The sequence below is a fragment of the Bradyrhizobium sp. LM2.9 genome (assembly GCF_054056555.1).
This window is the reverse complement of the sequence record NZ_JBSRYJ010000002.1, coordinates 5,745,006-5,801,329: the sequence shown is the minus strand read 5'-3', so window position 1 is coordinate 5,801,329 and position 56,324 is coordinate 5,745,006. Positions and strand designations below refer to the sequence as shown.

The 56,324-nt window shown below is 64.1% G+C and carries 43 protein-coding genes and 14 pseudogenes (2 of these 57 cut by a window edge); 27 read left to right on the top strand and 30 right to left on the bottom strand.

Annotation, left to right across the window (positions count from 1 at the left end; genetic code table 11):
- Positions 1-61, bottom strand: partial view of a 1-aminocyclopropane-1-carboxylate deaminase gene (locus ACVWW3_RS30035; RefSeq protein ID WP_456647755.1) — the beginning only. The gene continues 953 nt to the left of window position 1, outside the view; only the first 61 of its 1,014 coding nucleotides appear in the window; the start codon lies at positions 59-61; the stop codon falls past the left edge of the window.
- A 163-nt stretch (positions 62-224) separates the two neighbouring features.
- On the opposite strand from ACVWW3_RS30035, the pseudogene ACVWW3_RS30030 reads away from it, so the two are divergent.
- Both ACVWW3_RS30030 and ACVWW3_RS30025 read left to right on the top strand, forming a co-directional pair.
- Positions 225-690 (top strand): annotated as a pseudogene (locus ACVWW3_RS30030) (Lrp/AsnC family transcriptional regulator).
- A gap of 302 nt (positions 691-992) precedes the next feature.
- The gene (locus ACVWW3_RS30025) at positions 993-1,553 is read left to right on the top strand and encodes a carboxymuconolactone decarboxylase family protein (RefSeq protein WP_354049682.1); all 561 of its coding nucleotides are present in this window, start codon (positions 993-995) and stop codon (positions 1,551-1,553) included.
- Between the two features lie 20 nt (positions 1,554-1,573).
- Here ACVWW3_RS30025 and ACVWW3_RS30020 read toward each other — a convergent pair.
- Positions 1,574-2,444 (bottom strand): annotated as a pseudogene (locus ACVWW3_RS30020) (hypothetical protein).
- A 214-nt stretch (positions 2,445-2,658) separates the two neighbouring features.
- On the opposite strand from ACVWW3_RS30020, the gene ACVWW3_RS30015 reads away from it, so the two are divergent.
- Positions 2,659-2,907, top strand: a complete 249-nt coding sequence (locus ACVWW3_RS30015) for a hypothetical protein (protein ID WP_247444631.1) — start codon at positions 2,659-2,661, stop codon at positions 2,905-2,907.
- Between the two features lie 9 nt (positions 2,908-2,916).
- Here ACVWW3_RS30015 and ACVWW3_RS30010 read toward each other — a convergent pair whose 3' ends face one another.
- Positions 2,917-3,852: an alpha/beta hydrolase gene (locus ACVWW3_RS30010; RefSeq protein WP_456647756.1), complete on the bottom strand. Its 936-nt coding sequence runs from the start codon at positions 3,850-3,852 to the stop codon at positions 2,917-2,919.
- Between the two features lie 120 nt (positions 3,853-3,972).
- Between ACVWW3_RS30010 and ACVWW3_RS30005 the strand changes: the two are divergent.
- Positions 3,973-4,861, top strand: a pseudogene (locus ACVWW3_RS30005) (branched-chain amino acid aminotransferase).
- Positions 4,862-4,927: 66 nt separating this feature from the next.
- On the opposite strand, the pseudogene ACVWW3_RS30000 reads toward ACVWW3_RS30005, so the two are convergent.
- Positions 4,928-5,530, bottom strand: a pseudogene (locus ACVWW3_RS30000) (class I SAM-dependent methyltransferase); the annotation flags it as partial.
- A gap of 44 nt (positions 5,531-5,574) precedes the next feature.
- Positions 5,575-6,171 carry a polyhydroxyalkanoate synthesis repressor PhaR gene (gene phaR / locus ACVWW3_RS29995; protein WP_247344971.1) on the bottom strand — a complete coding sequence of 199 codons (597 nt, stop codon included), beginning with the start codon at positions 6,169-6,171 and terminating at the stop codon, positions 5,575-5,577.
- A 304-nt stretch (positions 6,172-6,475) separates the two neighbouring features.
- On the opposite strand from phaR, the pseudogene ACVWW3_RS29990 reads away from it, so the two are divergent.
- The 3 genes and pseudogenes from ACVWW3_RS29990 (at position 6,476) to yddG (ending at position 9,587) form a co-directional block, all read left to right on the top strand.
- A pseudogene (locus tag ACVWW3_RS29990) lies at positions 6,476-7,655 on the top strand (acetyl-CoA C-acetyltransferase).
- 251 nt (positions 7,656-7,906) lie between these two features.
- Complete coding sequence (phbB, locus tag ACVWW3_RS29985) at positions 7,907-8,632, top strand: acetoacetyl-CoA reductase (RefSeq protein ID WP_247444637.1); 726 nt, start codon at positions 7,907-7,909, stop codon at positions 8,630-8,632.
- A gap of 85 nt (positions 8,633-8,717) precedes the next feature.
- Positions 8,718-9,587 carry an aromatic amino acid exporter YddG gene (gene yddG, locus ACVWW3_RS29980; protein ID WP_456647759.1) on the top strand — a complete coding sequence of 290 codons (870 nt, stop codon included), beginning with the start codon at positions 8,718-8,720 and terminating at the stop codon, positions 9,585-9,587.
- 33 nt (positions 9,588-9,620) lie between these two features.
- Here the strand turns inward: yddG and ACVWW3_RS29975 are convergent.
- Both ACVWW3_RS29975 and gloB read right to left on the bottom strand, forming a co-directional pair.
- Positions 9,621-10,044: pseudogene (locus ACVWW3_RS29975) on the bottom strand (cupin domain-containing protein).
- Positions 10,045-10,067: 23 nt separating this feature from the next.
- Positions 10,068-10,835 carry a hydroxyacylglutathione hydrolase gene (gene gloB / locus ACVWW3_RS29970; protein ID WP_247444640.1) on the bottom strand — a complete coding sequence of 256 codons (768 nt, stop codon included), beginning with the start codon at positions 10,833-10,835 and terminating at the stop codon, positions 10,068-10,070.
- Between the two features lie 108 nt (positions 10,836-10,943).
- Between gloB and ACVWW3_RS29965 the strand changes: the two genes are divergently transcribed.
- On the top strand, positions 10,944-11,690 hold the full coding sequence (locus tag ACVWW3_RS29965) for a class I SAM-dependent methyltransferase (RefSeq protein ID WP_247344951.1): 747 nt from the start codon (positions 10,944-10,946) through the stop codon (positions 11,688-11,690).
- A 167-nt stretch (positions 11,691-11,857) separates the two neighbouring features.
- Here the strand turns inward: ACVWW3_RS29965 and ACVWW3_RS29960 are convergent.
- Together ACVWW3_RS29960 and prmC are read right to left on the bottom strand one after the other, a co-directional pair.
- A pseudogene (locus ACVWW3_RS29960) lies at positions 11,858-12,644 on the bottom strand (DUF4167 domain-containing protein).
- A gap of 459 nt (positions 12,645-13,103) precedes the next feature.
- Positions 13,104-14,001: pseudogene (prmC, locus tag ACVWW3_RS29955) on the bottom strand (peptide chain release factor N(5)-glutamine methyltransferase).
- Between the two features lie 90 nt (positions 14,002-14,091).
- On the opposite strand from prmC, the gene ACVWW3_RS29950 reads away from it, so the two are divergent.
- Positions 14,092-14,511, top strand: a complete 420-nt coding sequence (locus ACVWW3_RS29950; protein ID WP_354049672.1) for an HIT family protein — start codon at positions 14,092-14,094, stop codon at positions 14,509-14,511.
- On the opposite strand, the gene ACVWW3_RS29945 is transcribed toward ACVWW3_RS29950, so the two are convergent.
- The 3 genes from ACVWW3_RS29945 to ACVWW3_RS29935 all read right to left on the bottom strand — a co-directional run bounded on the left by ACVWW3_RS29945 (position 14,508) and on the right by ACVWW3_RS29935 (position 19,371).
- On the bottom strand, positions 14,508-17,051 hold the full coding sequence (locus tag ACVWW3_RS29945; RefSeq protein ID WP_456672234.1) for a branched-chain amino acid ABC transporter ATP-binding protein/permease: 2,544 nt from the start codon (positions 17,049-17,051) through the stop codon (positions 14,508-14,510). The genes ACVWW3_RS29950 and ACVWW3_RS29945 overlap by 4 nt on opposite strands.
- A gap of 11 nt (positions 17,052-17,062) precedes the next feature.
- Complete coding sequence (locus tag ACVWW3_RS29940; RefSeq protein ID WP_354106865.1) at positions 17,063-17,938, bottom strand: branched-chain amino acid ABC transporter permease; 876 nt, start codon at positions 17,936-17,938, stop codon at positions 17,063-17,065.
- 98 nt (positions 17,939-18,036) lie between these two features.
- Entirely contained in the window at positions 18,037-19,371 is a 1,335-nt protein-coding gene (locus ACVWW3_RS29935) for a substrate-binding protein (protein ID WP_456647764.1), read from the bottom strand.
- Between the two features lie 269 nt (positions 19,372-19,640).
- Between ACVWW3_RS29935 and ACVWW3_RS29930 the strand changes: the two genes are divergently transcribed.
- Positions 19,641-20,225 (top strand): hypothetical protein, encoded by a 585-nt coding sequence (locus ACVWW3_RS29930; RefSeq protein ID WP_456672233.1) that lies wholly within the window; start codon positions 19,641-19,643, stop codon positions 20,223-20,225.
- A 113-nt stretch (positions 20,226-20,338) separates the two neighbouring features.
- The gene (locus tag ACVWW3_RS29925) at positions 20,339-20,815 is read left to right on the top strand and encodes a MarR family winged helix-turn-helix transcriptional regulator (protein WP_456647766.1); all 477 of its coding nucleotides are present in this window, start codon (positions 20,339-20,341) and stop codon (positions 20,813-20,815) included.
- Between the two features lie 36 nt (positions 20,816-20,851).
- Here ACVWW3_RS29925 and prfA read toward each other — a convergent pair.
- From prfA to ACVWW3_RS29910, 3 genes and pseudogenes are all read right to left on the bottom strand, one after another.
- A pseudogene (gene prfA / locus ACVWW3_RS29920) lies at positions 20,852-21,938 on the bottom strand (peptide chain release factor 1).
- 57 nt (positions 21,939-21,995) lie between these two features.
- On the bottom strand, positions 21,996-24,263 hold the full coding sequence (gene ptsP, locus ACVWW3_RS29915; RefSeq protein WP_354106868.1) for a phosphoenolpyruvate--protein phosphotransferase: 2,268 nt from the start codon (positions 24,261-24,263) through the stop codon (positions 21,996-21,998).
- A gap of 282 nt (positions 24,264-24,545) precedes the next feature.
- Entirely contained in the window at positions 24,546-25,802 is a 1,257-nt protein-coding gene (locus ACVWW3_RS29910; protein ID WP_456647768.1) for an aspartate kinase, read from the bottom strand.
- A gap of 148 nt (positions 25,803-25,950) precedes the next feature.
- Here ACVWW3_RS29910 and ACVWW3_RS29905 point away from each other — a divergent pair, with 148 nt between their 5' ends.
- From ACVWW3_RS29905 to ACVWW3_RS29895, 3 genes and pseudogenes are all read left to right on the top strand, one after another.
- A complete protein-coding gene (locus tag ACVWW3_RS29905; RefSeq protein WP_247353127.1) occupies positions 25,951-26,418 on the top strand; it encodes a PH domain-containing protein in 468 nt (155 codons plus the stop codon).
- 14 nt (positions 26,419-26,432) lie between these two features.
- On the top strand, positions 26,433-27,206 hold the full coding sequence (ubiG, locus tag ACVWW3_RS29900) for a bifunctional 2-polyprenyl-6-hydroxyphenol methylase/3-demethylubiquinol 3-O-methyltransferase UbiG (protein ID WP_247353113.1): 774 nt from the start codon (positions 26,433-26,435) through the stop codon (positions 27,204-27,206).
- A gap of 172 nt (positions 27,207-27,378) precedes the next feature.
- Positions 27,379-28,280, top strand: a pseudogene (locus ACVWW3_RS29895) (EamA family transporter).
- On the opposite strand, the gene ACVWW3_RS29890 reads toward ACVWW3_RS29895, so the two are convergent.
- Genes ACVWW3_RS29890 through ACVWW3_RS29875 form a run of 4 tightly spaced genes read right to left on the bottom strand, consistent with a single transcriptional unit; the run spans position 28,277 to position 30,748 of the window.
- On the bottom strand, positions 28,277-28,759 hold the full coding sequence (locus ACVWW3_RS29890) for a DUF1178 family protein (RefSeq protein WP_247353116.1): 483 nt from the start codon (positions 28,757-28,759) through the stop codon (positions 28,277-28,279). The pseudogene ACVWW3_RS29895 and the gene ACVWW3_RS29890 sit on opposite strands and share 4 nt — an antisense overlap.
- Positions 28,756-29,634, bottom strand: a complete 879-nt coding sequence (locus ACVWW3_RS29885) for a carbon-nitrogen hydrolase family protein (protein WP_354106873.1) — start codon at positions 29,632-29,634, stop codon at positions 28,756-28,758. The genes ACVWW3_RS29890 and ACVWW3_RS29885 overlap by 4 nt, the downstream gene beginning before the upstream one ends.
- Positions 29,631-29,906, bottom strand: a complete 276-nt coding sequence (gene grxC / locus ACVWW3_RS29880; RefSeq protein WP_354106874.1) for a glutaredoxin 3 — start codon at positions 29,904-29,906, stop codon at positions 29,631-29,633. Before grxC ends, ACVWW3_RS29885 begins: the two co-directional genes overlap by 4 nt.
- Positions 29,907-29,953: 47 nt before the next feature.
- Positions 29,954-30,748, bottom strand: coding sequence for a ComF family protein (locus ACVWW3_RS29875; RefSeq protein ID WP_354106875.1), 795 nt, complete (start codon positions 30,746-30,748; stop codon positions 29,954-29,956).
- Positions 30,749-30,891: 143 nt separating this feature from the next.
- Between ACVWW3_RS29875 and ACVWW3_RS29870 the strand changes: the two genes are divergently transcribed.
- Entirely contained in the window at positions 30,892-31,740 is an 849-nt protein-coding gene (locus ACVWW3_RS29870; RefSeq protein ID WP_354106876.1) for a methyltransferase domain-containing protein, read from the top strand.
- 135 nt (positions 31,741-31,875) lie between these two features.
- Here the strand turns inward: ACVWW3_RS29870 and ACVWW3_RS29865 are convergent, their stop codons facing one another.
- On the bottom strand, positions 31,876-32,286 hold the full coding sequence (locus tag ACVWW3_RS29865) for a (deoxy)nucleoside triphosphate pyrophosphohydrolase (protein ID WP_456647770.1): 411 nt from the start codon (positions 32,284-32,286) through the stop codon (positions 31,876-31,878).
- Between the two features lie 136 nt (positions 32,287-32,422).
- On the opposite strand from ACVWW3_RS29865, the gene ACVWW3_RS29860 reads away from it, so the two are divergent.
- The gene (locus ACVWW3_RS29860; RefSeq protein ID WP_456647771.1) at positions 32,423-33,772 is read left to right on the top strand and encodes a TadE/TadG family type IV pilus assembly protein; all 1,350 of its coding nucleotides are present in this window, start codon (positions 32,423-32,425) and stop codon (positions 33,770-33,772) included.
- Between the two features lie 95 nt (positions 33,773-33,867).
- Here the strand turns inward: ACVWW3_RS29860 and argJ are convergent, their stop codons facing one another.
- Together argJ and ACVWW3_RS29850 are read right to left on the bottom strand one after the other, a co-directional pair.
- Positions 33,868-35,109: a bifunctional glutamate N-acetyltransferase/amino-acid acetyltransferase ArgJ gene (gene argJ / locus ACVWW3_RS29855; protein WP_456647772.1), complete on the bottom strand. Its 1,242-nt coding sequence runs from the start codon at positions 35,107-35,109 to the stop codon at positions 33,868-33,870.
- A gap of 128 nt (positions 35,110-35,237) precedes the next feature.
- Positions 35,238-36,191 carry a peptidylprolyl isomerase gene (locus ACVWW3_RS29850; protein WP_456647773.1) on the bottom strand — a complete coding sequence of 318 codons (954 nt, stop codon included), beginning with the start codon at positions 36,189-36,191 and terminating at the stop codon, positions 35,238-35,240.
- A 353-nt stretch (positions 36,192-36,544) separates the two neighbouring features.
- On the opposite strand from ACVWW3_RS29850, the gene secA reads away from it, so the two are divergent.
- On the top strand, positions 36,545-39,385 hold the full coding sequence (gene secA / locus ACVWW3_RS29845) for a preprotein translocase subunit SecA (RefSeq protein ID WP_247340140.1): 2,841 nt from the start codon (positions 36,545-36,547) through the stop codon (positions 39,383-39,385).
- Between the two features lie 174 nt (positions 39,386-39,559).
- On the opposite strand, the gene ACVWW3_RS29840 is transcribed toward secA, so the two are convergent.
- Positions 39,560-39,994, bottom strand: a complete 435-nt coding sequence (locus tag ACVWW3_RS29840; protein WP_247340138.1) for a MarR family winged helix-turn-helix transcriptional regulator — start codon at positions 39,992-39,994, stop codon at positions 39,560-39,562.
- 142 nt (positions 39,995-40,136) lie between these two features.
- Between ACVWW3_RS29840 and ACVWW3_RS29835 the strand changes: the two are divergent.
- The 7 genes and pseudogenes from ACVWW3_RS29835 to ACVWW3_RS29805 all read left to right on the top strand — a co-directional run bounded on the left by ACVWW3_RS29835 (position 40,137) and on the right by ACVWW3_RS29805 (position 47,675).
- A pseudogene (locus ACVWW3_RS29835) lies at positions 40,137-41,358 on the top strand (substrate-binding domain-containing protein).
- A gap of 160 nt (positions 41,359-41,518) precedes the next feature.
- Positions 41,519-43,035: pseudogene (locus ACVWW3_RS29830) on the top strand (amidase).
- A 36-nt stretch (positions 43,036-43,071) separates the two neighbouring features.
- Positions 43,072-43,929 (top strand): branched-chain amino acid ABC transporter permease, encoded by an 858-nt coding sequence (locus ACVWW3_RS29825; RefSeq protein WP_247444663.1) that lies wholly within the window; start codon positions 43,072-43,074, stop codon positions 43,927-43,929.
- Between the two features lie 2 nt (positions 43,930-43,931).
- Positions 43,932-45,152, top strand: coding sequence for a substrate-binding protein (locus ACVWW3_RS29820; protein ID WP_247340133.1), 1,221 nt, complete (start codon positions 43,932-43,934; stop codon positions 45,150-45,152).
- Positions 45,153-45,158: 6 nt separating this feature from the next.
- Positions 45,159-46,265: a branched-chain amino acid ABC transporter permease gene (locus ACVWW3_RS29815; protein ID WP_247340132.1), complete on the top strand. Its 1,107-nt coding sequence runs from the start codon at positions 45,159-45,161 to the stop codon at positions 46,263-46,265.
- On the top strand, positions 46,252-46,986 hold the full coding sequence (locus tag ACVWW3_RS29810; protein ID WP_247340128.1) for an ABC transporter ATP-binding protein: 735 nt from the start codon (positions 46,252-46,254) through the stop codon (positions 46,984-46,986). The genes ACVWW3_RS29815 and ACVWW3_RS29810 overlap by 14 nt, the downstream gene beginning before the upstream one ends.
- Positions 46,979-47,675, top strand: a pseudogene (locus tag ACVWW3_RS29805) (branched-chain amino acid ABC transporter ATP-binding protein). The gene ACVWW3_RS29810 and the pseudogene ACVWW3_RS29805 overlap by 8 nt, the downstream one beginning before the upstream one ends.
- Before the next feature lie 38 nt (positions 47,676-47,713).
- Here ACVWW3_RS29805 and ACVWW3_RS29800 read toward each other — a convergent pair.
- The 7 genes and pseudogenes from ACVWW3_RS29800 to ACVWW3_RS29770 all read right to left on the bottom strand — a co-directional run bounded on the left by ACVWW3_RS29800 (position 47,714) and on the right by ACVWW3_RS29770 (position 53,415).
- Entirely contained in the window at positions 47,714-48,118 is a 405-nt protein-coding gene (locus tag ACVWW3_RS29800; protein WP_247340122.1) for a PIN domain-containing protein, read from the bottom strand.
- Positions 48,115-48,345: an AbrB/MazE/SpoVT family DNA-binding domain-containing protein gene (locus ACVWW3_RS29795; protein ID WP_247340121.1), complete on the bottom strand. Its 231-nt coding sequence runs from the start codon at positions 48,343-48,345 to the stop codon at positions 48,115-48,117. The genes ACVWW3_RS29800 and ACVWW3_RS29795 overlap by 4 nt, the downstream gene beginning before the upstream one ends.
- A gap of 106 nt (positions 48,346-48,451) precedes the next feature.
- The gene (locus tag ACVWW3_RS29790) at positions 48,452-48,862 is read right to left on the bottom strand and encodes a hypothetical protein (RefSeq protein ID WP_456647775.1); all 411 of its coding nucleotides are present in this window, start codon (positions 48,860-48,862) and stop codon (positions 48,452-48,454) included.
- Between the two features lie 181 nt (positions 48,863-49,043).
- Positions 49,044-50,583, bottom strand: a pseudogene (locus ACVWW3_RS29785) (L,D-transpeptidase family protein).
- A gap of 471 nt (positions 50,584-51,054) precedes the next feature.
- Positions 51,055-52,017 carry an acetyl-CoA carboxylase carboxyltransferase subunit alpha gene (locus ACVWW3_RS29780; RefSeq protein WP_247340112.1) on the bottom strand — a complete coding sequence of 321 codons (963 nt, stop codon included), beginning with the start codon at positions 52,015-52,017 and terminating at the stop codon, positions 51,055-51,057.
- Between the two features lie 250 nt (positions 52,018-52,267).
- Positions 52,268-53,251, bottom strand: coding sequence for a site-specific tyrosine recombinase XerD (gene xerD / locus ACVWW3_RS29775; protein ID WP_456647777.1), 984 nt, complete (start codon positions 53,249-53,251; stop codon positions 52,268-52,270).
- A 17-nt stretch (positions 53,252-53,268) separates the two neighbouring features.
- Entirely contained in the window at positions 53,269-53,415 is a 147-nt protein-coding gene (locus ACVWW3_RS29770) for a histidine kinase (protein WP_456647778.1), read from the bottom strand.
- Between the two features lie 174 nt (positions 53,416-53,589).
- Between ACVWW3_RS29770 and ACVWW3_RS29765 the strand changes: the two genes are divergently transcribed.
- The 3 genes from ACVWW3_RS29765 to ACVWW3_RS29755 all read left to right on the top strand — a co-directional run.
- Complete coding sequence (locus tag ACVWW3_RS29765; protein WP_354106889.1) at positions 53,590-54,213, top strand: shikimate kinase; 624 nt, start codon at positions 53,590-53,592, stop codon at positions 54,211-54,213.
- Positions 54,210-55,358, top strand: a complete 1,149-nt coding sequence (gene aroB / locus ACVWW3_RS29760) for a 3-dehydroquinate synthase (RefSeq protein ID WP_456647779.1) — start codon at positions 54,210-54,212, stop codon at positions 55,356-55,358. Before ACVWW3_RS29765 ends, aroB begins: the two co-directional genes overlap by 4 nt.
- A 92-nt stretch (positions 55,359-55,450) precedes the next feature.
- On the top strand, positions 55,451-56,324 hold the 5' portion of the coding sequence (locus tag ACVWW3_RS29755) for an HlyC/CorC family transporter (protein WP_354050198.1). Its footprint extends 431 nt past the window's final position; the window shows 874 of its 1,305 coding nt (coding positions 1-874); the start codon lies at positions 55,451-55,453; the stop codon falls past the right edge of the window.

Sequence of the window (56,324 nt, the reverse complement as noted above, 5' to 3'; positions counted from 1 at the left end):
CCAGCTTCTCGATGGGGGTCGGACCGAAGGTCAGCGGATAGCGCGCGAATTTTTCGAGCATCGTCAGGTTATCCCGATTGGCGTTGGTGTCTGGAAATTGGCTACCATTGCGCTGCGGAAAGGTGCTTTCAAATATTGCGCCTGTATCCTGCTCCATCTTGCACAACCGGCGTCAAAGGATACTATTCCTTTCGCGATTGATGCTAACAGCGGAAGTTTCTTCCATGTCCACTCGCCTCGATCGCATCGACCTTAAGATGTTGCGATTGCTGCAAAATAACGGCCGGCTCAGCAACGCCGAGCTGGCGGAAACCGTCGCCATCAGCCCCGCCACCTGCCATCGACGCACCCAGCGCCTGTTCGAGCACGGCTTCATTGCCGCCGTCCGCGCCATGGTCGCGCCGAAGAAGGTGGCAAAGGGCAACGCTGGTGATGGTCGGCGTCGTGCTCGACCGTTCGACGCCGGAGAGCTTTGCGATCTTCGAGCAGGCGATCACCAGGCTGAAATTCGTGCTCGACTGTCACCTCGTCGCCGGCGACTTCGACTATTTCCTCAAGATTCGCGTCGGCGACATGGAGGACTTCAACCGTATCCACGGCGAGCAGCTGATCGCGCTGCCCGGCGTGCGCCAGACCCGTACTTTCTTCGTGATGAAGGAAGTCGTCGACAACGCGCCGCTGGAATTTTGACAGACGGATGTGCAAGCCGTCGATTACGGACGACGCCTGCTGTGGGCCGCGCGCGGCCCAGCTAGACGTGTGCAGTGGAGCAGATAGCTCCCGCCTTCGTGCCATGCATCGGTTTTTGCGACCTCTTTCCATCCTCGTTTCTCGAGATCATATGCCTCGCCAATGAGAGATTACGGGACATAGCATGGTTGTGCTGGTGTCTCTACACCACTTGCAAAATCGCACGGCCGTCACGGCAACTTCACTTGCTCCACACAACAACGTAGGTGAGTGTCAGCACTTCTCAACGAGGAGATCCCGCCGTGCGCCTTCCCATTCTCGATCCGAAAGACCTGAGTGCTGAACAGAAGCCGCTCTATGACGACATGCGAGCGGGTATCACGGACCACTTCAAGGGCTTTGTGAACATGCGCGACGACGGCGCGCTGCTCGGGCCGTGGAATCCCTGGATCCGCGAGCCGCGCTTCGGCAAGCCGGTGTGGGACTTGGTCAAGGCGATCGCGGCGAATCCGCTGCTGCCGGCGCCGGTGCGCGAGGTCGCGATCCTCGTCACCGGCTCGCATTTCCGCTCCGGCTACGAGCTCTATGCGCATGTGCTGGTCGCCGAGCAGCGCGGCCTCTCCGACGAGAAGCTCGCGACCATCGTCGCCGGACAGCGGCCGGTCGATCTCAGCAAGCAGGAGGCCGTCGCCTACGACGTGGCGTCCGCCTTGGTCAGCGGCGGCGTGCTGCCGGAACTGACCTGGCGGGCTGCGGTGAAGGAGTTCGGCGAGCACGGCGCGGCCGAGCTGTCCTATCTCGTCGGCGTCTATTGCATGGTCTCGGTCACGCTGAACACCTTCGACGTGCCGGTGCCGGAGTAGACGACGCGCCACCGAGGCGGCTAGTTGCGCACCGCGTAGAGCGGTGTGCGCAGCGTCACCTGGTAGGACGGCTTCGGCAGCCAGGCGATCTGCGCGGTGATGCCGAACAGGCGGTTGTCGTTGTCGTCCATGCGGTCGAGATCGAGGCGCAGGATCGGCTGGGTGAAGGGCTCCGCCAGCGTCCGGCCCGCGACCTGCGCCCCGCCGAACGACTGCACGCCCAGGCGTCCCGTGAATTTCCAGTTGCTCGGCCATTGGTAGTAGCCGCCGGCATAGAGGATCGTGTTCGGCCGGATGCGGACGACCGGACTGGCAATGTCGGTGTAGGTGTATTGCACCCCGGCAAGCCATCCGCGTGTCTCGTCCTCGTCCCAGCGCGTAGTCGAACTCCAGGATGTTGTTGAATGACGTTGTCATGCCGGGGTCGTTCGGCACCGACTGCGTCAGGGTGGATTGCAGCGTGATCGTCGGGATCTTTCCGCCGTTCTGCTGGTAGAGATCGGCTTGCAGGCCGATGTTCCAGCTCGTGATGTCGAACGACGACCAGCCATCGCCGAAATTCGTCGCGGAGCCGGACACCCCGCCATAGAGCGACACGCGATCGTTGACGTCGACGGTCATCGGGAAATCGACGGCGATCGACTTCGCGGCCGGCAATCCGTTCGGCAGCGCATCGCCTCTGCGCGCCGCCAGCGCTTCGAATGCCGCCGACAATGATGTGTTGCCGAAGCCGAGCCCGAGCGTGCCCGCGGGGATCGTCGCGTAGGTCGTGCGCAAATCGAGATAGATGTTCGGAACCGCCGGCTTCGCGACAGCGTCGTCGTCACTATCGGCGGCGAAGGCGCGGGCTGGCATCATCAAGCAGAGCAGTGCCATTGCGAAAGCGCGCAACGCCGAGCGAGACGATTGGCTGCGATGCGACACGTGACAATCCGACGCGTCTGCCGTGATGGCGGAACTGTTCACTAGATGGAACGTGATCGTTCATGCGGTCAAGTGCTATCCGCAAGCGATGGACTGTACGGATGTGTGCGGTTACGCTGTCGTGATCGCACTGACACACTCACCCGCCGGAGTGCAGCCCGGACAATGAAGGACGACAGCCATGAACACGTCACGCCGCATCCTGCTCACTGGTCTGGCTGGCCTCGCCGTCGCTCCGAATGCCGTGGCCGCCACCGTACCGTCGGCCGAACCTGGTGACGTGACGGTCGCCGAAGAGCGCTTCGCGCGTACGATCGCAGCCGCACATGCACCCGACCTCACCTGCGCACGGCAGGCCGAAATTTATGCGGACGCGCGTTGGCCCGAATATGTCGTGGCAGCCAGGGCGGTGCTCGACGCACGCGCCTGATTCACGCTCTCACTTCCCTACCGCCCGCCTGACCTGCTCGCCGATCTGCGACAGCACGAGCTGTGCCTGCGGCAAAATTGCGCCCATGGCGTGGAAATTGTGAACCATGCCGTCGTGGCAGACGTGCTCGACGGCGACGCCCGCGGCGAGCAGCTTGCGCGCATAGGCATTGCCCTCGTCGCGCATCGGGTCGTATTCGGCGGTGTGGATGATCGCGGTCGGCAGACCCGCGAGTCGTGTCATGCGCAGGGGCGAGATGCGGGGATCGGCGGCATCCAAGCCCTCGGGCAGATAGTCGGCGAGGTCGGCTTCGATGGTGGCGCGATCGATCAAATGACCTTCGGCGAATTCCTCGCGAGAAGGTGAGGCCTCCTCGAAATCCAGCACCGGACAGATCAGGCATTGCGCGACGATGCTGAGGCCTGCGCTCTGCGTCGCCTCCTGGCATACGATCGCGGCGAGCGTTGCACCGGCGGAATCGCCGCCGAGCACCAGCCGCTCGGCGTCGATGCCGAGCGAAGAGGCCTCGCGCGCCACCCATTCGGTCGCGGCGATCGCGTCGTCCACGGCGGCAGGAAATTTGTGCTCGGGCGCCAGCCGGTAATCGACCGAGACGAGACGGCAGCCGGTCGCATGCGCCAGCGCCGCCGCGATGCGGTCATGCGTGGCAATGCTGCCGGCAACGAGCCCGCCGCCGTGAAAGAACACGAAGCCGGGCGCGAGATCATCGGCGCTTGCGGGTGAATAGAGGCGATAGGGCAGCGCGCCGCCGGGACCGGGCAGCACGCCGTCGGAGGTCGTCACGTCAGGTGCATCAGTGCGCGCGAACTGCATCAGCTTTGCCAATGACTGGCGCCGTGCCTCCACGCTCGGCCGGCTCCGCGCCTGCGGCGCTGCCGCAGCCATCATGGTCAACAAACGCTTTGCGAGTGGATCGAGCGGCATGGCACTTCCTTGTCCCCTTGCGTGAGAGGGTAACTCACCATTTTTCCCGCAGGGAATCATTTAGAAATTGCGCCCAATAGTGACGCTATAATATGGCACCACGCCAAGGGGAGGCCGGTCATGGCCGAGATCAAAAAGCCCATCGAATATTCGCCGAGCTGGACCTTCTTCGAGGGCAAATGGCATGACGGCAATGTGCCGATCATGGGCCCGCGCACGCATGCGGCTTGGCTCGGCTCGGTCGTGTTCGACGGCGCGCGTGCGTTCGAAGGCGTCGCGCCCGACCTCGACCGTCACGTCGCCCGCGCCAATCAATCCGCGATCAACTTTGGCCTGAAGCCGGTGGTCGATGCCGGCACCTGGCTGACACTCGCAAACGAGGGCATCGCGCGCTTCGCGACGAATGCAGAGCTCTATGTCCGTCCGATGTACTGGGCGCGGAACGGCGCAGGCGGCGGCGTGCTGTTCGACCCCGAGACCACCGATTGGTGCCTTTGCATCTACGAGGCGCCGATGCCAAAACCGGTTGGCAACGCCATCACGCTGTCGCCATTCCGCAGGCCCACCGCCGAAATGCGCCCCGGTCGAGGCCAAGGCCGCCTGCCTCTATCCGAACAATTCGCGCGCGCTGGCGGAAGCCGCCTCGCGCGGCTTTCAGAACGCGCTGATGCTCGACATGCTCGGCAATGTCGCGGAGTTCGGCAATTCCAACGTGTTCATGGCCAGGGATGGCGTGGTCTGCACGCCGGTGCCGAACGGCACCTTTCTCAACGGCATCACGCGCCAGCGCGTCATCAGCCTGCTTCGTGCCGACGGCGTCACCGTGGTCGAGAAGACGCTGCGCTATGCCGACTTCCTCTCCGCCGACGAGATTTTTTCTACGGGCAATTTCGCAAAAGTCGCGCCGGTGATCCGCATCGACGACCGCGAGCTGAAGCCGGGCCCGCTCTACGCTCGCGCGCGCAAGCTCTATTGGGACTTTGCCCATGCGGTGAAGCTGGCGGCTTGATTCGCACTTTCCGTCGTCATGCCGAGGGGAGACTTGGCGATGGCGGGAGCTGGCTGCGCCGCTTAAAAACCGGCTGAACTGAAACGCCTGCGTCGAATTCCATGGCGTGTGATGCGCTTCGTTGCGCGTTTCGACCAGTTCGAACGCCGGCCCGAGCTCCACCGCAAGGCTCGCGCTGTCATGACGCTGCACTGGCAGGCCGCTGCACTTCTCAGGGCCGCCGAGCGCAAACGTCGCAATGATGACGTGGCCGCCGGGCGCAACCGCCGACCGCAGGCGCTCGATGTAAGCAGTCCTGTCGCGGGACTCGGTCAGGAAGTGAAACGCCGCCCGATCGTGCCATAGATCGTATGTCTTCGCCGGGCGCCATGTAGTGGCGTCGGCAACGATCCAGTCGACCATTGAAGCGGCGGCGCCGATTCGCTTTCTGGCCGCGTCAAGCGCATTGGCGGAGAGATCCAGCACGGCGACGTCGCGATATCCGTCCAGCAGGAGAGCATCGACCAGCCGCGATGCGCCGCCCCCAATGTCGAGGATGGCGGCCTCGCGGTCCGGATTGGCCGCTCTGATCATCGCGAGCGAGGTCGCCGGAGTGTTCTGAAACCAGCTGACCTCGGCTTCGCCCTTGGTGGCGTAGACATTGTCCCAATGCGTGCTTCGGTCGGACATCGCGCGTCCTCCGGCCTGCCGGGGAGCCGGCGCATAAGAACGATCTACTCGTCCTTTTTCGACATCCGCTCGAGGCGTTCCTGCATGTCCTTCATCTGCTGGCGCAGATCGTCGATATTGCTGTCCTTCGGCACTTCGGGGGTCGCATCGGGGCCCGGCTCCGCGGAACCCGCGGGGCGGCCCGGAGTGGGCGCGAAAGGCTTGAACATCGAGAAGGTCTGCTGGAACAACTCCATGTTGCGGCGGACTTGTTCCTCCAGCGGCGCAAACGGAGTTCCGGACAGCGAGGTGGCGATCTGCTTGCGGAACTTTTCCTGCTCCTGAGTGAGCGACGCGATTGCCTGCTCCAGATATTTCGGCACCACCATCTGCATGCTGTCGCCGTAGAAGCGGATCAGCTGGCGCAGGAAGGTGGTCGGGAGCAGGTTCTGGCCGGCCTTGTTCTCCTGCTCGAAGATGATCTGGGCAAGCACGGAGCGGGTGATATCGTCGCCGGTCTTGGCGTCGTAGACCAGGAAATCTTCCCCATCCTTGACCATGGAGGCGAGGTCTTCCAGCGTCACATAAGTGCTCGTCCCGGTATTATAGAGCCGGCGGTTCGCGTATTTCTTGATGGTGGTGGGTTGGTCTGATTTCGCCATGGGCTCTCACTTGCAAGCGCGGAGAACGGGAACCTGTCGGGCAATGCCGCAGGGCGGGAAGAGTACGCAACGCAACAAAATAAGCATTTTCAAAGGGGTCACGCTACCGTTTTGTGCGCCACGGTTAATCGGGCAGCCAAAACGTGCTTGCGAAAGCACCAAGAACGCTATTTTGGATGCGCTGCGGCATGAATTCGGTCGCCGGCCGATTGACTTGCCTCAACGACGTTAACAGGATGCCGTTCGAGACTGGCGAGCCGTTTCCCCAGCCCCGTCTGCCCCATTCAACCCCCAGGAGATGCCCATGTCAGACGATGTCGTTATCGTCAGCGCCGCCCGCACCCCGGTCGGAAGCTTCAACGGAGCGTTCGCGACCCTTCCCGCCCATGATCTCGGCGCGATCGCCATCAAGGCCGCGCTTGAGCGCGGTGGCATTGAGCCCGGTCGGGTTTCGGAAGTCATCATGGGCCAGATCCTGACCGCAGCTCAGGGCCAGAACCCGGCCCGCCAGGCCTCGATCATGGCCGGCATTCCCGTGGAGAGCCCGGCCTGGGGCGTCAACCAGCTCTGCGGCTCGGGCCTGCGCACGGTCGCGCTCGGCTACCAGGCGCTGCTCAACGGCGATTCCGAGATCGTGGTCGCCGGCGGCCAGGAGTCCATGAGCATGGCTCCGCACGCCCAGTACCTGCGCGGCGGCGTCAAGATGGGCGCGGTCGAGTTCATCGACACCATGATCAAGGACGGCCTGTGGGACGCCTTCAACGGCTATCACATGGGCAACACCGCCGAGAACGTTGCGCGGCAGTGGCAGATCACCCGCGCCCAGCAGGACGAGTTCGCGGTCGCCTCGCAGCAGAAGGCCGAAGCCGCGCAGAAGGCCGGTAAATTCAACGACGAGATCGTTCCCGTCACCATCAAGGGACGCAAGGGCGATGTCGTCGTCAGCGCCGACGAATATCCGCGCCATGGCGCAACGGTCGATGCGATGGCGAAGCTCCGTCCCGCCTTCGAGAAGGACGGCACTGTTACCGCGGGTTCGGCCTCCGGCATCAATGACGGCGCTGCTGTCGTGGTGCTGATGACTGCCAAGCAGGCCGCCAAGGAAGGCAAGACGCCGCTCGCGCGCATCGTGTCCTGGGCGCAGGCGGGCGTCGATCCGAAGATCATGGGCTCTGGCCCGATCCCGGCCTCGCGCGCCGCGCTGAAGAAGGCCGGCTGGAACGTCGGCGATCTCGACCTGATCGAGGCCAACGAAGCCCTTCGCGGCGCAGGCCTGTGCCGTCAACAAGGACCTCGGCTGGGATACCTCCAAGGTCAACGTCAATGGCGGCGCGATCGCGATCGGCCATCCGATCGGTGCCTCCGGCGCGCGCGTGCTGGTGACGCTGCTGCACGAAATGCAAAAGCGCGACTCGAAGAAGGGCCTCGCCACGCTGTGCATCGGCGGCGGCATGGGTATCGCGATGTGTCTGGCGCGCGACTGAAGATAGCTTACGCGTAACTGACGCGTAATTTGCGCGTGCGCTGCACACGTGACTGAGTGCGTTGCACGCGATTAAAAAGGCAGCGGTTGCAAATCAAATATTCTTCGCAACCGCGCAAGCCTCGACTAAATACAAACGCCCGGCTCAACGCCGGGCGTTTTGTTCTCGATGTCCGTCCAACCAGCCGCATAATCCATCACTAAAAACGATCACTCAGAAACGTCGGAAGAGTCCAAGGGAAGGAATACGATATGGCACGAGTTGCATTGGTGACGGGTGGTACGCGAGGCATCGGAGCGGCGATCAGCAAGGCGCTGAAGGCGGCGGGGTACAAGGTTGCGGCGAGCTATGCCGGCAACGACACCGCGGCGGAGAAGTTCAAGGCCGAGACCGGCATCGCCGTCTACAAATGGGATGTCAGCAATTTCGACGCCTGCGCCGAAGGCGTGAAGAAGGTCGAGGCAGATCTCGGTCCCGTCGACGTGCTCGTCAACAATGCCGGCATCACCCGTGACACCGCCTTCCACAAGATGACGCTCGACCAGTGGAACGCCGTGATCAACACCAACCTCGGCTCGCTGTTCAACATGACGCGCCAGGTGATCGAAGGCATGCGTGCCCGCAAGTTCGGCCGCGTCATCTCGATCTCGTCGATCAACGGCCAGAAGGGCCAGTTCGGCCAGGTCAACTATTCCGCCGCAAAGGCCGGCGACATCGGCTTCACCAAGGCGCTTGCGATCGAGAACGCCAAGGGCGGCATCACCGTCAACGCGATCGCGCCGGGCTACATCAACACCGAAATGGTGCAGGCCGTGCCCAAGGACGTGCTGGAAAAGAACGTGATCCCGCAGATCCCGGTGAATCGTCTTGGCGAACCCGAGGAAATCGCGCGCGCCGTGGTGTTCCTCGCAGCTGACGAGGCCGGCTTCATCACCGGCTCGACGCTGACCATCAACGGCGGCCAGTACCACGCCTGATATGGCGTTTGGCGCAACAAGACGATAATGAAGACGCCATGCCCGGCCTCGTGCCGGGCATCCGCGTCCTCAGAGCCCTCGATTGATGACCGCCCGCACTGCGACGCTGATCGGATTGACCGCGATCCTGATGTGGTCGCTGCTGTCAGTGATGACGGTGGCGACCGGAACGATCCCGGCGTTCCAGCTGGCCGCGATGACGTTCGCGATCGGCGGTCTGGTCGGTCTGCTCACCTGGATCGGCCGCGGCGAGGCGGCCAAAAGCCTGCGTCAGCCACTGGTCGTGTGGACCGTCGGCGTCGGCGGATTGTTCGGCTATCACGCGCTGTATTTCCTCGCACTGCGCTTCGCGCCGCCGGCTGAAGCCGGCCTGCTGAATTATCTGTGGCCGCTCCTGATCGTGCTGTTCTCGTCGTTGCTGCCGGGCGAGCAGCTTGCCGTGCATCACATCGTCGGCGCCGTGCTCGGCCTCGCCGGCACCGTGCTGCTGTTCGCCGGAAGCACCTCCGGCTTCGCGCAGGGGCAATTGCCGGGATTGGCTGCGGCCTTCATCGCAGCCTTCGTGTGGGCGACCTATTCGGTGCTGTCGCGCCGATTGAAGGCGGTGCCGACCGATGCGGTCGCGGGATTCTGCCTCGCCACCGCGGTGCTTGCCGCGCTGATGCATGGCCTGCTTGAAACCACGGTATGGCCGGACACTACACTGCAATGGCTCTCGGTGATCGCGCTCGGCATCGGCCCCGTCGGTGCCGCCTTCTACGCCTGGGACATCGGCATGAAGCGCGGCGACATCCGCGTGCTCGGCGCCGCGTCCTACGCGACGCCGCTGCTCTCGACCGGCTTCCTCATCGCCGCCGGTTTTGCAAAAGCCAGCGCCAACATCGCCGTCGCCGCGATCCTGATCGCCGGCGGCGGCCTGATCGCGGCAAAGGACATGGTGCTGCGGAAGCGGTAGCGTCATGCCGGGGCAAGCCGGAACGGTGGTGCCTTAAGGCTCCCAGCCCTTCGGCGCGAGCTCGAACTTTGCGAACTCGAAGGCGGGCGCCACGGTGCAGCCGAGCAGCGTCCACTCGCCGGTGGTCTCGGCCGTCTGCCAGGCATTCGCCGGCACGATCGCCTGCGGCCGCTCACCGCTCACAAGGTCCGTGCCGAGGCGCACTTCATGCTGCGAGCAGCCGTCATGGGCGATCCGCAGCGTCAGCGCGCCGCCGGCGTAATAGTGCCAGACCTCGACTGCATCGATGCGATGCCAGTGCGAGCGCTCGCCGCGCGCGAGCAGGACGTAGATCAGGGTCCGAACGCGACCGGCCGTTGGCGTCCGTGGTCTGGTCGCGAAACGTCTCGCGGTAATGCCCGCCCTCGGGATGCGGGCGGAGTTCGAGGCGCGCGATGATCTCGGCTGCGGTCGGCATCGATTCCCGTCAGGATTTGGTCTTCAAGACTTGTTCTTGCGCTCGCGCAGCTCGCCGAACACCGCGGCGGCATCCGCGCCTTTCATGTGCAGCCTGGCTGCGACCGACGGTTCATCGGCGCGCAGGAACACGTTTGCTCGCTTCTCGTCACCAAGCAGTGAGGGAATGGTCGGCTTGTTCTCGGCCCGCAGCTTCGCCACCTCCGCCGCGCGCGCCTGCAGCGCCGCATTGTCGGGGTCGACGGCCAGCGCGAACTTGACGTTGGATGCCGTGTATTCATGGCCGCAATAGAGATTGAAGTCGTCGGGCAGGGCACGCAGCTTCAAAAGCGAATCCCACATCATCGGATAGGTGCCCTCGAACACGCGGCCGCAGCCGATCGAGAACAGCGTGTCGGCGGCGAACAGCGCCTTCTCGGTGTCGAACACGTAGGAGATGTGGTCGAGCGTGTGGCCGGGCGTCTCCAGTACCCGCCCCAGCAAGCTGCCGACCTTGACGATTTCGGCATTGGCGACGCGCAAGTCGACGTCTGCGATCTTAGTCGTCTTGTCATGCGGCGCGACGACGCGGCAATTGTATTTCTGCTTGAGCTCGGCCACCCCGCCGACATGATCGCCATGATGATGGGTGATCAGGATGTCGGTGAGCTGCCAGCCCTCGCGCTCCAGCGCCTTCAGGATGGGACCGGCCTCCGGCGCGTCGATCGACGCCGTCGCCTTGGTTTCCACATCGTGGATCAGATAACCGAAATTGTCGTTTAAACAGGTGAAAGTACGAATTTCGGCAGCCATGTCATCTCCATCGCGCTCAGCCCCGCCAGACAAATATGGCGTTAACGTTGCGCAGGCAATGCAATATTCCGCGCGCAGGGTCCACCTCGTGCATGTTACATTGCCGTCATGACCATTGATGTCGTCGACCTCCGCGAGTTCTACTCCCGCCGCCTCGGGATTGTGGCGCGGCAAATGATCAATCGCGGCATCAGGGAGCGGTGGCCGCGTATCGAGGGCCAGCGCGTGCTCGGCTTTGGCTATCCCACGCCCTATCTCGGGTTGTTCCGCGAGGATGCGGAACGCTGCATCGCCTTCATGCCGTCGGCGCAGGGCGTCTTGAAATGGCCGACCGGACGGCCGGCGCTCGCCTCGCTGGTGGATGAATTCTCGTTGCCGCTTCCCGACGCCGCGGTCGATCGCATCCTGCTGGTCCACGCGCTGGAAATGTCGGATGATCCGGCCGCGCTGCTGCGCGAGGCTTGGCGCGTGCTGTCGCCGTCCGGCCGGATGATCGCGGTCATCCCGAACCGGCGCGGGGTGTGGACCCGCACCGACAGCACGCCGTTCGGTCACGGCCGGCCCTATTCGCGCTCGCAGATCACCGACCTGTTGCGCCAGACCTGGTTTACCCCGACCGCATGGGGCGAGGCGCTGTTCATGCCGCCCTATGCCGGCGGCTGGGTGCTGAAATCCGCACAGATGTGGGAGCGCGCCGGCGCGGCGCTGTCGCTGCCCTTCGCGGGCGTGCACATCGTCGAGGCGACCAAGCAGGTCTACCGCGCGATCCCCGCCAAGCGCGAGCGGGCGCGGCTGATTCCCTCGCTGGCGAAGCCGGTGCTGGTGCCGTCCTCGACAAGCGTGACGCGCAGCTAGAGCTCCGTTCCGATGCAATCGGAACGGAGCTCTAGTTTCTTTGTTTCGACGCGTTTTCTTGACGCGAACCGGTATCCACTTCGCTCGAAAACGCTCCAAAAAAATCGTCCCGGCAAGGCCGGGACGATTCAGGTCAGAATATCTGGCGAAACCGTTGCGGCTTAGGCTTACTCGCCGGGGGCCACTTCGTCGCTCGAGGCCGCCGGAGCGGCTTCGCGCTCGGGGCGCGGGCCATTCGGCCGGCGGCGCCGCCGCGGAAAGCGTTCGCCGCCAGCAGCGCCTTCAAGGCCGGCGCCCGGGGCGCCGGTCAACTGCGGCTGCGGGCCGGTGATGAAGGAGGGCAGACGATCGACGTTGCCAGCCTCGGCGACGACGACGGGCTGCGGCTGGTTCTGCGGTTGCGGCTGATATTGCGGCTGCGGACGATGGTCGCGCTCGCGATGTTCGCGCGGCTGCTGGTTGTCGCGCTGATAAGGCTGGTTGTCGCGCGGCTGATGATCTCGCTGCTGATGATCTCGCTGGCTATCGCGGTCGCGCACGAAAGTCGGCTGCGGCGGCTGCGGGACGAAACCCGGCTCCTGGCCAAAATTCGAGAAATTCTCGCCGTCGTCTTCGCTGTCGTCGCCGCTGCTGTTGCTGATGGGCTCGTCGCCGCGCGGCTGCTGGTTTTGGCGGAACTGCTCCTGAGCCGTCGCGATCAGGCGAAAATAATGCTCGGCGTGCTGGTAGTAGTTCTCGAGCCGCAACGGGGTCTCCGGAGGAGCGCGCGTCGCGCGCGAGCTGAAGATACTTTTCAGCGACATGCGAAGCCGTGCCGCGGATCTTGATGTCGGGTCCGTTGGACTCGTAGACCCGGGTCATCGGGTTCTGGCCGCGCCGGTTATTGTTGTTGTTATTGTTGCTACTATTGTTGTTGCGGTTGCGCATCCGCTGCTTGTTCTGACCGTTTCTCATGTCCTGCCTTTAATTCCAGCCCTAAAGGTTGCACGCATCACTGATTGCTGAGAGTGACCTGATGACAGCGGTTCACATCGCTCGCGCGCACCGCACGCAAACAGATTGATCCCTGCCGATGTTCGTCGACCGTCGCGTTCAACAAAGACGCGTTCCCCACCGCCAGCATCTATCGCCAGCGAACCCATTCATATCGCCTGCCGAAACAAGCCTAGCTTTGTTGCGTAAGTCTTAAAGCTCAATATCAGGCTTTCGTTCACGTTGCGGTCGGTAAGCAGCGCAGCTCAATGGCCATCGCGCTCAACAGGACCTGCGGTTTGGAACCTTTATCGGTAGGCTCTCGCTCGAGAGAGCCCGGCTTTCGCCCGTAGGTCTACGGGGCCGGCACCGATCTGTTGATCAGAAGGTAGTCGTTCCCAAGGGATATTCCAAGAGGTTTTTTGCAGCCCAATCCGGCTTTTATGGGGGCATTTTTCGGGCCGAAACCGCCCGCGGGATGCCCGCCAGATCGACCTTGGGCGAACTGTCCACCACCAACGCAGCGGCCGTCATCAAGGTTTCAATATTTCGGGCCTGGCCCTGTCCGGCCTCGACGATCAGTGCTCCGCCGGGGGCGAGACGTTCGGCGGCCTGCGGGGTCAGCGCGCGATAGGCGTCGTAACCGTCATTGCCGCCATCGAGCGCCAGATGCGGATCGTGCTCGCGCACCTCGATACTCAGTTTCGGAATTTCGGCCGACGGGATGTAGGGCGGGTTCGAGACGATGAGGTCGAACGGGCCGCGAAGCGCCGCAGCGTAGGAGCAGGCGACGAAGCTGGCGCGGTCGGCGAGACCCAGAGCTGCGGCGTTGTCTCTGGCGGTCTTGAGCGCGGTCAAGCTGAGATCGGTGCCGACACCGAAGGCGCCGGGAATTTCGTGCAGCAGCGCGAGCAGGATGGCGCCCGATCCGGTGCCGATATCCGCGATGCGCGGGCGCTGCCCCGATATCGTGAGCCCGCGAAAGATCTCGAGCGCCAGTTCGACCACGGTCTCGGTGTCCGGCCGCGGCACCAGCGTCGCCTCGGATAGCTGAAACGGCAGGCCCCAGAATTCCCGAGCGCCGAGAATGCGGGCGACCGGCTCATGGGCGAGCCGGCGCTTCGCGGATGCTTCGAGCCGCGCGGCCTCTTCAGCTGTGAGTTGCCGGGCTGCCTGCGTGACCAAGCCGGTCAGATCAAGCCTCAGCGCAGCCCCGACGAGCAGGCGCGCATCAAGGGCGGGCTGCTCGATGCCGGCCGATTGCAGCCCGTGCCGCAAGCGCGCGCCGCGCACTCTCGATGCTGTGTCCGGGTTCGAAATCGGCCGCCAATGGAACCATCCTGCCTGGTACCGTGGATAGATCGGCGGGCTTGCTTGCGTCAACGGAAACGAGCGCGTCAGATCGCGCCTCGCAGCGAAGGAGGGATCCATGGCGCCCTATGACGATCAGAACGTTTTCGCGAAGATCCTGCGCGGCGAGATCCCCTGCTTCGAGGTTTTCAGGGACGAGCGCAGCCTCGCCTTCCTCGACATCATGCCGCGCTCGCCCGGACACACGCTGGTCATTCCCCGGGCACGGGCGCGCGGCATCCTCGATATCGCGGATGACGACCTCGCCGCGGTCGCCCGAACCGCCAAGCGGATCGCGATTGCCGCGATGAAGGCCTTCGGCGCCGAAGGCATCATCCTTCAGCAGTTCAGCGAGCCGGCCAGCGGTCAGGTGGTCTTTCACCTGCACATGCACGTCATGCCGGTCAGGGCCGGAATCGAGCTGCTGCCGGCGCAGACGCGCAAGGAAGACATGGCCGTGCTCGCCGATCACGCCAGGCGAATGATCGCCGCGATCTAGACGCCGAGATAGCGCTGGAGCAGCTCCGGCTGGGCCTTGAGCTCCTGCGCCGGCCCCTCGTGCACGATGTGGCCGTTGTTGATGATGTAAATCCGCGTCGCCAGCGCCAGCGTGGCCGCCAGGTTCTGCTCGACCAGCACGATGGTTTGGCCGGCGGCCGCGAGCTCGCGGCAGGCCTTGACGAGATCGTGGACGATGACGGGCGCAAGCCCCTCGAACGGCTCGTCCAGCAGCACGATCTTGGGATCGCGCACCAGCGCCCGTGCGATCGCGAGCATCTGCTGCTCGCCGCCGGAGAGCTCGGTGCCGCGGTTGTTGCGCCGCTCCTTCAGCCGCGGAAACATTTCGTAGATGCGCTGGAGCGGCCAGCGTTTCGGCGCAGTGATCCCGGCGAGGATGATGTTCTCCTCCACCGACAGGCCGCCGAAGATGCGGCGTTCCTCGTGCACGAGCTGCATGCCGGCCTGCGCGATTCTGTGGCTCTTGCGGCCGGCGATGTCGATGCCGTCGAACTTCACGCTGCCGCTGCGGGGCGTCACGACGCCCATCAGGCTCTTCAGCGTGGTGCTCTTGCCGGCGCCGTTGCGGCCCAGCAACGCCACCACCTCATGACGCTCCACACGCATGGCGACGTCGAACAGGATGTGGGAGTCCCCGTAGTAGCTGTTCAGGCCGTTGACCTCGATCAGGCTCATGCGGCGATCTCTCCGTGAACACCGCCGAGATAGGCTTCCTGCACGGCGGCGTTGGACTTGATTTCCTCGGGCGTGCCGTCGAGCAGCACCTTGCCTTCCTGGAGCACTGTCACGCGCTCGACCAGTTCGAACAGCGAATCCATGTCGTGGTCGATGATGATCATGGTGCGCCCGCGCGCGATCGATTTGAGCAGCTTGACGGTCTCGACCCGCTCGCGCGGGCTTCATGCCGGCAAGCGGCTCGTCGAGCAGCAGCAGGCGCGGCGACGTCGCGAGCGCGAGCCCGATCTCCAGCCTGCGCTTCTCGCCATAGGCGAGCTCCGATACGGGCGTATCGGCACGGCGGGTCAGGTTGACGAGGGCAAGCGTGTGCTCCACCTGCTCCGTCAGGCCCTTGACGCCGGAGAGCTTGCGGAACAGGTCGAGCCGGAATTTTCCGCGCAGCTCGGCGAGCGCGGCGATCGTCAGGTTCTGCCGTACCGTCAATCCGGTGAAGAGCTGGTTGACCTGGTAGCTTTTGGTCAGTCCGAGCTGGCAAACCTCGGTGACCCTCAATCCCGTGATGTCGCGCCCCTCGAACACGATCTGGCCGGAGGTCGGCGCGATCTCGCAGGTCAGCATCTTGAAGAAGGTCGATTTGCCGGCGCCGTTGGGACCGATGATCCCGCGCAGTTCGCCCTGATTGACGCTGAAATCGATGTCGCTATTGGCAACGAGGCCGCCATAGCGCTTGGTCAGGCCGGTGGCTTTCAGGATCGGTCCGGAATAGGCGGGTTGCTTGACCTCCTTGGCCCGCATCGGCGCCGGTGCGGGTTGCTGCGCGGCCTCAGCGTCAGCGGCCTCTTGCTCTATCTCCGCGTCCGTCCGCTTTTGCTTGCCCGAGACAAGGCGATAGAGATCGGCAAGACCGCCGATGATGCCGCCGCGCAGGAAGCAGACCAGCAGCACGAACACGACACCCAGCACCAGCTTCCAGGCTGCGCCGAGACCCAGCGCGGATTGGAGGAAATCCTGAAGGAAGAGCCAAACAGTTGCGCCGACCAGCGGTCCGAACAGCGTGCCCCGGCCGCCGATGGCCGTCTGCATCACGAGCTGGCCGGAGGTATCAAAGGTGAAGGCGTCGGGCGGCATGAAGGCCTGGAGCACGCCGAGCAGACCGCCGGCGAAGCCCGCATAAGCGGCTGCGATCACGAAGGCGGTCAGCTTGTAGCCGTGGATGTTGTGGCCGACGGCGGTGGCGCGCAGCGGATTGTCGCGGATCGCGCTGAAGATGGCGCCGACCGGCGAGCGTACGATCCTGAGCGCAATGACGACGCCGATGAAATAGCACAGCGCGATGAACTGATAGAGCGACCAGCCATTGGTGAAGTGGATGGTGGTGAAGCCGAGATTGAAGCTCGGCGTCGGCACGCCGGGCAGGCCGTTCTCGCCGCCGGTGAAATCGGAGAGCGGATTGAACTCGACGAAGAAGAACACTTCCGCGATCGCCACGGTGATCATGGCGAAATAGATGCCTGTGCGGCGCAACGCGATGAGGCCGATCAGGTAGCCGGTCGCGGCGGCTGCGATCATGCCGATGATTAGCGCGCCCAGCACGTTGCTGAACCCGGCGCGGGTCAGGAGGTAGGCGGCGACGAAGCCGCCGGTGCCGTAGAAGGCGGACTGACCGAACGACAGCAAGCCGGTGAACCCGAACAGGATGTCGAAGCCGAGCCCGAACAGGCCCCAGACCAGGATCCGGTTCACGGTGTTCGGCGCGAAGCCGAGATGGGGCAGCACGAAGGGGGCTGCGATCAAGCCGATCGCAGTCAGGGCTTCGATCAGGAACGGGCGTTGCTTGAGCATCAGGAAATCGCTTACTCGCGGCCCTGGACGCCGAGCAGGCCATGCGGTCGCACCACGAGTACGAGCGCCATCGCTGCAAACAGCATCACATAGGCATAGCCGGGGTTGAACATGGAGGTGACGCTGATGATCTCGCCGGCGATCAGGCCGCCGAGGATCGCGCCCGGGAAAGAGCCAACGCCGCCGATCACCACCACCACGAAGGTCTGGACCAGGATGTCGTCACCGATGCCCGGTGTCAGCGACGCCACCGGCGCGTTGACGATGCCGGCAAAGCCGGCGGCCATTGCGCCAATGCCGAACACGACCATGAAGACGCGGTAAACGTTGATGCCGAGCGAATCGACCATCACCGAATCCTCGATGCCGGCGCGCACGATCATGCCGAGCCGGGTCCGGTAGAGGATGATGAACAGTGCACCGAGCGCGATCGCGACGATGCCGACCACGGCGAGGCGGTAGGTCGGATAGAACATGAAGCCGAGATTGGTGATGCCCTGGAACAGCGCCGGCGGCGGCACCAGCTGCGACTGGCTCGAGAAGATCAGGCGGACCAGCTCGACGAAGCAGATGCCGAGCCCGAAGGTCACGAGCAGCTGATCCTCGTGGGGGCGATGATAGAAATGGCGGATGATGACGCGTTCCATGAGGACGCCGAGCAGCATCACGAACAGCGAGCCCGCGATGACGGCGAGAATGAACGATTCCGTGTACTGGTAGGCGACGAAGCCGGCATAGCCGCCGATCATGAACATCGCGCCATGCGCGAGGTTGAGCACGCCGAGCGTGCCGTAAATGATGGTCAGGCCGGAGCTGATCAGCGCGAGCAGGGCGCCGAGCGCGAGCCCGTTGAAAAGCTGCGAAACGAGATTGGGCCAACTAATCATGCAACGATCGCTGTTGTAACGCGCGACGGGGCGCATCAAAAAAGGTGACGCCGCAGGTCCAGAGTGCAGCCCGCGGCGTCACAGGGGTTAGTGCGGGCTTAGGTGTAGTCGCCGAGATGGCACCCGAACGCGTCCGGCTTCTGCATCAGGCCTTCGCCCGGGACGATTTCGACGACGTCGTACCAATCTTCCTTGTTCTTCATGTCCTTCTGCTGCTTGCCCTTGACGATGATCACGGGGCGGACACATTGGTGATCTTCGGGGCGGTAATGCACGTCGCCGACCAGCGAGGGAATGGTTTCGCCTTTCTCGTAGGCCTTGATCACGTCGGGCGGGCTGAAGCTGCCGGCCTGCTCGCACATGTGGGCCCAATGCGCGAAGCTGACATAGGCGTTCTCCGCGCCCCATTCCGGCTTGTAGCCGTACTTCTTCTCGAAGGCTTCGTTGAACATCTTGGCCAGCGGGAACTTGTCCTCGATCGTCCACCAATAGTCGGTGGCGGCGTAGACGCCCTGCATCAGGCCACCGGTTTCGCGCGCGATGAAAGGCACCTGGTAGGGAACGACCAGCTTCATCTTGTCGAGCACGCCGAACTGCTTGGCTTGCTGGGTCGACAGCACCGCATCGTGGCCCCAGTTGACGTTGATCAGCACGTCGGCGCCTGAATTCGCGACGTTCAGCAGATAGGAGGAATAGTCGGGTGCGCCGAGCGGCGCGACCTGGTTGGTGGTCGTCGTCCAGCCCGCGGTCGCGAGGAAGTCCTGCATGGATTTGGTGACGGTGTGACCATAGGTGTAGTCCGGCGTTAGGTACGCGGCCTTCTTGTTCTTGCCGAATTCCCTCACCATCACCGGGCCGATCGCCGCAGCCGCGGTCTGGCCGAAGAAGTTCTGGCGGAAGCCGTAGCGAACGCAATCCTTGCCGGTGGTGTCGTTCGAGCCGGAAATGCCGCACACGAACAGCACGTGCTCACGCTGGGCGAGCTTGTTGAGCGCGACCGCGACGGCGCTGGACGTACCGCCGGTGATCATGATCGCCTTGTTCTCGCTGATGAAGCGCTGCTGCGCCTGCACCGCCTCGTTCGGCTTGGCCGCGGAATCGGCGACGCCGAACTTCAGCTCTTTGCCGAGCACGCCCTTGCTGGTCTTGGGCGATATCTTCTTGATCAGATCATGGCCGCTGTTGATGTGCTCGATCGCGAGCTGGTAACCCTTGAGCTCGTCCTCGCCCTGCACGGCGTAGGTGCCGGTGCGCGGCACCGAGATGCCGATGAAGGCGGTGGAACCCGAGACCCCCGCGGGGTAGGAACCGATCGCCGGCTTGTCCTCGGCAAACGCCGGCATCCCGGGCAGAACCGCGCCGCCGATGAGACCCGCGGTGGTCTGAAGCAGGCCACGGCGCGAGACGCCGCGGCGGATGAGATTGTCAGTCATGATTGTTTCCTCCGAACATTTGTTCTTGTCTGCAGGCGCGAGCACGACCTGTCCGGCGCCGCCGACCTCGCTGGCCTGCTGCGCCGGGCACGTCACGTCCGCGTGTAGCTCTTGGACGTAGACATTGCTTGTGAACGCCTTCTGTCAATTTCGCCTTTGGTCGAATAACGAAAATTATCTCGTGAAAACATATCGGATCACGATATATATTAGTCTTTGTGAGTACGAGACTGGCGGGTTCGGCGAGAGAAATGGCGCGGCAGACGACAGTGACAGGTGCCCGGAAGCGACAGTCCTGGCCGCAGGGAGCGGAGCGGCCGGAGGCGGCGTGGCCGGCGGAAGAGGTCAACGGCCAGCGGGCGACACCGCAGTCCGGCGATGCCTCGCGCATGCCCGATCTGCGCCGGCGCGGGCCTATCGTCGGCCCCGTTCAGGCGAAGCGCGTACCTGGCCCGATGAAGAAGCTGAGCGTGCGTGCCCAGAACGTCCTCAAGGAGCTCGCGGTCGAGCTCACTGCCGAGCAGCCGCCGAAGGGAAATTGGTCGCCCTCGCGCGAATTGCTGCGCGCGCTGACGGCTGAACGTCTCGCGACCGCGCGCAATTGCGGTCCTCACACGATGCGGGAGATCGTCGACTGGGCGCAGGGCTGTGGCGTGACCATCAAGCCGGTGATCCCGCACGGCGGCTCGTTGTCGCAGATGTGGGCGGAGTTGATTACCAACGCATCCGCCGGTGCCTTGACCAGCGCCGAGATTGCCAGCGCGCTCCAGCGCTCGATCCGGCGAAAGAGCGTCCGCATCCCGATTGCGTTTCAGGTCATCCTGGTGAAGATCCTGCTGTCCAACTTCGAATAGGGCGGCGATATTTGTGTATTCGCGGCGCCGGTCGGTTGGTTCCGCCTGGCCTTCCTTGCTAGTCTCGGTGATGCCGCCCGTTCCATCGGCCGGTTCGACGTCGCAGGCAGGATATGGCTCCATCGAAGCGGCAGACGACACGCTCGGCGCGTGCTGTGCCCACAAAGGGCGGCGCGATGCGCGAGGCCGACTACGCGGCGCTTGCGCAGTTCCGCTATCAAATCCGGAGTTTCCTGGCGTTCAGTGAGGCGGCCGCACACCTGCAGGGATTGACGCCGCAGCAGCATCAGGCGCTGCTTGGTATCAAGGGCTTTGTCCGTCCGGGTCCCGCGACCGTCGGTGACGTCGCGCGATTTCTGCTGATACGACATCACTCGGCCGGCGAGCTGATCAACCGCATGGCGAAGCTGGGACTGGTCGGCCGGGTCACTGACCCCGAGGACGCCAGGCGTGTTCATCTCAGGCTGACGAGGAAGGGCGAGCAGAAGCTCCAGGCGCTCTCAAGGAAAAATCTCGAGGAGCTCCGTCGCGCTGCGAGCCCGGCGTTGAGCCGCTTGTTGAAGTCATTCCGGCAATCGAGCCAGTCCTGAGCGGGGGGATTTCGGCCAATCAGGCCGCGGCGCCGGTCACGCCGCCGCGCCTTGGGCGGCGAGCTGCGCGGCCTGGTGCTCGGTGGTCAGTGCGTCGATCAGTTCCCCGATCGCTTCTCCGGCAATCACCTGCGGCAGCTTGTACAGCGTCAAATTGATGCGGTGATCGGTGACGCGTCCTTGCGGAAAATTGTAGGTGCGAATGCGCTCGCTGCGATCTCCGGACCCGACCTTCTCCTTGCGCTCGGCCGAGCGGGCGGCATCGACGCGCTGCTGCTCGGCATCGTAGATGCGCGACCGCAGGATGTTCATGGCGGAGGCACGGTTCTTGTGCTGCGAGCGGCTGTCCTGCATCATCACCACGATGCCGGTCGGGATATGTGTGATGCGGATCGCCGATTCCGTCTTGTTGACGTGCTGGCCGCCGGCGCCTCCCGCGCGCATGGTCTCGATGCGCAAATCGTCGTTCTTGATGTCGATGTCGACCTCCTCGATCTCCGGCATCACGGCGACGGTCGCGGCGGATGTGTGAATGCGCCCCTGCGTCTCGGTGTCGGGCACGCGCTGCACGCGATGCACGCCGGATTCGAATTTCAGCTTCGAGAACGCGCCGCGGGCCCTGCACCTCCGCGATGATTTCCTTGTAGCCGCCGACGCTGCCTTCGCTCGCCGAGATCACCTCGACCTTCCAGCCCTGAAGGCTCGCGAACCGCTCGTACATCCGGAACAAATCGCCGGCGAACAGCGAGGCCTCGTCGCCGCCGGTGCCGGCGCGGATTTCCAGCACCACGTTGCGGTCGTCCATGGCGTCCTTGGGCAGCAGAGCGAGGCGGATATTCTGGACCAGGTCCTCGATCTTTGGCGTCAACTCACCGCGCTCGGCTTCCGCCATGCCGCGCATCTCGGGATCGGTCGCGGGATCGGCGATCAGTGCCTCGGTGTCGGCGAGCTCCTTGACGGCCGAACGATAGGCCTTGACCGCTTCGATCAGTGGCGTGAGCTCGGCGAGTTCACGCGTGATCTGCACATAGCGTTCGGAGGCGAGCTGACCGAGCGATTCGGCCTCGAGCGAGGCGTGATGCGCGAGCAGGACGTCCAGTTTGGCTTCGGGCAGTGACGACATCGGTTCAGTCTCAAGATGCGGAAAAGGGCGAGGCGGCAGGAAGGGGCGACAGGCCCGCTACAACGCCAGGCCTTCGGCCTCGGCAAACTCCGTCAGCTTCTGCCGGATCGAGACGCTCCCGGCGGGGGCGTCCAGCAAGGGGCCGAGCATCTCTTCGGCCTTCTTGGCGTCGAGATCGATCACCATCGCCTTGACCGGGCCAAGCGCGGTCGCCGAAAGCGACAGCGAGCGGTAGCCCATCGCGATCAGCGCCAGCGCGCCGATCGGCTTCGACGCCATCTCGCCGCAGAGCGACAGCGATTTCTTTGCCGCTTGCGACTTGCGCGCGATGTCGCGCAGCGCACGCAGGATCGGCGCCGACATGGTGTCGAAGCGCCCGGCGACCTTTGCGTTGCCGCGGTCGACCGCGAACAGGAACTGGAACAGATCGTTGGAGCCGACCGAAATGAAGTCGACCTTCTTCAGAAGCTCGTCGAGCTGATAGAGCAGCGCCGGCACCTCGACCATGGTGCCGATGTCGATCCGCTCCGGCAGGGTGTGGCCGTGCTGGCGCAGATAGGTCAGCTCGCGTTCGACCAGCGCCTTCGCCGAATCGAATTCGCCGACCTCCGAGATCATCGGGAACATGATGCGCAGCGCACGGCCGCCGCCAGCGCGCAGCAGCGCGCGGATCTGGCCGCGCAACAGGCCGGGACGGTCGAGCCCGAGCCGGATCGCGCGCCACCCGAGCGCGGGATTCTCCTCGATCACCGCTTCCATATAAGGCAGCGCCTTGTCGCCGCCGATGTCGAGGGTGCGGAACGTGACGGGTTTGGTGCCGGCGGCATCCAGCACGGTACGATAGAGCGCGAGTTGGTCGCTGGTGCGCGGCAGGCTCTGGCCGACCATGAATTGCAGCTCGGTGCGGAACAGGCCGATGCCGGCGCTGCCGGTGTCCTCGATATGCGGCAGGTCGATGGCGAGACCCGCATTGATCATCAGCTCGACCTTCTGGCCGTCTTTGGTGACGCAGGGCAGGTCGCGCAGCGCCAGATATTGCGCCTGGCGGCGGGCGCGGAAGCGCACGCGCTCGGCGAAGGCGGCCTCGACCTCCTGCGACGGACGGACATAGATCGAGCCGGAAGTGCCGTCGACGATGATGGCGTCGCCGGGATCGGCGATACCAGGTGCGTTCGGCACTTCGCCGACCGCGGGAATGCCGAGGGCACGCGCCACGATCGAGACGTGGGAATTGGCGGTGCCCTCCTCCAGCACGATGCCGCGCAGGCGCTTGCGGTCGTAGTCGAGCAGCGCCGCCGGGCCCATCGCGCGCGCGATGACGATGGCGTTGTCGGGTAATTGTTCACGTGAAGGCGCGTGATCCTGGCCGACCAGCTGCCGCATCAGGCGATAGCCGAGATCCTCGAGATCATGCAGCCGGTCGCGCAAATAGGGATCGGTCGAGCGCAGCATGCGCGCGCGGGTGTCGGACTGCACGCGCTCGACGGCGGCTTCCGCCGTGAGGCCGGTGGCGACCGCCTCGTGCAGCTTGTGCGACCAGCCCTGGTCGTTGGCGAACATGCGGTAGGCTTCCAGCACCTCGCGATGCTCGCCGCCCTCGGCGACGTCGCCGCGCTCCAGCATGCGGTCGAGGTCGGCGCGCAGCTTGGCGAGCGCGGTGTCGAGCCGTTTGATCTCCTTCGGCAGGTCCTCGGCGATGTAGTCCTTGATGACGACGCGCGGCTCGTGCAGCACGACGTGGCCGAGCGCGATGCCTTCCGACAGGATGGCGCCGACCTTCTGCGCCGAATGGCGCGCGGCGGGCTCCTGGCCGGGCTGGGCCAGCGCGGACAGCTCGCCGGAGGCGATCAGCTCCGCCAGCACCATCGCGGTGGTCTGGAGCGCCTCGAGTTCCTCCTCGACATAGTTGCGCTTGGCGCGGTTCTGCACCACCAGCACGCCGAGCGTGTTGCCGGCGCGCAGGACCGGCACGCCGAGGAAGGAGTGGTAGATTTCTTCGCCGGTCTCGGGGCGGAACGAGAACGCCGGGTGGCTCTGTGCGTCGTTCAGATTGAGTGGGGTCGCCTCGCTGGCGACGAGGCCGACCAGGCCCTCATGGGCCGTCAGCACGGTGTGGTGCACCGCCTCGCGGTTGAGGCCTTCAGTGGCATAGAGCTCGAGCGTGTTGTCGACGCGCAGCACATAGACCGAGCACACCTCGGCCACCATATTGGCGGCGATCAGCACCACGATCTTGTCCAGCCGCTCCTGGGCCGAGACCTGCTCCGCCATGGTTTCGCGGAGCCGTCTCAACAAGACGCGGGGACCTCCCGACGCGCTCCGCATGTGCCGTCAACCCTCCACCGTCTGCCGGGGCCGAAGGGCCCGCGGCGGCTCGCCCAGAAATCCAGAAAAACAACGAATTTGCTCGTCCGGCGCCGGCCCAGCCGATCCGCTGGAGCCGTCACCTGAGCCGAATCAGCACCGCCTCAACTGGGGCACAGTTTGCGGCAGCCCACCCTCTTCGCCGTATAGCGAATTAGGGCTTGTTTTGCCAAGCAAAACGCCTGCCAAACGCGAAGGTGTGTACACCTTCGCGTTTGCTGCGACCGCTAAGAGAAAATTAGCCTATGTCTGATCGAGACCGTAGAGCGTGTGCAGGGTCCGCACCGCAAGCTCGGTATAGGCGGTATCGATCAGGACGGAGAATTTAATCTCGGAGGTTGTAATGGCCCGGATGTTGATATTCCGTCCGGCGAGGGCCGAAAATGCCTGGGCGGCGACGCCGGCATGGCTGCGCATGCCGCTGCCGATCACCGAGATCTTGGCGACGTCGGTGGCGGTGTCGAGCCGGGCATAATTGATCTGGCTCTTGGCCGCGGTGATCGTCTCCTTGGCCCTTGTGTAGTCGGCAGCCGGGACCGTGAAGGTGAGGTCGGTGGTCTTGCCGTCCTCGGAGACGTTCTGCACGATCATGTCGACGTTGATGTTGGCATCCGCGAGCGGGCCGAAGATCGACGCCGCAACGCCGGGCTTGTCTTCGATCTGGCGTACCGAGATCTGGGCCTCGTCCTTCGAAAAGGCGATGCCGGTGACGACGTGGCTTTCCATGATCTCCTCCTCGCTGCAGATCAGCGTGCCGGGCGGCTGGTTGGCATGCGGGTCGATATCCTCGGGCTTGTCGAAGCTCGATCGGACGAAAATCGGCATGTTGTGGACCATGCCGAGTTCCACCGAGCGGACCTGGAGCACTTTTGCGCCCTGGGAGGCCAGTTCCAGCATGTCTTCGAACGCGATCTTGTCGAGCCGGCGCGCCTTCGGCACGATTCGCGGATCGGTGGTGTAGACACCATCGACGTCGGTATAGATGTCGCAGCGGTCCGCCTTGACGGCGGCGGCGATCGCCACGGCCGAGGTGTCGGAGCCGCCGCGGCCGAGCGTGGTGATGCGATTGGTCTCGGGGTTGATGCCCTGGAAGCCGGCGATAACGGCGACCTCCTTGCGCTCCCTGAAGCGCTTGATGATCTCGCTGCCGTCGATGTCCTCGATCCGGGCCGAGGCATGGGCGTCGCTGGTCTTGATCGGGATCTGCCAGCCCTGCCAGGAGCGGGCCTGGATACCCATACCCTGAAGCGCGATGGCAAGCAGGCCGGACGTCACCTGTTCGCCCGAGGCGACCACGGCGTCGTATTCGCGCGCATCGTGCATCGGCGAGGCCTCGGTGCACCAGGCCACCAGCTCGTTGGTTTTACCGGACATCGCCGAGACGACCACTGCCACTTCATGGCCGGCGTCGACCTCACGCTTCACATGGCGTGCGACGTTGCGGATACGTTCGATGTTGGCGACGGATGTGCCGCCGAATTTCATCACGAGGCGGCTCATGACGACGCGTGCATTCCCTCATAAGGATAAGTATGGTGACCCGCGCTGGACGGGTGCCTGCGATACCGACCGCGCGTATACAGAGGGGCGGGGCCGGGGGCAAGCGGGTTCCTGCGGGGCCAATCCGGGCAATGGGTTAATCGAGGTTATGGCGCGCTATATCGATGAGATCCTGCAACCGGGCGAGCGGGTGCTGTATTCGACCAATGCGCACTGGATCTTCTATTTTCCGGCCATCCTCGCATGGATCGCAGCCTTGGGCCTGTTCGTCCTGTCACGGCAAACCGCGGTCGACGGGCTTGTGATTCTATGTCTCATCGCCTCGGGGGTGGTCGCCTTGGCGGCGCTGTTCTGGACCTTGAAGGGCTGGTTCCACCGCTTCACCACCGAGACCGACGTCACCAACTTGCGGGTTGTGCACAAGACCGGGTTCATCAAGCGCCGCACCTTCGAGATGGCGCTGGACAAGGTCGAGAGCGTCGATGTGAATCAGACCATTCTTGGACGCATTCTCAACTATGGCGACGTGACCATCAATGGCGTGGGGGAAGGTCGCGAAACCATCCGGACCATCGCCTCACCGCTCGCCTTTCGTAGTTCGATCACCACGCGGTAGGACCGCGCTTACTGATGAGCATGCAGCAAGATACTTCCGCTACCGCAAGCCCGCCGCCGGGCTCGACCGTCGACGCCGCCGAGATCGCGAAATTTTCAAAACTCTCGGCCGAGTGGTGGGACCCGAACGGCAAGATGGCCCCGCTGCACCGGATCAACCCGCTGCGGCTCGGCTACATCCGCGATGCGGCCTGCCGCAAGTTCGAACGCAACTTGCGCAGCCTGAACTGCCTCGGCGGCCTGCGCGTGCTCGACATCGGCTGCGGCGCCGGCCTGTTGTGCGAGCCGCTGTCGCGCCTGGGTGCGCAGGTCATCGGCGTCGATCCGTCGGTCAGCAACATCGCCGCCGCGAAGCTGCACGCCGACAAGGCGCATCTGTCGATCGACTATCGCTGCACCACGGTGGAAGAGATCGACCCGCGCGAGCGCTTCGATATCGTGCTGGCCATGGAGGTGGTCGAGCACGTCGTCGATGTCGGCGTTTTCCTGAAGCGCTGCGCCGCGATGCTGAAGCCGAACGGGTTGATGGTGGTCTCGACGCTGAACAGGAACTGGAAGAGCTTTGCGCTCGCCATCGTCGGCGCCGAATACGTCCTGCGTTGGCTGCCGCGCGGCACCCACGAATGGAACAAGTTCGTCACCCCCGACGAGCTGACGAAATACCTGCTCGACAACCGTCTCGTCATCACCGAACAGACCGGCGTCGTCTACAGCCCCTTCGCCGACAAATGGACGCTCTCGTCCGACATCGACGTGAATTACATGGTCGTGGCGGAAGGCATGGTATGAGGCCACGCCGCTTCCAAGCATTCGGCGTCGTCCTGGATCAGCGCTTCGCTTGTCCAGGACGACGCTGAATTTGCCGCGCAAGCATCGCACCCATGACATCCGCGTGATTGACCTGCTTGAGCGCTAGCGGCACGTTGCCTCAACTTCCTCTCTCACCCACTCGCCATCCCCTATGTTCACCATCGCCAGCCTCTGGATTCCCTTCACCGTCATTGCCGCGCTCGGCTCAGGTCGCGCGCAATGCGATGCAGCGGTCGCTGACGAAGCCGCTGGGGACCTGGGGCGCGACCAATATCCGCTTCCTGTTCGGCTTCCCGTTCTCGCTGCTGTTTCTCGCCGTGGTGCTGGTCGCGACCGGCGATCATCTCGGCATGCCGCCGACCGTGTTCTGGCCGTGGCTGCTGCTCGGCGCGCTCAGCCAGATCGTGGCGACCGGCCTGATGCTGCTGGCGATGAATGACCGGTCCTTCGTGGTGACGACGGCCTACCTGAAGACCGAGGCGATCCAGACGGCGATCTTCGGCTTCGTCTTCCTCGGCGATCACCTGACTTGGCTCAAGGTGCTGGCGATCGTGATCGCGACCATCGGCGTCGTCGTCACCGCGCTGCGGCCCGGCGGTGAGAAGAGTTTTGCCGAACTCAAGCCGACCATCACCGGTCTGGTCGCCGCGGCGGCGTTCGCGTTGTCAGCGGTCGGTTTCCGCGGTGCTATCATCAACGTGCCCAGGCGTGTCCTTTGTAACGGCAGCATCGTTCACGCTGGTGCTCGGCCTGTTCGTGCAGACGCTGATCCTGACGATCTATCTGCTTTGGCGCGCGCCGAAGGTGCTTCAGGCGATTTTGGGGCTGTGGAAGCCCTCGCTGCTCGCGGGCTTCATGGGCGCGTTCGCCTCGCAGTTCTGGTTCCTCGCGTTCGCGCTGACGGCCGCCGCCAACGTCCGCACGCTCGCTCTGATCGAGGTGCTGTTCGCGCAGGCCGTGGCGTATTACTCGTTCAAGCAGCCAATCGCGGCACGCGAGATTCTTGGCATCGGGCTGATCGTGGTCGGCGTGGCGGTGCTGGTGGCAGTTTAGTTCCGGTCTTCCGGCAGCGTCGGCAGCGGCGACACCTCGATGCCTTCGTCGATCAGCGACTTGGCTTCGTCGGGCGAAGCCTCGCCGTAGATCGGACGGTGCTCCTTGTCGCCGTAATGCATCGCCCGGGCCTCGTTCGCAAAACGCTCGCCGACATTGTCGGCGTTTTTCACGATGTGATCGCGCAGCTCTTTGAGCTTGGTGCGAAGCTCCTTCTCCTGCGCCATCATCAGCGAGGTCGGTCCGGACAGTGTAGCCTCGGGCGTGGTCGCAGCCACGGGCTCCGGGGGCGGCGTCGCGGGTCCGCGGCCTTTCTTGCCGACGATGCGAGGCGCCATGATCGCCTTGTTGATCCTGGCCGAGCCGCAGATCGGACAGGTCACGAGCTTGCGCTTCACCTGCGAATCGTATGCCGACGAGCTCTGGAACCAACTTTCGAAGTCGTGGTTTCGGTCGCAGTGGAGCGCGTAGCGGATCATGCCGATCCCCGCACGAGGTGCAGATGGTCCGGCCCGGCCTTGGGGTCGGCGACGCCGAAGCGGCGGCCGTGCTGGAGCGAGGGGATTGCGCGGCGCGCGGTCTCGACCTTGGCCGGATCGATCCTGGCCATGATGATGCCCGGCTCGACATCGCCCTCGGCGAGGATCTCGCCCCAGGGATCGATGATCAGCGAATGGCCATAGGTCTCGCGCTTGTTCTCATGCAGGCCGGCCTGCGCGGCGGCGAAGATGAAGCAGCCGGTCTCGATCGCGCGTGCACGCAGCAGCACGTGCCAATGCGCTTCACCGGTCTTGCGGGTGAAGGCCGAGGGCACCGTGATGAAGTATGCGCCGCTCTCGGCCAGCGCGCGGTAGAGCGCGGGGAAGCGCACGTCGTAGCAGATCGTCAGCCCGACGCGGCCCCAGGGCAGGTCGGAGATCACGGCGGTCTCGCCCGGCTGGTAATTGGCGGATTCGCGATAACTCTCGCCGTCCGGCAGCTCGATGTCGAACATGTGGATCTTGTCGTAGCTCGCGAGCACACTGCCCTCGGGCCCGATCAGGAAGGAGCGGTTGACCGCTTTCTCCTCTGAGAAGCGCAGCGCCAGCGAGCCGACATGGATGTGGATTTTCAGCTCCGCCGCGAGCGCCCGGTACGCCCTCAGCGAGTTGTCGTCGTTTTCGCTCTGGAGGTGCTCGAACAGCGCCTTGCGGTTGGCCTGCATCATGTTGCTGACTTCGGGCGTCTGCACGTAGTCGGCGCCATTGGCCGCAGCCTGCCGGATCAGTTTGGTGGCCTGCGCGAGGCTCGGCTCGGGCATCAGGCCGGTGCGCATCTGCACCATGGCCGCGGTGAAGGTCCCGATCTCGTTCATGACTCCGCCTTCACATGTTCAAGCATGCCGTCGAGCTTGCCGCCGCGGTCGAGCGCATAGAGTTCGTCGCAGCCCCCAACATGGGTTCCGCCGATCCAGATCTGCGGGAAGGTCGTGCCTTCTCCGGCGCGATCGTACATCTCCTGGCGCCAGGACGGGTTCCTGGCGATATCGAACTCCGTGAAGGTTGCCTTCTTGCGGGTCAGCAGGGACCTGGCGGCGGAACAATAGCCGCAGCCCGGCCTTGTGTAGATCTCCACAGCAGCGGTCATGTTGTCTGGCGCTCTCATGTCATGAATTCATTGAATTATATGGGACTTCACCGGCTCTCGACAACCCGGGCAAAGACCAGCACGTCCACTTGGGCCGCCTTGGCGCGGAGCAGGGCCCGCGCGCAGGCATCCAGCGTCGCACCCGAGGTCAGGACGTCGTCGATGAGGACAATGCGCCGACCCTGGACCTCCGCCTGACGGTCGGGCGATACCTGGAATGCGCCCTGCACATTGGTGGCGCGCTGGGCCCGCGACAGGCCGATCTGTTGCTCGGTGGCGCGTACCCGGCGCAGCACCTCGGCCTTCACTTTCACTCCGCTCTGCCTCTCGATGATCCGCGCCAGCGCCCCGGACTGGTTGTAGCGGCGGCGCCAGGCCCTTCGCCAATGCAGGGGAACAGGCACCAGCATATCGGCCTCGCTGAGCAGCTCGCCACCCGCACGCGCCATCCAGCGGCCCATGGCGGGCGCCAAATCCGTGCGGTCCTGGTATTTCAGCGCATGCACCAGGGTGCGCGCGACGTCGTCGTAACGTACCGCGGCGCGCGCCCGCTGGTAGGCCGGTGGGCTCGCGATCGCCTCCATCGACAGCATGTCGGGGCCGGGGTCATACACAAAGGGAATGCCGAGCCGCGGGCAGTAGGGCCGTTCGATGAACGACAGCCGCGCCCAGCAGGCCGCGCACACGCCCTCGCCATCGACTGGCTCGCGGCAGGACACACACAAGGTCGGCAGCGCGATGTCGAGCGCGAGCCGCGCCGCACGCGACAGGGCATGGCGGCCGGCCGTCCATGCGGCCCGCAAGGGTCCGGAGAGCGAGCGGGAAGGGGCGGAGGCGTCCATGGGGAGAAGCTAGCGTTCCGCGCTTGTCGGCTCAAGCAGCACTCTCGTGCGCCGGCTCTGCGGAGCGTCACTGCGTGCCGCACCGCGTCCGGGACAGAACAGAGGCGATTGCCAGAACGACTTGGATCGGCGTAACCAGCGGCATGGCTCAGCCCTCCCAGACCCCGCCCGCTCTGTTCGATCGCGCCTTGCTGCATGCGCGGCAGCGGCGCGCGCAGGCGCAGGGCGAGGTCACCTTCCTGCTCGATCGGGTCGCCGAGGACATGTCCGACCGGCTGGCTGCTGTGATGCGCGAGTTTCACGCGGGAGCCGATCTCTGGACGCCCGGCGAGGGACTTGCGGCGTTGCGCGCACGACTGCCTTGCGTCGAGCGGATCGCGCTCGACGCAGCGGGTATGGAGACACTTCCCTTTGCACCGGAGAGCCTCGACCTCGTCGTGTCGGCGCTGGCGCTGCAATTCGTCAACGATCTGCCGGGCGTGCTCGCGCAAATCCGTCGTGCGCTGAAGCCGGACGGTCTGCTGCTCGCCGCGATGATCGGTGGCGACAGCCTGACCGAGCTGCGGCAGGCGTTCGCCGCGGCGGAAGCTGAATGCGAAGGCGGCGTGTCGCCGCGCGTGGCGCCGTTCGCTGACTTGCGCGACATCGGCGCGCTGTTGCAGCGGGCAGGCTTTGCGCTGCCGGTCACCGATGTCGACCGCGTCGTGGTGCGTTACGCCAATGCATTTGCGCTGATGCAGGATCTCCGCCGCATGGGCGCGGCCAATGTGCTGATCGAGCGCCGCCGTACGTTGTCGCGGCGCGCGACGCTGCTGCGGATGGCCGAGATTTATGCCGAACGCTTTGCCGATGTCGACGGCCGCATTCATGCGACATTCGACATCATCTGGCTCTCGGGCTGGGCCCCGCATGCGAGCCAGCAGCAGCCGCTGAAGCCGGGGTCGGCGAAGGCGAGCCTGGCGGAGGCGGTGAAGAAGGCGGGGAAGGAGTGACGTGTGTCCCGGACGCGCTGCAGCGTTCTTACGCTGCTGCGCAGAGCCGGGACCCAGCCCTGCGGCAAGCATGGGCCCCGGCTCAGCAGCGCATCGCTGAAGAAGCGCTGCGCTGCGTCCCGGGCACCGCACCTCTCACATCAGCAAATCGATCAAATGCGGGATCAGCGGAATGTCCGCGGGCGGCATCGGGTAGTCGCGCAGTCTGTTGGCGCGGACCCAGGCCAGGGCCTGGCCTTCGCGCGGCAGCACTTGCCCTTCCCAGCGCCGGCAGATGTAGAGCGGCATCAACAGATGAAAGGTCTCGTAGCCGTGGCTCGCAAAGGTCAGCGGGGCCAGGCAGGGTTCGGCGACGGTGATGCCGAGCTCCTCGTGGAGCTCGCGGATCAGGCTCTGCTCCGGCCGCTCGCCGGGTTCACATTTGCCGCCGGGAAATTCCCAGAGGCCGGCCAGCGTCTTGCCCTCGGGGCGCTGCGCGATCAGGACGCGTTTGTCGGCATCGACAAGCGCGCAGGCCACCACCAGTGTCAGTTTGAGATCGGCCATGCCTGGAATGTCGCTCGCTGAAGATCATCCGTAACGGTTCGTTAACCCGTTACGGCCCGGTTTCCGAGGTCCCCATAAGTCATATTTAATCGACGGTTCCTAGAGTGGAAAAGCTCAGACTCCGGGATCCCCACCTATGCGTGCCGCGCTTCGCACAATTCTCCAACGGTTCGGTCTCGATCAACGCGGCAACATCGCAGTGATCTTCGCGCTGACCTGCGTCCCGCTGATCACCGCGGTCGGCTGCGGGATCGACTATTCGCGGGCGACGCAGATCAGATCCAAGCTGCAGGCTGCGGCGGACGCCGCCAGCGTCGGTTCGATTGCCAAGAATTCGCCGGCGTTCCTCGCGGCTGGCACCATGACGGCGGACGGATCCATTGCGGCCGGCGTCACCGACGCCAAGAACATCTTCGACGCCAACCGGGCAAATCAGAACGGATACACGCTCACCAGCGTGACGCCGGTCGTCTCAAAGACTGGCTCTACGGTAACCTCGACGGTCAATTTTTCCGCGACCATCAACACGATGTTTCTCGGCGTGATCGGCAAGAGCACGGTGGCGATGTCGGGCACTTCCACGGCCACGGCCAGCATGCCGCTCTATATCGACTTCTATCTCCTGCTGGACAATTCTCCGTCGATGGGTGTCGCAGCGACACCGACCGACATAACGAATTTGCAGGCAAAGACCGGTGGATGCGCATTCGCGTGTCACGACACCTCCAAGAAGGCCGGCACAAGCAACTACGACATTGCCAAAGCAAATGGCATCACTACCCGAATCGACGTGGTGCGCCAGGCGAGCGCGAACTTGATGGACACAGCCCGGAACACGCAGACCTACACGAACCAGTTCAGGATGGCGATCTACGATTTCGGCGCTGCGTCAGCAACGATCGGATTGAGAAATCTGTTTTCGCTCTCGTCGAGTCTGACGTCCGCCAAGACTGCGGCGGGAAACATCGACCTGATGTCGGTCGCCGGTCAGAATGACGCTTTTACTGCCGATAAGGATACTCCCTTCACCACCATCTTTCCCGCAATCAATAGCGCAATCGCCTCGCCGGGAGCCGGCACATCTTCCGCCCCCCTGAAGTATTTGTTTTTTGTATCGGACGGCGTCGCCGATGAAAGCAATGCCTCTTGCCTGAAGACGATGTACAATAAGAATTGGGGAAACATAGCGCCGCGCTGTCAGTCACCTATCAATCCCGCGCTGTGCACGACGTTGAAGAACCGCGGTATCAAGGTCGCGGTGCTGTACACAACGTATCAGCCTCCTACTGACAGCTGGTACAAGGACTGGATCGCGCCGTTCAACGCCGGGACATGGGGGCCGTCCCCGAACAGCGAGATCGCGCAGAACATGGAGAGCTGCGCTTCGCCAGGATTCTATTTCGAGGTTAGCCCCACCCAGGGCATTTCGGACGCGATGAACGCTCTGTTCCAGAAGGCGCTCGCGGACGCACGGATCTCGGGGTGATTTGATCCGGATGAGAGGGACTCTCCGCGAGGCCGGTTGTCAGCGTCGATGCGGCAGCGGTCCCTCACCCCGCAAGAACGGGGCGAGGAGATGGGCTACGACCTGTAATCCCCGTTGATCGCGACATACTCCTTGGTGAGGTCGCAGGTCAGCACGCGATCGCGGCCCTTGCCGAGGCCGAGCGAGACCTTGATCGAGATCTCCGGCGCCTTCATCGCCTCCGACACCTGCGCCTCGTCATAGGACGGATCGCGCGCGCCGCTCTTGGCGACGCGGATGCCGTTGAAAGAGATCGAGAGCTTGTCGCGGTCGGCCGGTTCGCCGGCCTTGCCGACCGCCATCACCACGCGGCCCCAGTTGGCGTCCTCGCCGGCGATCGCGGTCTTCACCAGCGGCGAGTTGGCGATCGACATCGCGATCTTGCGCGCCGACGCCTTGGTCTTGGCACCCTCGACGGTGATCTCGACCAGCTTGCGGGCGCCTTCGCCGTCGCGGGCCACCTGCTCGGAAAGATTGGCGAGCACCTGGTTGAACGCCTTGACGAAGGCCTTCAGGCGCGGGTCGCCGGCGCGGCTGATCCTTGGCGCGCCGTGTTCGGCGGCAGCACCGGTGGCAAAGGCCAGCAGCGTATCCGAGGTCGAGGTGTCGCCGTCGATCGTCACTGCGTTGAAGGTGTCCTCGACGCCGCTCTTGAGCAGCGCCTGCAGCGCCGCGGGCGCGATCGGTGCGTCGGTGAAGACGAACGACAGCATCGTCGCCATGTCGGGCGCGATCATGCCGGCGCCTTTGGCCATGCCGTTGATCGTGACCTTGGCCTTGCCGAGCTTCGCGGTCGCGGTCGCGACCTTCGGGAAGGTGTCGGTGGTCATGATCGCCTTGGCGGCCGCCAGATAATCGCCGGCCTCGGTGGTTTCCGCGAGACGCCCGAGCACGCCGTCGAACTTGGTCGCATCCAGCGGCTCGCCGATCACGCCGGTCGAGGCCAGGAAGATCTCGCCCTCGGGGCATCCGACGGCCTTGGCCGCGATTTTCGCGGTCAGCGCGGTGGAGCTGCGGCCGGTCTTGCCGGTGAAGGCATTGGCATTGCCGGAATTGACCACCAGCGCCCGCGCCTTGCCGCCCTTCAGCTTGGCGCGGCACCATTCCACCGGCGCGGACGGGCATTTCGATTTGGTGAAGACACCTGCGACCGCGGTGCCCTTGTCCATCACCGCGAGCAGAACGTCGGTGCGGTTCTTGTAGCGGATGCCGGCCTCGGCCGTCGCAAGGCGGACGCCCGCGATCACGGGCATGTCGGGAACGTTTTTCGGGGCGAGGGGAGAAACGGAGGAGGACATCGGGGCGCCTTGGTGAGGTCTGGACATGCAGATGGCCGGGACATCCAGTGCGAAGACGTGCTTCGCACTTTTGGCCCGGCCATTGCGACGTTAGATACTATTGGCGTCCGTGAAGCGACAGCGAATTCTTACTTCTTCGCCGGGGGCGCCATCTTGCTGTCGGAGGGCTTCGCATCGGAAGGCTTGGCATCGGAAGGCTTGGCCGCATCAGCCGGCTGGGCGTCCTTTGCCGCATCGGCCGGCTGGTCCAGCCGCTCGACCTTGGCTTCCGCGCGCAGCTTGGCGACGTAGTCGGCCTGGGCCTTGCGGGTGACATACTGCTCGATCTGGGCCTTGACCTGCTCGAAGTCCGGCGCCTTGCGGCTGCGCTTTTCCTCGACCTTGATGACGTGCCAGCCGAACTGCGACTTCACGGGATCGGAGATCTTGCCCGGCTCGAGCGCGAAGGCGACCGCCGAGAATTCCGGCACCATCTGCTCCTTGGTGAAGAAGCCCAGGTCGCCGCCGTCGGCCGAGCCCGGATCCTTGGATTTCTTCTTGGCGAGCTCGGCGAAATCGGCACCCTTGTCGAGCTCGGCCTTCACCGCCTTGGCCTCGTCCTCGGTCTCGACCAGGATGTGGCGCGCGCGAACTTCCTGCTCGCCGGTGATCTGCTTGGAGGCCTCGTCATAGACCTTCTTCATTGCGTCCGGGGTGATGGCGGCCTTGCCCTCGCCGGCGAGCAGGCTGTCCATCAGCAGGCGGTTGCGGGCGAATGCGAGGCGCTTCTTGAACTCCTCGCCGTCGGCGACCTTCTTGTCCTCGGCGGCCTTGCCGACGATCTTCATGTCGATCAGGAAGGACAGGACGTTCTCGTCCTTGGTCGCCGGGTCCATCTGGGCGAGGCTCGGCCCGAGTTCCTCCTCGGCCATGGCGACGTCGCTCTTCTTGATTTCCGCGCCATTGACCTTCGCCAGTACCGGATCGTCGGCGGCCCGGAGCGGGCCCGCGAACGCCAGGGACAGCGCCAAAGCGAGGCAGCCAGCCAGGGCGGACGCGTGGCGGAAACGCTGGCCGGTTGTTACCGGGAACGAGGTGGTCATGGAAAATCCTTTTGTTGAAGCAGGGGGCTGCTCGAGCGGGGCGGACACTCGCCCAATTCAGGGGGCCTTGGCAACGCGAAAAGTCTGTCAAAATGATGAATTAGCCGCAATGCGCCCGCCGTTGACAAGGCCCTGACCGGGCCATATCTCTGCGCGGTCGCGTCCATGGCGATGGCGTTTATTTTGCTGCGTTTTTGGCCGTTGAACCCAGACTTGCCCAACTCCCACCCATATGGCGGATGGACCCCGCAGTCCGGGCTCCGGCGCCACCAGGCGTCACGGTGAGTTGATGGGCAGGCGGGTGACAACCTCTCGGCTGCAACGCGGTTGAATCGCGAACACAGGAACCAGGCATGATCGGCGCGCTCGCCCGCAAATTTTTCGGCTCCGCCAACGACCGGCGGGTGAAGGGATATCAGTCCCGCGTCAGCGCGATCAACGCGCTGGAGCCCGAGGTCTCGAAACTCTCCGACGAGGCGCTCAAGGCCCGCACCGCCGACTTCAGGAAAGAGATCGCCGAGGGCAAAACGCTGGACGACCTCCTGGTCCCCGCTTTCGCCACGGTCCGTGAAGCCGCCAAGCGCACGCTCGGCCAGCGCCATTTCGACGTCCAGCTGATCGGCGGCATGGTGCTGCACGAGGGCGACATCGCCGAGATGAAGACCGGCGAAGGCAAGACGCTGGTCGCGACGCTCGCGGTCTATCTCAACGCGCTCGCCGGCAAGGGCGTCCACGTCGTCACCGTCAACGACTACCTCGCCAGCCGCGACTCCGCCTGGATGGGCCAGATCTACGGCTTCCTCGGCATGACCACCGGCGTGATCGTCCACGGCCTGGACGATTCCGAGCGCAAGACGGCTTATGCCTGCGACATCACCTACGGCACCAACAACGAATACGGCTTCGACTATCTGCGCGACAACATGAAGTACCGGCTCGAGGACATGGTCCAGCGGCCGCACTTCTACGCGATCGTCGACGAAGTCGACTCCATCCTGATCGACGAAGCGCGCACGCCGTTGATCATCTCCGGCCCGCTCGACGACCGCTCCGACTTCTACAACACCATCGACGGCTTCCTGCCCAAGCTCGACAAGACCGACTACGAGGTCGACGAGAAGCAGCGCACCGTGACGCTCACCGAAGGCGGCATGGAGAAGATCGAGACGCTGCTGCGCGATGCCGGCCAGCTCAAGGGCGAGTCGCTCTACGACGTCGAGAACGTCTCCGTCGTGCACCACATCAACCAGGCGCTGCGCGCCCACACGCTGTTCACCCGCGACAAGGACTACATCGTCCGCGACGACGAGGTCGTGATCATCGACGAGTTCACCGGCCGCATGATGCAGGGCCGGCGCTATTCCGAAGGCCTGCACCAGGCGCTGGAAGCCAAGGAGCATGTCCAGGTCCAGCCGGAGAACCAGACGCTGGCCTCGATCACCTTCCAGAACTATTTCCGGATGTACGAAAAGCTTGCCGGCATGACCGGCACGGCGCTGACCGAAGCCGACGAATTGTTCGACATCTACAAGCTCGAGGTCGTGGAAATCCCGACCAATCTGTCGGTCGCTCGTCTGGACGAAGACGACGAAGTCTATCGCACCCAGAACGAGAAATACGCCGCGATCCTGGCCGAGATCGAGCGCGCCAATGCGCGACTGCAGCCGGTGCTGGTCGGCACCGCCTCGATCGAAAAATCGGAAGTGATCGCCGAATATCTGAAGAAGCACGGCTACCGGCAGATCGATTTCGGCAACGAAAATTCGATGCAGAAGCTGTACGCCGCCGCCCGCGCCGGCAAGCCGGCCAAGCTGTTCGCAGTGCTGAACGCGCGCTTCCACGAGCAGGAAGCCTATATCGTCGCGGAAGCCGGCGTGCCCGGCGCGATCACGATCGCGACCAACATGGCCGGCCGCGGCACCGACATCAAGCTCGGCGGCTCGCTCGATATGCGGATCCTTCAGGAGACCGGGGGCATCGAGGACGAGGCCGAGAAGGCCAAGAAGATCGAACAGATCAAGGCCGACATCGAGCACTTCCGCGACATCGTTCTGAAGGCCGAGGAAGAGGTCGAGATCGAGCCGGCGAAGGGTTCGAAGCCCGCCAAGACCGTGAAGAAGCCCGGCGGCCTCTACATCATGGGCTCCGAGCGCCACGAATCCCGCCGCATCGACAACCAGCTCCGCGGCCGTTCCGGCCGTCAGGGCGACCCCGGCCGCTCGAAGTTCTTCCTGTCGCTGGAAGACGATCTGATGCGCATTTTCGGCTCGGATCGCCTCGACAGCATGCTGCAGCGTCTCGGCCTGCAAGAGGGCGAGGCCATCATCCATCCCTGGATCAACAAGGCGCTGGAGAAGGCGCAGCAGAAGGTCGAAGCCCGCAACTTCGACATCCGCAAGAATTTGCTCAAGTTCGACAACGTCCAGAACGACCAGCGCAAGGTGATCTTCGACCAGCGCGTCGACCTGATGAAGGACGACAGCGTCGCCGAGACCGTCACTGACATGCGTCACGCCTTCATCGACGACCTCGTGGCCAAGCATGTGCCCGAGCATGCCTATGCCGAGCAGTGGAACGTCGCGGGCTTGAAGGAAGAGCTCAAGCGCGTGCTCGATCTCGATCTGCCGGTCGAGGACTGGGCCAAGGAAGAGGGCATCGCCGACGAGGAGCTGCTCACGCGCATCGAGACCCGCGCCGACGAGCACATGGCCGCCAAGGTCGGGCAATGGGGCCCCGACGTGATGCGTTACGTCGAGAAGACCATTTTGCTCCAGACGCTCGACCATCTCTGGCGCGAGCATTTGATCATGCTCGACCATCTGCGCCAGGTCATCGGCCTGCGCGGCTACGGCCAGCGCGATCCGTTGCAGGAGTACAAGACCGAGGCCTTCAATCTCTTCCAGGAGATGAGCGCGCACCTTCGCGAGGCCGTCACGGCGCAGCTGATGCGGGTCGAGATCGTGCCGCCGGAGCAGGAAGCCCCGGTGCTGCCGCAGATGGAAGCGCACAAGTTCGATCCGAACACCGGCGAGGACGAAATGGCGCTCGCCCACGTCTCGCTCGGAGCGCAGGCCACCGACGCGGCACTGCGTGATCCCAAAAACCCGGCCAGCTGGGGCAAGATCGGCCGCAACGAGGATTGCCCGTGCGGCAGCGGCAAGAAGTACAAGCACTGCCATGGGCGGTACGCTTAGCCGTTAAATTACGCTGTCGTCGCCCGGCTTGACCGGGCGTCCAGTACGCCGCAACCTCTCGGTTCAGAAATTACTATCTCTGAAATACTGGATCGTCCGCTTTCGCGGGCGATAACGACTGAGTGTGTGCCGCGCGGCTTGCCCCGTTTCGCCGGGACGACGTGAGTTCGCAGCTCAATTCGAGCTGTCGATCAAGCTCTCCAGCAGCCGCTTCAACTCGCTGGTCGATTTGTCGCCGTAGCTTTCCAGGATGTGCTCCTCCTGGTCGACCGCAAGCGAGTTGAGCTTCCTGCTCAGCACCTTGCCGCGATCGGAGATGAACATCAGCACCTTGCGGCGATCGTTCGGGTCCTGCACGCGGTAGACCAGCGTGTCCGAGACCATGCGGTCGATCATCTTGGTCAGCGTCGGATGGTTGAGCAGCACGGCATCCGCAAGCTCGCCCATCGAATGGCCGTTGCCATCCGACAGCACTTTCAGGATGCGCCATTGCTCGACGGGCACGCCTTCCTTGCTCAACCGCAGTTCGAGCTGCCGGTTGATCTCCCGGTTAGCTTGCGCGAGCAGGTAGGCGAGGTGTTCGGTGATCGGGGAGTTTGGTTTTGCCACGGCTAAGACTTTGTCTTGACCCAAATGAGTGAATGTCTTGCAATCGATGCTGCATCTATATGCACTTCAATTCTTGAATATTCAATATTTTCAAAATAGGATATTGCCCAACAAAAGGGCGGATGCCGCGGCCGCCTGCTCAATGTGCTTTCAGGTCTGGTGCCAGACAGGAGTTGGCGTGCACACGACGGTAAACTTCCCGGCTCACGGCGGTCCGGCGTTGCCGCCGTCCATGCTGTTGCGGAATCTGTCGCCCGTCGCGACCGACTTCGACCTGTCTCCGATCGACGCGCATTTCATGAAGCGCCGCGGCGCGCGCGACAAGCTCCGCATCGGCAATTTTCTCACCTTCACCGGCTCGCCCGGAATCTGGGGCCCGACCTCGACCAACAGCGCAATGCTGGCGGTTGCCGAGATCAACAGGCGCGGCGGCATTCTGGGTCGCGAGCTCGAGCTGTCGATCTACGATTCCGGCGGCCCGATTGACGAGGTGGTGCGGCGCGCCGAGCAGGCGATCGCCTTCGACGAGGTCGACCTCATCATGGGCTCGCATATCAGCGCCGTGCGCGTTGCCTTGCGCAAGGTCACCGGCAATCGGATCCCCTATATCTACACGCCGGTCTATGAGGGCGGCGAGCGCACGCCAGGCGTGATGGCGATCGGCGAGACGCCGCGCTGGCAGAGCCGGCCGTCGATCCACTGGCTCGCGGATGTCAAGAAGGCGGCGCGCTGGTATCTGATCGGCAGCGACTATGTCTGGCCCTGGCTGTCGCATCGCGCGGTGAAGCGCTACATCAAGGAAGCCGGCGGCCAGGTCGTCGGCGAGGAGTTCGTCCCCGTCGGCGAAGACCATCACGAGGCGCATCTGGCGCGCATCCGCGCTGCCAAGCCGGACGTGGTGCTGATCTCGCTGATCGGCACCGACAGCATCACCTTTCAACCGCGCCTTCGCGGAAGCGGGCCTCGCGACCTCGACGCTGCGGCTCGCGGGCGCGATGGACGAGACCGTGCTGCTCGGCATCGGTGCCGACAACACCGAGAACTTGTTCTGCGCCTCCGGCTATTTCAACTGCATGGCCTCGCGCGCCAATGACGAATTCCTCTGCGCTTATCAGGCCATGTTCGGCCCGCACGCGCCGCCGGTCGGCTCGGTCGGCCAGTCGAACTATGAGGGGCTGCGGTTCCTGGAGTCCGTCGCCAACCGTGCCGGCTCATTGGCCTTGCGTCCGCTGCTGAAGGCGGCGCGCAACACCGTCTATTCGGCAGGCCGCGGTCCCGTCACCATCCGCGATGGCCGCGCCGAGATGCCGATGTACCTCGCCGAAGCGGACGGCCTCGACTTCAGGCTCATCAAGACGCTCTGACCTCAGGTCGTCCCTCCGGTCCGGCACATTCGCGAAATAATACTTGAAAAGGAAAATATTTCCGTCTGTAATATCGAAGTGGAGCCGACCGGCCCGCGCCGTGCACGCGCGCCCATAAGGCTCCAACGCCAGGGATCAAGAAGCCTTTGAGGAGAGCGCCGTGACAGTTGTCCTTCCCACGCCAGCCCAACTTCGCAGTGTCGCCGACCAGTGCGGCCTTTCGCTGACCGACGACGATGTCGCCTCGTTCCGCGGCCTGATGCAGGGCTCGATCGAAGCCTACAATCTCGTCGGCGCCATGCCGGACGAGGTGCCGGAGGTCAAATATCCGCGCACGCCGGGCTATCGGCCCTCACCGGAAGAGAACCCGCGCAACGCCTGGTATCGCAAGTCGACCGTGAAGGGCGCTGCCAGCGGCAAGCTCAAGGGCAAGACCGTCGCGTTGAAGGACAACATCATGCTCGCCGGCGTTCCCATGATGAACGGCTCGGCGACACTCGAAGGCTACGTTCCCGATTTCGACGCCACCATCGTCACCCGTATGCTCGATGCCGGCGCCGAGATCGCCGGAAAAGTGCATTGCGAATCTTTCTGCATGTCCGGCGGCAGCCACACCAACGCGGTCGGCGCGGTGCATAATCCGCACAAGATGGGCTATTCGGCCGGCGGCTCGTCCTCGGGCTCAGGCGTCGTCGTCGCGCTCGGCGAGGTCGACATGGCGATCGGTGGCGACCAGGGCGGCTCGATCCGCATGCCGTCCTCGTTCTGCGGCACCTACGGCATGAAGCCGACCTGGGGCCTCGTGCCCTACACCGGCATCATGCCGATCGAGGTTTTCGTCGATCACACCGGCCCGATGACCGCGACCGTCGCTGACAATGCGCTGCTGCTCGAAGTGCTCGCCGGCGACGACGGCTACGATCCGCGCATCAAGGCGCCCAAGGTCGAGGACTACACCAAAGCGCTCGGCCAGGGCGTGAAAGGCATGAAGATCGGCATCCTCAAGGAAGGCTTTGAGCAGGCGACCGCGGAAGCCGCCGTCAACGAAAGCGTTCGCGAAGCCGCAAAACGCTTTAGGGACCTCGGCGCCACGGTCGAGACCGTCTCGATCCCGATGCATCTCGTCGGCCCCGCGATCTGGACGCCGATCGGGACCGAGGGCATGACCCAGACCATGATGTATGGCGACGGCTACGGCCTGAGCCGGTCCGACCTCTATTCGACTACGCTGATGGATTTCCATCGTGGCTGGCGGCGGCAGGCGGATTCACTGTCCGAGACCACAAAACTGTTCCTGCTGCTCGGCACCTACATCAACAACACTTTTGGTCCCCGCTATTACGGCAAGGCGCTCAACATCTCCCGACGCCTGACCGCGGCCTACGACAAGGCCTTCAAGGACTACGATTTGCTGCTGCTGCCGACCACACCGATGAAGGCGACCAAGCTGCCGGAGCCCACGGCCAGCCGCGAAGACTACGTCGCGCGCGCGCTGGAGATGATCTCCAATACCGCGCCGTTCGACATCACCCACCATCCCGCGATGTCGCTGCCCTGCGGGATGGTCGACGGCGCCTGCCCGTCGGCCTGATGCTGGTCGGCCGCATGTTCGAGGAAACCACCATCTACCGCGCCGCCCACGCCTTCGAGCAGATCGGCGACTGGAAGAAGATGTGAGCGAGGCATGGATGCAGACGAGCGGGATTGTAGCGCATGGCTAACGCGTTCGTCGCGGCGTTCGAGATTCTGAGCTTTGGTGCGATCATCGTCCTGATCGTGCTGGGGCTCGGGATCATCGCCAGCATGATGGGCATCTTCAACTTCGCACAGGGCGAGTTCGTCCTGCTCGGCGCCTACATCACCTATCTGGCCTACGCCAAGGGCCTGCCGATCTGGGCCGGCATGGTCGCGGCGCCCTTCGTGGTCGGCGCGCTCGGCTTCGTGCTGGAGGCGCTGATCATTCGCCGGTTCTACGCCGCGCCGATCGTGGCCATGCTCGGCACCTATGCGCTCGGCCTGATCATCCGTGAGACCGTGCGCGGACTGATCGGCGGCTTCTATCTCACCGTGCCGGAGCCGATCGGCGGCTCGATCGACATCGGCGCCATGCACATCTCGGCCTGGCGTTTCACCATCATCGTCATCACCCTGCTGGTGATGGCGGGCTGCTATCTCCTGCTGTCGCGCACGAACTTCGGCTTGCGCATGCGCGCCACGCTGGAAAACCCGTCGCTGGCGCGCGCCTCGGGCATTTCAACGCCGCTGATGTATGGCGCCACCTTCGCGTTCGGCTCCGCGCTTGCCGGCCTTGCCGGTGCACTGATCGTCCCCGTGTTCAGTCTCTACGCCGATCTCGGCCTGCGCTTCCTGATCCAGGGATTTGTCGCCGTCATGGTCGGCGGCGTCGGCTCCTTCATCGGGCCGGTCGCTGGCGCCGGCGTCATCGGTACGCTCAGCGCCGCGTTGCCCTGGGTGATGGCGCCCGTCGTCGCCGATGTTCTCGTCTTCGTGCTTGCCATTGTTTTCATCAAATTCCGGCCACAGGGCCTCATCGCTGGAAGAGGGGTTTAAATATGTTTGCAGAACGCACCAATCTCACCCGACGTCGTTTCCTCTCCAATTTCGCCTTCGCAACCGGCGCAGTCGCGACCGGTGTCGGCAGCTGGGTGATTCCGGCGCCCTGGGCCAATGCAGCGGGAGGTCCGATCAAGGTCGGCATCGCGACGGACCTCACCGGCCCGATTGCGTACGCCGGCACGGCGGACGCCAACGTTGCCAAGATGCTGGTCAAGCAGATGAACGATGCCGGCGGCCTGCTCGGCCGTCCGCTCGAGCTCTACATCGAGGACACCGCGTCGAACGAATCGGTCGCGGTGGGCAACGTCCGAAAGCTGATCCAGCGCGACAAGGTCGACATGGTGCTCGGCGGCATCACCTCGTCGATGCGCAACGCGATCAAGGATCCGATCGTCGCGCGCGGCAAGACGCTCTACATCTATCCGCAGCTCTATGAAGGCAAGGAGTGCACGCCCTATCTGTTCTGCACCGGGCCGACGCCGGCGCAGCAGTGCGACGAATTCATTCCCTGGCTGATCAAGAACGGCGGCAAGAAATTCGCGCTGCCGAGCGCCAACTATGTCTGGCCGCACACGCTCAACGTCTACGCCCGCAAGGTGATCGAGGCCAACGGCGGCGAGGTCGTGTTCGAGGAATACTACCCGCTTGACCAGGTCGATTTCTCTTCGACCGTCAACCGCATCATCTCCAACAAGGTCGACGTCGTCTTCAACACCGTCATTCCGCCCGGTGTCGGCCCGTTCTTCAAGCAGCTCTATGAAGCGGGCTTCCTCAAGAACGGTGGGCGTCTCGCCTGCGTTTACTATGACGAGAACACGCTCAACATCAACCAGGCCGCCGAGATCGAGGGGCTCGCAAGCTGTCTCGATTATTTCAAGGTGCTGACCAAGGAGAACCCGTTCGACGCAAAGATCCAGACGGCCTACGAGAAGGATTTTCCGGGTAACTTCCTGTTCGCGGCCGGCAGTGCCGCGACCGGCACCTATCGCGGCCTCAAGCTGTGGGAAGCGGCCGTCAAGGAGGCCGGCAAGGTCGATCGCGACTCGGTGGCCGCAGCCCTCGACCACGCCAAGATCGCTGAAGGACCGGGCGGACCAGCGGAGATGGTGCCGGGCAAGCGGCACTGCAAGATGAAGATGTACACCGCGGTCGCCAAGGCTGGAAACTACGAGATCGTCGGACGCAGCGACGGGCTCGTCGATCCCAAGGAATGCTAAGGTCGAATGCCGAAATCGATGGGCGCAGTAAAACAGGCGATCCCCGCTGAGATCGGCGGGGAGGCGGACGTCGCAATGGGTGGCAGCGGGACGGCAGGGCAGGCCGCTTCGGGACGAAAGGTCCTGCCGATCGTGGAGGGCGTCGTGCTCGTCGCGGCGCTGCTCGCACCGCTGGTGCTGCAGGACTACCTCACGGTGTTCGCTACGCGCGTGATTATCCTCGCGCTGTTCGCGCTGTCGTTCGATCTGGTGTGGGGCTATGCCGGCATCATGAGTTTCGGCCAGGCGCTGTTCTTCGGCTCAGCCGGGTACGGTGTGGCGCTGCTCGCGCGCGACCTCGATATCACCAACATCTTCCTGGTGCTGCCCGCGGGAACGCTGATCGGCCTGACCTTCGCGCTGCTGCTCGGGGGCTTCCTGCTGCTGGGACGGCATCCCTCCAGCGTGATCTTCGTCTCGCTGGGCACACTCACCGGCTCCTACGCCGCCGATCGCCTCGCGCGCGGCTGGTACTATCTCGGCGGCCAGAACGGCATCCCCTCGATTTCGTCGATGACGCTCGGCAGTTACGAATTCTCGGAAGGGCCGTCCTTCTATTATCTCGTGCTCGGCATCCTCATTGTGGTCTATCTCCTCTGCCGCTTCCTGGTGCGCTCGCAGTTTGGCCTTGCACTGGCGGGCCTGCGCGAAAACGAGCAGCGGATCGCCTTCTTCGGCTACAAGGCGCAGCATCTGAAGGCGATCATCTTCGCGATCGGCGGCGCCGTCGCGGGCCTCGCCGGCAGCCTCTATGCCTTCCACGAAGGGTTTGTCTGGCCCAACATGGTCGGCGTCGTGGTCTCGACGCAAGTCGTGCTCTATGTGCTGTTCGGCGGCTCCGGCACGCTGATCGGCGCTGTCATCGGCGCCGTCATCGTCGAGGGCGTCAGTTTCTGGCTGTCGGACAATTACCGCGAGGTCTGGCCGATCATCCTTGGCGTGCTGCTGTTGCTCGTGATTCTGTTCCGGCCGCTCGGCCTGATCAGCTTTGTGCTCGGCGAGCGCGAGCGGGTCGGCAGTTTTGGCGCAAGGCCCAAGGAGACCGAAAAGGAGAAGCGCAATGCCGCTCCTTGAAGCCGCCGGCGTCAAAAAAATCTTCGGCAAGCTCACTGCGCTCGATGGCGCCGCGCTCACCGTCGGCGAGAACGAGTTTCACGGCCTGATCGGCCCGAACGGCTCCGGCAAGAGCACGCTGATGAAGTGCATTGCCGGCGCCGAGGTGCCGACGCAGGGCAAGGTCTCCTTCGTCAACACCGACATCACTGCGTTCACGCCGACCGAGCGTGCCCGCGCCGGCATGAGCCTGAAATTCCAGATCACCAGCGTGCTGCCGTCGTTGACGCTCTACGACAACATCTTGCTCGCGCTCCAGGCGCAGTCCTCGCTGCTCGACCTCGTTTTCTCGCGCACCCGGGGCGCGTTGCACGACCAGGTCATGACCATGCTGACGCAATTTCGCCTTGCCGACCGCGCTTTCGATGCAGCGGCGGCGCTGTCGCACGGCCAGCAGCAATGGCTGGAGATCGCGATGGCGCTTGCCGGCAAGCCGAAACTCCTGCTGCTCGACGAGCCGACCGGCGGCATGAGCCTGGAGGAGCGCCGCGTCACCGGCGAATTGTTGCAGCCGATCAAAAAGCATTGCTCGCTCGTCATCGTCGAGCACGACCTCGATTTCATCCGCGATATCTGCGACCGTCTCACCGTGCTCGACCAGGGCAAGGTGCTGGCGTCAGGCACGGTGTCGGAGATCCAGGCCAACAAATCCGTCCAGGAGATCTATCTGCGCCGTGCCTGAATTTTTGGACATCAAGCATCTCGATGCCGGCTATGGCCGCAGCCAGGTCCTGTTCGACGTCAACCTGGGCATTCCCTGGCGCGGCGGCGTCGCCGTGCTCGGCCGCAACGGTGCCGGCAAGACCACGTTGATGAAGACCATCGTCGGCGAGCTGCCGGCGTGGAAGGGCGAACTCGCCTTCGACGGCCGCGACATCAGCCGCCGCGCCACCCAGGAGCGCGTGCGCGCCGGCATCGGCTACGTGCCGCAGGAGCACTCGGTGTTCGCGCGCCTGTCGGTGCGCGACAATCTCGCGGTCGGCTCGCTTGCGAGCAGGAAGGCCGACGCGGTCGACCACGTGCTGACCATCTTCCCGAAGCTCGGCCAGCGCCTCGACCAGCCCGCCGGCACGCTTTCCGGCGGCGAGCGCAAGATGCTCGCCATCGGCCGCGCCATGCTGGGCGATCCCAAAACTGCTGCTGCTGGACGAGCCGACCGAAGGCGTCTGGATCGGCGTGATCGAGGAGATCACCGAACGCCTGATCGAGCTCGCGAAAAACATCGCCGTCATCATCGTCGAGCAGCACCTCGATCTCGCGCTGCGCGTTGCCGATTACGCCTATGTGCTCGACCGCGGCCGCGTCGCGCTGCAGGGCAAGGCGGGCGAGGTGAAGGGCAATCCGGAGCTGCTGCGGTATCTGGCGCCGTAGATAACTTGCGGACTGTCAGATCGCTTGGTGTCGGGCGTTCACGGCGTGCTTCCGAGAAACGGATTGAGAATGGTGAGTCCGCCGATGCTGCGGCCGTGCTGCATGTCCTCGCTGTAGAGCGTGTCGCATCCGGCTTCGATCGCAGCGGCAATGATCAGCGCGTCGTAAAAAGCAAGCGTGTGGTCGCGGGCAAGCGCAAGCGCCGCGGCGTGCGTGTCGGCGGTGAGCGGTGCAGTATCCGGAAAGCGAAACCGGATCGATTGCACCGCAGCTTCGATCACAGGCCAATCCTGTTTCTGCTTCTTGCGCAACACGTTGGTGAACTCGTTCAGCACCTGTGTGCTGATGACACCGCCGCCGGCAATCGTGGTCAATGCGCGCTGCCGCCGGACGTCGGTCGAAAAGGCATAGATCAGGACGTTGCTGTCGAAGAAAGCGCTCACCGCTCGTTCGCCTCGTCGCGGTCGAATTCGTAGCCTTCGGGCAGGGGAAATTGGAACTGTTCCGCCTGCTTGAGAAATTCTGCCCGCTTGTCGATCTTCTCCACCGCGATCTGGCCTTTCGAGGCCTTCACGACGTCGAGTTCGTCGCCGGGGGCGAGGTTCAAGGCTTCAACGAGTCTCTTGGGCAAGCGAACCGCAAGGCTGTTGCCCCATTTGGAAACCAACATTGCTTGCTCCAAGATATACAATATATTTGTATATCTTAAGCAGGATATCATCAAGTGCAAGTAGCCCAGACATGAGCCAAAACGCTGGTCGGAAACCCAGCGAACGTCATCCGCCAGGCGGCTTTCCCCAATTGACGATTCCTGGCATCGCGCTCGGCTGGGACCAACTTTCCGACCAGCCGGCGGGTGTCATTGTCTTCTCGAAGTCTGCAACAGATGGCGGAGCAACGAAGACGGCATCATCGTTGAGCGTCAGCGGTTGAATGTCGATGCTCGCAGGGCAAAGAAAATCCGGCGCTCGTCCGACGTTACGCTCGACGGCAGCCACCAAAGCATCCTGATCGTGCGTTAACGGCTTGTAGCCGTTGATCCACTGCGTTCCGAGCATATCGAGAACGGCGGAGATGTTTTGAAGCTTGCGTTCGATCAAGCCTTCAGACCGACGCACGGTCGTCATGAGCTGGCGCCGATTCTGCGCCTTGCTGTAGGCAACGCCCGCCCTCTCGGAGGTCAACATCTGAAAATAGCTATCGACCCACTGCGGAGATCTCGCTCTCCGTCCAAAGTGTGCCAGCGATCTCCTCGGTTTGCTCCCGGTCCAAGTCTCAGCTTCTTGGACTTGAATAGTATCAGGCACGCTGCTGGCGCAACGGCGGCACCTAAAATGCAGGAAACCGTTGTAAGCGATTAGATTCGTCCTACTTCACCGCCCCAAAGCGGCTGTCGAAGGAGTTCGATGACACGACCGGCGCAGCTCCCATGATCTGTGTCGCTTCACCTGCACCATCCGATACCGACGGCTTCAGCGCCGGGCGCGTCGCGGCGAGGCGGGTGTCGGGCTTCGCCGGCTCGGCGGGTTTGGCGGCCACGATCGGCTTCGGCGCCTCCTTGGCCGTATCTTTGGATTTGTCGTGTCCCGGCACGAACCGGGTCACTGCGGCTTTCAGTCTCGACGCTGCGGTGGGCGGCGTTGTCGACGGCGCGGCCGGGGCGACGGACGCGGTGGCCTGCGGCGGCGGCGTGGTCGCCGTGGTATCGGCGGTGCCCATGCCCATCTTGCGGCCGAGGTTGGAGAAGAAGCCGGCTTTTCTCAGCCGGCGCGGCGTTGGCGACACGGGCGTTGGCGGGCGCGCTGACGGCGACGACCGGCTCTGCCTGCGGCGAGGGCGCGGCTGCGTCGAGATTCGGCTTCGGCGGATTGACGTGGCCGGGGATCGTGCCCGGCGCCTTCGCCATCGCCAGCATCTGCAAGGTCGTGCCTTCGGCGCCCTCGGACAGACCGGTCGAGCCTTCCGGAATCTTCGCGGCAAAGATCTTGTTCATGCCGCCGTCGATGCCGGTGTTCATGCGCGCCACCGGTGTGCCGCGCGAAACCAGCTTGTTGTACTCGGCCTGGTCGCGCGCATCCTTCTCGCGCACGGCGCGGGCGATGTCCTCGGGGATCACATAGGCCGGACATTTTGCCGAGGCGTCGAACACCGGATCACGCTTGGCGTCGGGCGCCTTGGTTGCGTCGAAGACGTACTTCTTCTCGCAGAAATCGACCTTCGGCTCCTGCCGCGTCACTTCGAAATGATCATAGCCTTCCTTGATCATTTTCCAGAACGGCATGTTCGGGTTGTTCCGGTGCTTGGCCATGTTCACCGGCGTCATCTTGAACGGATAGGCCTGGAACTGGAACGCTTTCTGGCCGCCGAAGAAGGACTCGCGCCCGAGCGAATAGATCTCGGCGATCTGCTCGTCGGTCATCGCATAGCAACCGCGCGAAGAACAATCGCCATGCACCATCAGCTGCGAGCCGGTACGGCCGAGCGCGCGATCAAACGCGTTGGGAAAGCCGGTGTTGAACGAGAGGTAATAGGCCGATTGCGGATTCATCTGGCCGGGATTGATCGAATAGAATCCCTCCGGCGCCTGGCGGTCGCCTTCACGGACCTTCGGCCCCAAATCGCCCGACCAGCGGCAGATCGGATAAGTCTTGAGCAGTGCGAACTGGCCGTTGCGGGCCTGCTTCCAGATCTCGAGCTCGGCCTCCTGCTTGAACAGGCGCACCAGAATCGGCGATTGCAGGTCCATGTCCTTCTCGACCATCGCGGCGAGAAGTTTTGGCGGGACCGGCTGGTTGGCCTTGGCGTTGGTCGCGAGCGAGACCTGATCGGTATCGCAGCCGGCCAGCACAATGCTGACGGCAAGCGCAACCGAAGCCAAAACCGCGCGAGCAAGCGAACGAGAAATCAAGACGGACCCCACACCGTGCCGGGCATCGCGCAAACCCCAATCTTGAAGCATGATCCGACCGGCCATCCGGGCCCGTCGCAACGGGCTTTTTCGAAATCACGCTCCAGCGCTTATGCCCTGAAGCCATTGATTAAAATTCTAACCTCTGGGGCATGTGGTCGCAACCCGAGCGGGGATCACGAGCCCGTTGGCCCAAAGGTGTGGTCAACGAAGACTTAAACTGGGCCCTAACTTGGGCCTTGCGGCCACCGGTACTGAGATCGCTGATTTGGGCAAAAAAAGGGTTAATGCGGGGTTACCGGGGGCTCGGGACAGGTCTCTCGTGCCCCGGACGCAGCGCAGCGCTCCTTCAGCGGTGCGTTGCAGAGCCGGGGCCCATGCTTGAGGCGATCTCCGGAACGTTCTGGGTCCCGGCTCTGCGGAGCGGCACTTCGTGCCGCACCGCGTCCGGGACACGAAAAATCGCCCCAATCAGCCCAGTTTCCGGCCGATATCGAGGAATTTCTGCCGTCGGTGCTTGCGGACGGCGTCGCCGTCGAGGCCGCGGAGCTCGTCAAAAGCCTTGGCGATGGCGTCGCCCGTGGTGGCGATCATGGCGGCGGGGTCGCGATGGGCGCCGCCGACCGGCTCCTTCAGAATGCTGTCGATTACGCCGAACCGGAGCATGTCCTGGGCGGTGATCTTCATGTTGTTGGCGGCTTCCTGCGCCTTGGAGCCGTCGCGCCAGAGGATCGAGGAGGCTGCCTCGGGCGAGATCACGCTGTAGATCGCGTGCTCCAGCATCAGGACCTTGTTGGCGGTGGTAATGGCGATGGCGCCGCCCGACATGCCCTCGCCGGTGATGATGGCGACGTTCGGCACGGTCAGCGCCAGACAGGCATCGGTCGAGCGCGCGATCGCCTCGGCCTGGCCGCGCTCTTCCGCGCCGATGCCGGGATAGGCACCGGCGGAATCGGCGAGCGACAGCACCGGCAGGCCGAAGCGCTCGGCCATCTCCATCAGCCGCACGCATTTGCGATAGCCCTCGGGCCGCGCCATGCCGAAATTATGCTTGATGCGGCTCTCGGTGGAATCGCCCTTTTCCTGGCCCATCACGCAGATGGCCTCGCCGCGGAAGCGGCCGAAGCCGGCGACCAGCGCCTCGTCCTCGCCGAACTTGCGGTCGCCGGCGAGCGGAGTGAACTCGGTGATCAGGCCCTTGATGAAGTCGTTGAAATGCGGCCGCTGCGGATGCCGCGCGACCAGCGTCTTTTGCCACGGCGTCAGGTTCAGATAGAGGTCGGCCAGCGCCTGCGCTGCCTTGTCCTCGATTCGCCCGATCTCATCAGTGATGTCGCTGCCGGAGGCCGCAAGCGTCCGCAATTCGTCGAGCTTGGAATCGAGCTCGGCGACGGGCTTTTCGAAATCGAGATAGCTGCGCATCTGGTCTGGCATCAACTCAATATAGGGAGGGCGGGGCGAGGCGGCGAAGCAGATTCGAGCCTTCGGAAAGAAGTGTAGCTTCTTCAATGAGTTGGCTTGTGCACTCTTAGGCCGCCCGCCAAATCAATCGTGAGGCCCCGGCTCTTTCTGCGGAGATGTGGCCGAAGTCAAGGCGGTTTCATCGTCGTCCCGGCTGGCTCTCGTGTCCCGGACGCGCAGCAGCGCTTCTATAGCGCTGCTGCGCAGAGCCGGGGCACGAGCCCTATTTCTCCGCCAGCGGATGCAGGTCGCGAACGAGGCTCTTCAGCCGCTCCTCGACCACGTGGGTGTAGATCTGGGTCGTCGAAATGTCGGTGTGGCCGAGCAGCGTCTGCACGATCCGCAAATCGGCACCGTTGTGAAGCAAGTGGCTGGCAAACGCATGGCGCAGCACGTGTGGGGAGACCAGCCGGGCCTGCAGGCCGGAAGCGACCGCGAGCTCCTTCAGGTCGCGGGCAAAATGCTGCCGCGTCAGATGCCCGCTCTCGCCGAACGAGGGGAACAACCATTTTGAGGCCGCCACGCTGTTCTTCTTGTCCGTCTTGTTGTTTTCCTTGGCGGCTTCCGTCGCGGCGAGATAATCGGCCATCGCCTGCCGCGAGGCCTCGTTGAGCGGCACCAGCCGTTCCTTGTTGCCCTTGCCGCGTACCACGATCATGCGGGCGTCGCGCTTCGCGGCGGTGCGCGGCAGCGCCACCAGTTCGGAGACGCGCAAGCCGGTGGCGTAGAGCACCTCGAGCAGGCAATAGAGCCGCAAAGCGCGCAGCCGTTTCGAGGGCGAGGCATCTTCCGCCGTACTCAATTCCATGGCGCGGCGGAGCATGCGGTCGACATCCGCGATCGACAGCACCTTTGGCAGCCCGCGGCCGCGCTTGGGGCCGGACAGGATCGCCGCGGGATCCTCTGTCCGGATGCGCTCGTTGAGGAGAAAACGGTAGAGATGCCGCATCGCCGACAGCCGCCGCGCGACGCTGGTGGACTTGAAGCCGCGCGTGTCGAGGTCGGCGAGATAGTCGCGCAGCGTCTGTGTTTCGGCGTCCGCAAATGTATGGCCGACGCGGCCGAGAAATTCCGAGAAATCGGTGAGGTCGCGGCGGTAGGCATCGAGCGTATTGGGGCCGGCGCCCTGTTCCGCGGCGAGCATGTCGAGGAACAGGCCGGTGAGCTTGGCATCTGAGGGCTTGTTAGCGGAAGATCTGGCACGCATGCCCGGCAGCCTAGCTCCTATTTCTTGAGAAATTTGTCCGCCGGGATCGTCACCGTCATTTCCCGCGGCTTGGGATTGACGAAGTTCGCCAGCGCGAAGACCGCGCCATAGACAATGCCGGCGATCACGGCGACGACCGTCAGGAAGCGGAACAGGCTGGGCATCGGGCAAGGTCTCGGAGAGGGTCTCGGGCGGCCGAATTAACCAATGAAATCATCCAACATGTTCGCCGTTTCGTGGCAAGAGTCCTCTGGCGAGGCCCCCTTTGGGGTCGTATAGGTGGCCAAAGCATGCCGCCTTTGGCGGCAGTTCGAGCGAGACCCATTCGAGCGAGACAAATGTCCGACGCCGCGTTGCCGATCCAAGCTTCGCCCGAGGCCGACATCCTGTCGGCGCTGGGCGCGCGCTCGATCGTGCTCGTCGGCATGATGGGGGTAGGCAAATCCACGATCGGCCGCCGCATGGCGATCCGGCTCAAGCTGCCCTTCGTCGATGCCGACACCGAGATCGAGGCGGCGGCCGGCATGACCATACCGGAAATCTTCGAGCGCCACGGCGAGCCGCATTTCCGCGACGGCGAGGCCCGCGTGATCGCGCGTCTGCTCGACGGCGGCCCCATCGTGCTGGCAACCGGCGGCGGCGCCTTCATGCGCGAGGAGACGCGGGGCCGCATCGCGGCGAAGGCGATCTCGATCTGGCTCAAGGCCGATGCCGACGTCATCATGCGCCGCGTGCGCAGGCGCGCCGACCGTCCGCTGCTCCAGACCGCCGATCCCGAAGGAACCGTGACGCGCCTGCTCATCGAACGCGAGCCGGTCTACGGCCATGCCGACCTCACCATCGCCTCGCGCGACGTACCGCACGACAAGATCGTCGAGGAGACCATCGAGACGCTGCGCGCCCATCTCTGCGGCGAACAGGCGTCCCATCCACCAGCCGACGTCGCGAGTGCCGCACGATGACCGCGCCTTTGAAACATTCCGACCCCGTCAACGTCGAGGTCGCTCTCGGCGATCGCGCCTATGACATCGTCATCGGCCGCGGCGTGCTGGCCTCGCTGGGCGAACGGGTCGCGCGTTTACGTCCCGGCGTGCGCACCGCTGTCGTGACCGATCGCACCGTCGCAAAATACTGGCTCGAACCCGCCGAGGCTTCGCTCGCAGCGGCCGGCATTCCGACATCGCGCATCGTCGTCGAGGAAGGCGAGATCTCGAAAACCTATGCCGGGCTGGAAAAGGTCAGCGAGGCCCTGATCGCCGCAAAGATCGAGCGCAACGATCTCGTCATCGCGCTCGGCGGTGGCGTTGTCGGCGATCTCGCCGGCTTTGCGGCAGCGATCCTGCGCCGCGGCGTCGATTTCGTGCAGGTCCCGACTTCGCTTTTGGCACAGGTCGATTCCTCCGTCGGCGGCAAGACCGGCATCAACTCGCCGCAGGGCAAGAATCTGCTCGGCGCCTTTCACCAGCCGGTGCTTGTCGTCGCCGACACCGCCGTGCTCGACACGCTGTCGCCGCGGCAGTTCCGCGCCGGCTATGCCGAGGTCGCCAAATACGGCGTGCTCGGTGATGAGGCCTTCTTCACCTGGCTTGAGAACAACCATTCCGACATCTCCAGGGGCGGCGCGGCGCGCGAGCATGCGATCGCGACCTCCTGCCGCGCCAAGGCCGGCGTCGTCTCGCGCGACGAGCGTGAGACCGGCGAGCGCGCGCTGCTCAATCTCGGCCACACGTTTGGTCACGCGCTGGAAGCGGCGACTGGGTTCTCCGATCGTCTGTTCCACGGCGAGGGCGTTGCGATCGGCATGACGCTGGCAGCGCAGCTCTCGGCCAGGCTCGGCATGATCGGCGAAGCCGATGCGGCGCGCGTCGAGCGGCATCTGATTGAGGCCGGCCTGCCGACGCGCTTGCAGGACATCGCGGGCTTCGCGCAGGAAGGGCTTGCCGATGCCGATGCGCTGATGGCGCTGATGTCACAGGACAAGAAGGTCGAGCGCGGCAAGCTCACCTTCATCCTGCTGGAGGCCGTGGGGCGCGCCGTCATCGCGAAGGACGTCGAGCCGGCTCCGGTGCGCGATTTCCTCAAGGACAAGCTCGCCGTCAAGGCGTGATACGCGGCTGAACGGCGTGAGAGCGTTTTCGAGCGAAGTGGGTACCGGTTCGCGTCAAGAAAACGCGTCAAAACAAGAAACCAGAGTGGTTCATGGACTGGCTCGGATTCACCATCGTCGTCCTCTGCCTGCTCGTCTCGGGCTTCTTTGCCGCGAGCGAGACCGCGCTGATCGGCGCCTCGCGTGCCAGCATGTTGCGGCTTTCCAAGCAGGGCAACCGCGACGCCGACGTGGTCTCGCGACTGCTCGCCATGCGCGAGCGCCTGATCGGCGCGCTGCTGCTCGGCAACAACATCGCCAATATCAGTGCATCCGCCCTTGCCACCAGCATCTTCACGTCCTGGTTCGGCGATGTCGGCGTGCTCTATGCGACCGGCGTGATGACCGTGCTGGTGGTGATCTTCGCCGAGGTGCTGCCGAAGACCATCGCCATCAACGCGCCCGACCGCATGGCGCTTGCGGTGGCGCGCCCGATGCGGATGACGATGTACGTGCTGGGGCCGCTGCTCAGAATCGTCGAAGTCATCGTGCGCCTGTTGATGCGCATGTTTGGCCTCGCCGGCGAGCACCAGGCGATCCTGTCGCCGACCGAACGCCTGCGCGGCGCGGTCGACCTGTTGCATCACGAGGGCAAGGTCGAGAAGCAGGATCGCGACATGCTCGGCGGCCTGCTCGATCTGCGCGAGCTTCAGGTTTCCGACGTCATGATCCATCGTACCGAGATGACGATGATCAACGCCGACCTGCCGCCGGAAGAGCTGGTGCGCGAGGTGCTGGCGACCGAATACACCCGCATCCCGCTGTGGCGCGAGAAGCCGGAAAACATCATCGGCGTGCTCCACGCCAAGGATCTGTTGCGCGCGATCCGCGCCTCGGACGGCGACACCTCGCGCATCGACGTCTCCACCATCGCGCTGCCGCCCTGGTTCGTGCCGGAGATGCGGCCGGTGTCCGAGCAGCTCAAGG

Excerpts from the sequence above, each read along its gene's own strand:
- ACVWW3_RS29890 (WP_247353116.1), bottom strand. The coding sequence starts at position 28,759 with ATGATCCGCTACGCGCTCCACTGCGACCGAAACCACGACTTCGAAAGT.
- ACVWW3_RS29825 (WP_247444663.1), top strand. The coding sequence starts at position 43,072 with ATGGCTAACGCGTTCGTCGCGGCGTTCGAGATTCTGAGCTTTGGTGCG.
- ACVWW3_RS29965 (WP_247344951.1), top strand. The coding sequence starts at position 10,944 with ATGACCATTGATGTCGTCGACCTCCGCGAGTTCTACTCCCGCCGCCTC.
- phaR (WP_247344971.1), bottom strand. The coding sequence starts at position 6,171 with ATGGCGAAATCAGACCAACCCACCACCATCAAGAAATACGCGAACCGC.
- ACVWW3_RS29815 (WP_247340132.1), top strand. The coding sequence starts at position 45,159 with ATGCCGAAATCGATGGGCGCAGTAAAACAGGCGATCCCCGCTGAGATC.
- ACVWW3_RS29810 (WP_247340128.1), top strand. The coding sequence starts at position 46,252 with ATGCCGCTCCTTGAAGCCGCCGGCGTCAAAAAAATCTTCGGCAAGCTC.
- xerD (WP_456647777.1), bottom strand. The coding sequence starts at position 53,251 with ATGCGTGCCAGATCTTCCGCTAACAAGCCCTCAGATGCCAAGCTCACC.
- ACVWW3_RS30015 (WP_247444631.1), top strand. The coding sequence starts at position 2,659 with ATGAACACGTCACGCCGCATCCTGCTCACTGGTCTGGCTGGCCTCGCC.
- grxC (WP_354106874.1), bottom strand. The coding sequence starts at position 29,906 with ATGACCGCTGCTGTGGAGATCTACACAAGGCCGGGCTGCGGCTATTGT.
- gloB (WP_247444640.1), bottom strand. The coding sequence starts at position 10,835 with ATGGCTGCCGAAATTCGTACTTTCACCTGTTTAAACGACAATTTCGGT.
- ACVWW3_RS29910 (WP_456647768.1), bottom strand. The coding sequence starts at position 25,802 with ATGAGCCGCCTCGTGATGAAATTCGGCGGCACATCCGTCGCCAACATC.
- ACVWW3_RS29795 (WP_247340121.1), bottom strand. The coding sequence starts at position 48,345 with ATGTTGGTTTCCAAATGGGGCAACAGCCTTGCGGTTCGCTTGCCCAAG.
- ACVWW3_RS29780 (WP_247340112.1), bottom strand. The coding sequence starts at position 52,017 with ATGCCAGACCAGATGCGCAGCTATCTCGATTTCGAAAAGCCCGTCGCC.
- ACVWW3_RS30010 (WP_456647756.1), bottom strand. The coding sequence starts at position 3,852 with ATGCCGCTCGATCCACTCGCAAAGCGTTTGTTGACCATGATGGCTGCG.
- ACVWW3_RS29935 (WP_456647764.1), bottom strand. The coding sequence starts at position 19,371 with ATGACTGACAATCTCATCCGCCGCGGCGTCTCGCGCCGTGGCCTGCTT.
- phbB (WP_247444637.1), top strand. The coding sequence starts at position 7,907 with ATGGCACGAGTTGCATTGGTGACGGGTGGTACGCGAGGCATCGGAGCG.
- ACVWW3_RS29945 (WP_456672234.1), bottom strand. The coding sequence starts at position 17,051 with ATGCTCAAGCAACGCCCGTTCCTGATCGAAGCCCTGACTGCGATCGGC.
- ACVWW3_RS29875 (WP_354106875.1), bottom strand. The coding sequence starts at position 30,748 with ATGGACGCCTCCGCCCCTTCCCGCTCGCTCTCCGGACCCTTGCGGGCC.
- ACVWW3_RS29860 (WP_456647771.1), top strand. The coding sequence starts at position 32,423 with ATGCGTGCCGCGCTTCGCACAATTCTCCAACGGTTCGGTCTCGATCAA.
- ACVWW3_RS29940 (WP_354106865.1), bottom strand. The coding sequence starts at position 17,938 with ATGATTAGTTGGCCCAATCTCGTTTCGCAGCTTTTCAACGGGCTCGCG.
- ACVWW3_RS29865 (WP_456647770.1), bottom strand. The coding sequence starts at position 32,286 with ATGGCCGATCTCAAACTGACACTGGTGGTGGCCTGCGCGCTTGTCGAT.
- ACVWW3_RS29790 (WP_456647775.1), bottom strand. The coding sequence starts at position 48,862 with ATGTTGACCTCCGAGAGGGCGGGCGTTGCCTACAGCAAGGCGCAGAAT.
- ACVWW3_RS29925 (WP_456647766.1), top strand. The coding sequence starts at position 20,339 with ATGGCTCCATCGAAGCGGCAGACGACACGCTCGGCGCGTGCTGTGCCC.
- ubiG (WP_247353113.1), top strand. The coding sequence starts at position 26,433 with ATGAGCATGCAGCAAGATACTTCCGCTACCGCAAGCCCGCCGCCGGGC.
- ACVWW3_RS29850 (WP_456647773.1), bottom strand. The coding sequence starts at position 36,191 with ATGACCACCTCGTTCCCGGTAACAACCGGCCAGCGTTTCCGCCACGCG.
- ptsP (WP_354106868.1), bottom strand. The coding sequence starts at position 24,263 with ATGCGGAGCGCGTCGGGAGGTCCCCGCGTCTTGTTGAGACGGCTCCGC.
- ACVWW3_RS29765 (WP_354106889.1), top strand. The coding sequence starts at position 53,590 with ATGTCCGACGCCGCGTTGCCGATCCAAGCTTCGCCCGAGGCCGACATC.
- ACVWW3_RS29820 (WP_247340133.1), top strand. The coding sequence starts at position 43,932 with ATGTTTGCAGAACGCACCAATCTCACCCGACGTCGTTTCCTCTCCAAT.
- yddG (WP_456647759.1), top strand. The coding sequence starts at position 8,718 with ATGACCGCCCGCACTGCGACGCTGATCGGATTGACCGCGATCCTGATG.
- ACVWW3_RS29905 (WP_247353127.1), top strand. The coding sequence starts at position 25,951 with ATGGCGCGCTATATCGATGAGATCCTGCAACCGGGCGAGCGGGTGCTG.
- ACVWW3_RS29870 (WP_354106876.1), top strand. The coding sequence starts at position 30,892 with ATGGCTCAGCCCTCCCAGACCCCGCCCGCTCTGTTCGATCGCGCCTTG.
- argJ (WP_456647772.1), bottom strand. The coding sequence starts at position 35,109 with ATGTCCTCCTCCGTTTCTCCCCTCGCCCCGAAAAACGTTCCCGACATG.
- aroB (WP_456647779.1), top strand. The coding sequence starts at position 54,210 with ATGACCGCGCCTTTGAAACATTCCGACCCCGTCAACGTCGAGGTCGCT.
- secA (WP_247340140.1), top strand. The coding sequence starts at position 36,545 with ATGATCGGCGCGCTCGCCCGCAAATTTTTCGGCTCCGCCAACGACCGG.
- ACVWW3_RS29770 (WP_456647778.1), bottom strand. The coding sequence starts at position 53,415 with ATGCCCAGCCTGTTCCGCTTCCTGACGGTCGTCGCCGTGATCGCCGGC.
- ACVWW3_RS29950 (WP_354049672.1), top strand. The coding sequence starts at position 14,092 with ATGGCGCCCTATGACGATCAGAACGTTTTCGCGAAGATCCTGCGCGGC.
- ACVWW3_RS29885 (WP_354106873.1), bottom strand. The coding sequence starts at position 29,634 with ATGAACGAGATCGGGACCTTCACCGCGGCCATGGTGCAGATGCGCACC.